This window comes from Streptomyces sp. NPDC058045, assembly GCF_042885635.1.
GTDB lineage: Bacteria > Actinomycetota > Actinomycetes > Streptomycetales > Streptomycetaceae > Streptomyces.
Map to the genome: position 1 here is coordinate 37,733 of NZ_JBHVRR010000026.1, position 53,239 is coordinate 90,971.

At 73.4% G+C, this 53,239-nt stretch carries 47 protein-coding genes, 1 tRNA gene and 2 pseudogenes; 22 read left to right on the forward strand and 28 right to left on the reverse strand.

Features of this window, described 5'->3' with window-relative positions:
* Positions 1-123 precede the first annotated feature (123 nt).
* Both ACFVST_RS17520 and ACFVST_RS17525 read right to left on the reverse strand, forming a co-directional pair.
* A complete protein-coding gene (locus tag ACFVST_RS17520) occupies positions 124-543 on the reverse strand; it encodes a hypothetical protein (protein WP_390152156.1) in 420 nt (139 codons plus the stop codon).
* Between the two features lie 245 nt (positions 544-788).
* Positions 789-1,619 carry a hypothetical protein gene (locus ACFVST_RS17525; protein WP_390152159.1) on the reverse strand — a complete coding sequence of 277 codons (831 nt, stop codon included), beginning with the start codon at positions 1,617-1,619 and terminating at the stop codon, positions 789-791.
* Between the two features lie 455 nt (positions 1,620-2,074).
* On the opposite strand from ACFVST_RS17525, the gene ACFVST_RS17530 reads away from it, so the two are divergent.
* The 4 genes from ACFVST_RS17530 to ACFVST_RS17545 all read left to right on the forward strand — a co-directional run bounded on the left by ACFVST_RS17530 (position 2,075) and on the right by ACFVST_RS17545 (position 5,470).
* The gene (locus tag ACFVST_RS17530; RefSeq protein ID WP_390152162.1) at positions 2,075-2,614 is read left to right on the forward strand and encodes a hypothetical protein; all 540 of its coding nucleotides are present in this window, start codon (positions 2,075-2,077) and stop codon (positions 2,612-2,614) included.
* Between the two features lie 213 nt (positions 2,615-2,827).
* Positions 2,828-4,099, forward strand: coding sequence for a glycosyltransferase family 4 protein (locus ACFVST_RS17535; protein WP_390152164.1), 1,272 nt, complete (start codon positions 2,828-2,830; stop codon positions 4,097-4,099).
* On the forward strand, positions 4,096-4,965 hold the full coding sequence (locus ACFVST_RS17540; RefSeq protein ID WP_390152167.1) for a hypothetical protein: 870 nt from the start codon (positions 4,096-4,098) through the stop codon (positions 4,963-4,965). The genes ACFVST_RS17535 and ACFVST_RS17540 overlap by 4 nt, the downstream gene beginning before the upstream one ends.
* A 289-nt stretch (positions 4,966-5,254) precedes the next feature.
* On the forward strand, positions 5,255-5,470 hold the full coding sequence (locus tag ACFVST_RS17545; protein ID WP_390152170.1) for an I78 family peptidase inhibitor: 216 nt from the start codon (positions 5,255-5,257) through the stop codon (positions 5,468-5,470).
* Between the two features lie 112 nt (positions 5,471-5,582).
* Here the strand turns inward: ACFVST_RS17545 and ACFVST_RS17550 are convergent, their stop codons facing one another.
* Positions 5,583-6,719, reverse strand: coding sequence for a phosphatase PAP2 family protein (locus tag ACFVST_RS17550; protein ID WP_390152172.1), 1,137 nt, complete (start codon positions 6,717-6,719; stop codon positions 5,583-5,585).
* Positions 6,720-6,952: 233 nt separating this feature from the next.
* Entirely contained in the window at positions 6,953-8,146 is a 1,194-nt protein-coding gene (locus ACFVST_RS17555; RefSeq protein WP_390152174.1) for a hypothetical protein, read from the reverse strand.
* A 292-nt stretch (positions 8,147-8,438) separates the two neighbouring features.
* Between ACFVST_RS17555 and ACFVST_RS17560 the strand changes: the two genes are divergently transcribed.
* The gene (locus ACFVST_RS17560) at positions 8,439-10,112 is read left to right on the forward strand and encodes an MFS transporter (protein ID WP_390152177.1); all 1,674 of its coding nucleotides are present in this window, start codon (positions 8,439-8,441) and stop codon (positions 10,110-10,112) included.
* A 122-nt stretch (positions 10,113-10,234) separates the two neighbouring features.
* Complete coding sequence (locus tag ACFVST_RS17565) at positions 10,235-11,428, forward strand: acyl-CoA dehydrogenase family protein (RefSeq protein WP_390152180.1); 1,194 nt, start codon at positions 10,235-10,237, stop codon at positions 11,426-11,428.
* Positions 11,429-11,479: 51 nt separating this feature from the next.
* On the opposite strand, the gene ACFVST_RS17570 is transcribed toward ACFVST_RS17565, so the two are convergent.
* A complete protein-coding gene (locus tag ACFVST_RS17570; RefSeq protein ID WP_390152182.1) occupies positions 11,480-11,920 on the reverse strand; it encodes a cell division protein SepF in 441 nt (146 codons plus the stop codon).
* Between the two features lie 381 nt (positions 11,921-12,301).
* Here ACFVST_RS17570 and ACFVST_RS17575 point away from each other — a divergent pair, with 381 nt between their 5' ends.
* The 3 genes from ACFVST_RS17575 to ACFVST_RS17585 all read left to right on the forward strand — a co-directional run bounded on the left by ACFVST_RS17575 (position 12,302) and on the right by ACFVST_RS17585 (position 17,077).
* Positions 12,302-13,618: a DUF5685 family protein gene (locus ACFVST_RS17575; protein WP_390152185.1), complete on the forward strand. Its 1,317-nt coding sequence runs from the start codon at positions 12,302-12,304 to the stop codon at positions 13,616-13,618.
* Between the two features lie 1,045 nt (positions 13,619-14,663).
* A complete protein-coding gene (locus tag ACFVST_RS17580) occupies positions 14,664-15,554 on the forward strand; it encodes a S1 family peptidase (RefSeq protein ID WP_390152187.1) in 891 nt (296 codons plus the stop codon).
* A gap of 449 nt (positions 15,555-16,003) precedes the next feature.
* On the forward strand, positions 16,004-17,077 hold the full coding sequence (locus ACFVST_RS17585; protein ID WP_390152189.1) for a S1 family peptidase: 1,074 nt from the start codon (positions 16,004-16,006) through the stop codon (positions 17,075-17,077).
* A gap of 89 nt (positions 17,078-17,166) precedes the next feature.
* On the opposite strand, the gene ACFVST_RS17590 is transcribed toward ACFVST_RS17585, so the two are convergent.
* Positions 17,167-18,228, reverse strand: a complete 1,062-nt coding sequence (locus ACFVST_RS17590; RefSeq protein ID WP_390152192.1) for a DUF3533 domain-containing protein — start codon at positions 18,226-18,228, stop codon at positions 17,167-17,169.
* A 170-nt stretch (positions 18,229-18,398) separates the two neighbouring features.
* Here ACFVST_RS17590 and ACFVST_RS17595 point away from each other — a divergent pair, with 170 nt between their 5' ends.
* Both ACFVST_RS17595 and ACFVST_RS17600 read left to right on the forward strand, forming a co-directional pair.
* Positions 18,399-21,887, forward strand: a complete 3,489-nt coding sequence (locus tag ACFVST_RS17595) for a DNA polymerase III subunit alpha (RefSeq protein ID WP_390152194.1) — start codon at positions 18,399-18,401, stop codon at positions 21,885-21,887.
* 188 nt (positions 21,888-22,075) lie between these two features.
* Positions 22,076-22,990: an esterase/lipase family protein gene (locus ACFVST_RS17600; RefSeq protein ID WP_390152196.1), complete on the forward strand. Its 915-nt coding sequence runs from the start codon at positions 22,076-22,078 to the stop codon at positions 22,988-22,990.
* Positions 22,991-23,089: 99 nt separating this feature from the next.
* Here ACFVST_RS17600 and ACFVST_RS17605 read toward each other — a convergent pair whose 3' ends face one another.
* The 3 genes and pseudogenes from ACFVST_RS17605 to ACFVST_RS17615 form a co-directional block, all read right to left on the reverse strand.
* A complete protein-coding gene (locus ACFVST_RS17605; protein ID WP_390152198.1) occupies positions 23,090-23,224 on the reverse strand; it encodes a hypothetical protein in 135 nt (44 codons plus the stop codon).
* A gap of 177 nt (positions 23,225-23,401) precedes the next feature.
* Positions 23,402-23,914: pseudogene (locus ACFVST_RS17610) on the reverse strand (DUF402 domain-containing protein).
* The gene (locus ACFVST_RS17615) at positions 23,895-24,824 is read right to left on the reverse strand and encodes a GNAT family N-acetyltransferase (RefSeq protein ID WP_390152201.1); all 930 of its coding nucleotides are present in this window, start codon (positions 24,822-24,824) and stop codon (positions 23,895-23,897) included. Before ACFVST_RS17615 ends, ACFVST_RS17610 begins: the two are co-directional and overlap by 20 nt.
* A 69-nt stretch (positions 24,825-24,893) precedes the next feature.
* On the opposite strand from ACFVST_RS17615, the gene ACFVST_RS17620 reads away from it, so the two are divergent.
* The 3 genes from ACFVST_RS17620 (at position 24,894) to ACFVST_RS17630 (ending at position 26,858) form a co-directional block, all read left to right on the forward strand.
* Positions 24,894-25,271, forward strand: a complete 378-nt coding sequence (locus ACFVST_RS17620) for a GntR family transcriptional regulator (RefSeq protein WP_390152204.1) — start codon at positions 24,894-24,896, stop codon at positions 25,269-25,271.
* 279 nt (positions 25,272-25,550) lie between these two features.
* Positions 25,551-26,354 carry an SGNH/GDSL hydrolase family protein gene (locus tag ACFVST_RS17625; RefSeq protein WP_390152207.1) on the forward strand — a complete coding sequence of 268 codons (804 nt, stop codon included), beginning with the start codon at positions 25,551-25,553 and terminating at the stop codon, positions 26,352-26,354.
* Between the two features lie 231 nt (positions 26,355-26,585).
* Positions 26,586-26,858 carry a hypothetical protein gene (locus ACFVST_RS17630; RefSeq protein ID WP_390152209.1) on the forward strand — a complete coding sequence of 91 codons (273 nt, stop codon included), beginning with the start codon at positions 26,586-26,588 and terminating at the stop codon, positions 26,856-26,858.
* A 179-nt stretch (positions 26,859-27,037) separates the two neighbouring features.
* Here the strand turns inward: ACFVST_RS17630 and ACFVST_RS17635 are convergent, their stop codons facing one another.
* From ACFVST_RS17635 to hmgA, 3 genes are read right to left on the reverse strand one after another with little or no spacing between them, the layout of a single operon-like run.
* Positions 27,038-28,255, reverse strand: a complete 1,218-nt coding sequence (locus ACFVST_RS17635) for a type ISP restriction/modification enzyme (RefSeq protein ID WP_390152212.1) — start codon at positions 28,253-28,255, stop codon at positions 27,038-27,040.
* A gap of 38 nt (positions 28,256-28,293) precedes the next feature.
* Positions 28,294-29,043 (reverse strand): GntR family transcriptional regulator, encoded by a 750-nt coding sequence (locus ACFVST_RS17640; protein WP_390152215.1) that lies wholly within the window; start codon positions 29,041-29,043, stop codon positions 28,294-28,296.
* 42 nt (positions 29,044-29,085) lie between these two features.
* Positions 29,086-30,444, reverse strand: coding sequence for a homogentisate 1,2-dioxygenase (gene hmgA / locus ACFVST_RS17645; protein WP_390152218.1), 1,359 nt, complete (start codon positions 30,442-30,444; stop codon positions 29,086-29,088).
* Positions 30,445-30,622: 178 nt separating this feature from the next.
* Here hmgA and ACFVST_RS17650 point away from each other — a divergent pair, with 178 nt between their 5' ends.
* Positions 30,623-31,273: a TetR family transcriptional regulator gene (locus ACFVST_RS17650; RefSeq protein WP_390152221.1), complete on the forward strand. Its 651-nt coding sequence runs from the start codon at positions 30,623-30,625 to the stop codon at positions 31,271-31,273.
* A 34-nt stretch (positions 31,274-31,307) separates the two neighbouring features.
* On the opposite strand, the gene ACFVST_RS17655 is transcribed toward ACFVST_RS17650, so the two are convergent.
* Entirely contained in the window at positions 31,308-32,408 is a 1,101-nt protein-coding gene (locus ACFVST_RS17655) for a hypothetical protein (protein WP_390152223.1), read from the reverse strand.
* Positions 32,409-32,511: 103 nt separating this feature from the next.
* Positions 32,512-32,865 carry a PadR family transcriptional regulator gene (locus ACFVST_RS17660; RefSeq protein ID WP_390152226.1) on the reverse strand — a complete coding sequence of 118 codons (354 nt, stop codon included), beginning with the start codon at positions 32,863-32,865 and terminating at the stop codon, positions 32,512-32,514.
* A 216-nt stretch (positions 32,866-33,081) separates the two neighbouring features.
* Here ACFVST_RS17660 and ACFVST_RS17665 point away from each other — a divergent pair, with 216 nt between their 5' ends.
* Positions 33,082-33,369 carry a YiaA/YiaB family inner membrane protein gene (locus tag ACFVST_RS17665; RefSeq protein ID WP_390152229.1) on the forward strand — a complete coding sequence of 96 codons (288 nt, stop codon included), beginning with the start codon at positions 33,082-33,084 and terminating at the stop codon, positions 33,367-33,369.
* Positions 33,370-33,458: 89 nt separating this feature from the next.
* On the forward strand, positions 33,459-34,088 hold the full coding sequence (locus ACFVST_RS17670; protein WP_390152232.1) for a TetR/AcrR family transcriptional regulator: 630 nt from the start codon (positions 33,459-33,461) through the stop codon (positions 34,086-34,088).
* A 250-nt stretch (positions 34,089-34,338) separates the two neighbouring features.
* Here the strand turns inward: ACFVST_RS17670 and ACFVST_RS17675 are convergent, their stop codons facing one another.
* The 3 genes from ACFVST_RS17675 to ACFVST_RS17685 form a co-directional block, all read right to left on the reverse strand.
* The gene (locus ACFVST_RS17675; protein ID WP_390152234.1) at positions 34,339-34,518 is read right to left on the reverse strand and encodes a hypothetical protein; all 180 of its coding nucleotides are present in this window, start codon (positions 34,516-34,518) and stop codon (positions 34,339-34,341) included.
* 373 nt (positions 34,519-34,891) lie between these two features.
* Positions 34,892-35,353, reverse strand: a complete 462-nt coding sequence (locus ACFVST_RS17680; RefSeq protein WP_390152236.1) for a MaoC family dehydratase — start codon at positions 35,351-35,353, stop codon at positions 34,892-34,894.
* Positions 35,354-35,542: 189 nt separating this feature from the next.
* On the reverse strand, positions 35,543-36,145 hold the full coding sequence (locus ACFVST_RS17685; RefSeq protein ID WP_390152239.1) for a hypothetical protein: 603 nt from the start codon (positions 36,143-36,145) through the stop codon (positions 35,543-35,545).
* Positions 36,146-36,351: 206 nt separating this feature from the next.
* Here ACFVST_RS17685 and ACFVST_RS17690 point away from each other — a divergent pair, with 206 nt between their 5' ends.
* Entirely contained in the window at positions 36,352-39,237 is a 2,886-nt protein-coding gene (locus ACFVST_RS17690; protein ID WP_390152241.1) for a penicillin acylase family protein, read from the forward strand.
* Positions 39,238-39,300: 63 nt separating this feature from the next.
* Here ACFVST_RS17690 and ACFVST_RS17695 read toward each other — a convergent pair whose 3' ends face one another.
* Together ACFVST_RS17695 and ACFVST_RS17700 are read right to left on the reverse strand one after the other, a co-directional pair.
* A complete protein-coding gene (locus tag ACFVST_RS17695; protein ID WP_390152244.1) occupies positions 39,301-40,110 on the reverse strand; it encodes a hypothetical protein in 810 nt (269 codons plus the stop codon).
* A gap of 139 nt (positions 40,111-40,249) precedes the next feature.
* On the reverse strand, positions 40,250-41,497 hold the full coding sequence (locus tag ACFVST_RS17700; protein WP_390152247.1) for an exo-beta-N-acetylmuramidase NamZ domain-containing protein: 1,248 nt from the start codon (positions 41,495-41,497) through the stop codon (positions 40,250-40,252).
* Positions 41,498-41,686: 189 nt separating this feature from the next.
* Here ACFVST_RS17700 and ACFVST_RS17705 point away from each other — a divergent pair.
* A pseudogene (locus tag ACFVST_RS17705) lies at positions 41,687-41,932 on the forward strand (hypothetical protein); the annotation flags it as partial.
* A 5-nt stretch (positions 41,933-41,937) separates the two neighbouring features.
* On the opposite strand, the gene ACFVST_RS17710 reads toward ACFVST_RS17705, so the two are convergent.
* The 5 genes from ACFVST_RS17710 to ACFVST_RS17730 form a co-directional block, all read right to left on the reverse strand.
* Positions 41,938-42,789 (reverse strand): hypothetical protein, encoded by an 852-nt coding sequence (locus ACFVST_RS17710; RefSeq protein WP_390152250.1) that lies wholly within the window; start codon positions 42,787-42,789, stop codon positions 41,938-41,940.
* Positions 42,790-43,041: 252 nt separating this feature from the next.
* On the reverse strand, positions 43,042-43,368 hold the full coding sequence (locus tag ACFVST_RS17715; protein ID WP_390152252.1) for a DUF202 domain-containing protein: 327 nt from the start codon (positions 43,366-43,368) through the stop codon (positions 43,042-43,044).
* The gene (locus tag ACFVST_RS17720) at positions 43,365-43,748 is read right to left on the reverse strand and encodes a YidH family protein (RefSeq protein WP_390152254.1); all 384 of its coding nucleotides are present in this window, start codon (positions 43,746-43,748) and stop codon (positions 43,365-43,367) included. Before ACFVST_RS17720 ends, ACFVST_RS17715 begins: the two co-directional genes overlap by 4 nt.
* Complete coding sequence (locus ACFVST_RS17725; protein ID WP_390152257.1) at positions 43,745-44,383, reverse strand: NUDIX hydrolase; 639 nt, start codon at positions 44,381-44,383, stop codon at positions 43,745-43,747. Before ACFVST_RS17725 ends, ACFVST_RS17720 begins: the two co-directional genes overlap by 4 nt.
* Before the next feature lie 57 nt (positions 44,384-44,440).
* On the reverse strand, positions 44,441-45,334 hold the full coding sequence (locus ACFVST_RS17730) for a DMT family transporter (RefSeq protein WP_390152260.1): 894 nt from the start codon (positions 45,332-45,334) through the stop codon (positions 44,441-44,443).
* A gap of 252 nt (positions 45,335-45,586) precedes the next feature.
* On the opposite strand from ACFVST_RS17730, the gene ACFVST_RS17735 reads away from it, so the two are divergent.
* A complete protein-coding gene (locus tag ACFVST_RS17735; protein ID WP_390152263.1) occupies positions 45,587-47,251 on the forward strand; it encodes an FAD-binding dehydrogenase in 1,665 nt (554 codons plus the stop codon).
* Positions 47,252-47,283: 32 nt separating this feature from the next.
* On the opposite strand, the gene ACFVST_RS17740 is transcribed toward ACFVST_RS17735, so the two are convergent.
* Positions 47,284-47,781 (reverse strand): gluconokinase, encoded by a 498-nt coding sequence (locus tag ACFVST_RS17740; RefSeq protein ID WP_390152282.1) that lies wholly within the window; start codon positions 47,779-47,781, stop codon positions 47,284-47,286.
* Between the two features lie 122 nt (positions 47,782-47,903).
* Positions 47,904-48,386: a YchJ family protein gene (locus ACFVST_RS17745; protein ID WP_390152266.1), complete on the reverse strand. Its 483-nt coding sequence runs from the start codon at positions 48,384-48,386 to the stop codon at positions 47,904-47,906.
* 283 nt (positions 48,387-48,669) lie between these two features.
* Between ACFVST_RS17745 and ACFVST_RS17750 the strand changes: the two genes are divergently transcribed.
* Entirely contained in the window at positions 48,670-50,643 is a 1,974-nt protein-coding gene (locus ACFVST_RS17750; protein WP_390152269.1) for a beta-N-acetylglucosaminidase domain-containing protein, read from the forward strand.
* Positions 50,644-50,745: 102 nt separating this feature from the next.
* Here the strand turns inward: ACFVST_RS17750 and ACFVST_RS17755 are convergent, their stop codons facing one another.
* Together ACFVST_RS17755 and ACFVST_RS17760 are read right to left on the reverse strand one after the other, a co-directional pair.
* Positions 50,746-51,555 carry an SAM-dependent methyltransferase gene (locus ACFVST_RS17755; protein WP_390152272.1) on the reverse strand — a complete coding sequence of 270 codons (810 nt, stop codon included), beginning with the start codon at positions 51,553-51,555 and terminating at the stop codon, positions 50,746-50,748.
* A 108-nt stretch (positions 51,556-51,663) separates the two neighbouring features.
* Positions 51,664-51,751, reverse strand: a tRNA-Leu gene (locus ACFVST_RS17760).
* Positions 51,752-51,898: 147 nt separating this feature from the next.
* Between ACFVST_RS17760 and ACFVST_RS17765 the strand changes: the two genes are divergently transcribed.
* Positions 51,899-53,227 carry a M20/M25/M40 family metallo-hydrolase gene (locus tag ACFVST_RS17765; RefSeq protein WP_390152275.1) on the forward strand — a complete coding sequence of 443 codons (1,329 nt, stop codon included), beginning with the start codon at positions 51,899-51,901 and terminating at the stop codon, positions 53,225-53,227.
* The last annotated feature ends 12 nt before the right edge of the window (positions 53,228-53,239 follow it).

The window sequence follows — 53,239 nt, forward strand, 5'->3', positions numbered from 1 at the left end:
GTCGGCCCCCGCCCCCATCTGGTGGTGCGGGTGGGGGTCGACCGCCCGCCCCAGTTGGTCGGCGGGTGGGGGTTGGGGGGGGGGGGCCCCCCGGGGGGGGGGGGGGGCCCCCCCGCCGCGGCGTCAGCTCTCGGGGTGCGGTGCGCCGGGTGCGTGCGGCAGGGACACCGGGAGCAGTCCGGCCGGTCCGGTCTGCCAGGAGCCCGACTGCCAGGAGCCGGTCTGGTAGGCGGGGCCCAGCTCGGCCGCCGGTCCGGGGACCCGGCGGAAGCGGCCCGCCGCGTCCTCCCCGGCGGGTCCGCCCGCCCCACCGCCCGCGGTCAGCGCGGGCCTGCGGTGGTGCCTGCCGGACCCCGTGCCGAGCGGCACCGCCCCCGCGTAGCCCGTGCCGTACGGCCCGGTCCCGAACCCCGTGAAGACCAGTTCCTCCTCGCCGCTGCGATCACCCGGCAGGGCACGGAAGGACCGGCGGTACTCCGCGTAGAGCGCGTCGTAGATCGGTGTGGCGGAGGAGCTGCCCGGCGGATCCTGCGCGGGACGCATCCCGGGGATCGGAGCGTGCGGGTAGCGGCGGGAGGGGTCGTAGGTCTGCACATAGGTGCAAACGACCCCGGAGCCGGACGGATGCGGCCGAGCCGTGCGTTTTCGCAGGCCGCCGGGGGATACGGGCGGGCATGGAACTCGGGCCGCCACAGGCGGACTTCGGCGCAGGTGGCCCCGAGCGTGGCGAGGCCGCCCGGCGCGCGGTGGCGGCCGGGCGGCCGGTGGGGGCTCGCGGCGGGGGCGGCTCAGGTGCCGGCGAGTGGCATGGTGCAGCCGACCAGGCGTCCGGCGGCGGCCGCCTTGTCCAGCGCGTCCCGCAGCAGGTCCTCCCGGGGCTGGCGGCCGATCGAGCCGACCGGCGCGGCCAGGACCAGTACCTGCTGGAGCTTGGCCGCCGCCTTCCGCCAGTCGTCGGTGACCTGGAGCGGCTGGTGCGCCTGCCACCAGGCCACCGGCGAGCCGCCGCCCGCCCCGGGCTGGAGCACGGCGTGCAACTGGCCGGTGGCGAGCAGTACCGACCAGCCGTGCAGCACCGGCGGCAACTGCCCGACCTCGGTCACCGGCAGGAAGCCCTGCTCGACGAGGAGCGGCAGGAAGGCGTCGCCGGGACCGGTGGTGCCGGGGCGGGCCACCGGCCCGGTCGGCTCCACCACCAGCGCCGGATACAGCTCCCCGTCGATCAGCACCAGGCCGCTGGTGACTCCCAGTACGGCCTGCTCGGGCATGGGGCCGGGCGGTGCGGGGGCGGCCGGGGCGGCGTGGGCGGGGGCCGGGGCCTGCGGGTGGGCCGGGGCGGCCTGCTCGCCGGTGATGGAGCGGACGGCGCCCTGCAACTGCTCCTCGGTGACCTGGACGACCTGCGAGGGCAGGCAGCCGGCGTGGGCGAAGGCGAGGACGGCGGTCTCCTCGCCGATGAACAGGACGGTGCTGGTGCGTTCCTGCTCCGAGTCGCCCGGGGTGCGGCAGGAGGTGCAGTCGTAACTGCCCGGGGCGTTCTCACCGGCGAGCAGCCGGTCTGCCTCTGCGTCTCCGATCTCGGCGCGTACGTCGTCGCTGACGTCGAGCATCCGCGGCACGGGTGGCTCCTCGGGATCTGTCGATGCGGCCGGGCTTGTCCGGCTCGGGCCGGGCGGTTCCCGGCTCATGCAAGGACAACGGGCGAGCCGCGGCCCGGGTCACGCCCACGGCGCCAACTCCTCGCATATGTCGATTCAGCGACAGAAAGCGGTATTGGAGCGTCCGGATGTCGAACTGTCGACAGAGCGCCGTACGACGCCCGTATGAGGCCCGTACAAGGCCCGGACGGGACCCGTACGCCCGCCCATCGCCCCTGGTCGCCGGACCGGCCCGCCACAACCACCGCCCCCTCCCTCGCGCGGCCCCCTGACCCGGTGGCGGGTGCCAACGTCCCGTGCGCCGCCCCGCGCGCCGGTACTCCCGGGCCCGGGCGGTTTGCGCCATGCCCGGTGGCGGCCGACCCTGAAAGCACCGGGCGGTCCGGCCCGGACGTGACAGCCGGCGGGTGAGCCAGATGGATCTCCGGAAGCTGACAGCAGGCAACGGCCGGACGGGCGGCGCCAGTCCGCCCGCACACGGTTCGCGGTCCCACCGCGCACGACGCCCCGTGATGCTGGCCTCCCTGGCGGTGCTGCTCGCGGCACCCGCCGCCACGGCCTTCGGCAGTACCGGTGCCGGCGCGGGGAAAGCTACCGCGGTGCCGGCGTCGTCCGCGGAGCAGCAGATCCGGGAGAACTGGACGAAGTTCTTCGACCCCGGCACCCCGGTCCAGGAGAAGGAGCAGCTTCTGGAGAACGGAACCCAACTGGCCCCGGCCCTCAAGGCGTTCAGCGGTGACAAGCTCGCGCGGCAGCTCTCCGCGCAGGTCAGCCAGGTGTCGCTGTCCTCGCCCACCGAGGCCCAGGTGCGCTACAGCCTGTCCGTCCAGGGCCGCACCGCCCTGCCCGACGCGACCGGTACCGCAGTGAAGCAGAACAACGTGTGGAAGGTGTCCGACAGCACCCTGTGCTCGCTGGTCCAACTGGCCGGCGGCCCCAAGCCCGCCGGCTGCTGACCGCGCACCCAGGCCGTCCACGACGGCAACTCCCTTACCCCCCTGACGAGTTCGGCCGCCCCCGGGTTGCCCGTACCGGCTATCGGATCCGCAACGCTTCCGGCACAAGTCGGTCAGTACGCCCAACCCTCGCAGCGGGCGCCGGGTCTCAACCGGTGGCAGGCGGCCGGCACCGACCAACCGGCCGCACCGATGCGTGAGATGCGGGGCCCCATGCATATTTCCTTCCTCATACACAACGGGTACGGAATCGGAGGGACGATCAAGACCACGTACAACCTGGCCGACATGCTCGCCGAGCAGCACGACGTGGAGATCGTCTCGGTCTTCCGGCACCGCGACACGCCCCAACTGCCGCCCGGGCCCCGGGTCCGCCTGCGCCACCTGGTCGATCTGCGCCGCGACTCCCCGCACTGCGACGCCGACGCCCCGGCGCACCGGCGGCCCTCCCGCGCCTTCCCGCGCGCCGAGAGCCGCTACACCCAGTACAGCGAGCTGACCGACGCCCGGATCGCCGCCCAACTCCGCGAGACCCGGGCCGATGTGGTGGTCGCCACCCGCCCCGGGCTCAATGTCCACCTGGCCCGCGACACCCGCCGCGGCCCGGTCCGCGTCGGCCAGGAGCACCTCACCCTGGACAGCCACTCCCGCCGGCTGCGCGCCCGACTCAGCGCCGCCTACCCGCAGTTGGACGCCCTCACCACCACCACCGAGGCCGACGCCCGCGCCTACCGCTCCCGGATGCGGCTGCCCGGCGTGCGACTTGAGGCCGTCCCCAACCCGGTCCCGGCGCCCGCGGTGCAGCCCGCGGACGGCGCCGGCAAGTGGGTCGTCGCCGCGGGCCGCCTCGCCCCCGTCAAGCGGTACGACCTCCTGATCCGCGCCTTCGACCGGGTACGCGCCGAACGGCCGGACTGGAGGCTGCGGATCTACGGCAGCGGCAAGCAGAAGGAGGCCCTGCGGCAGCTCATCGACTCCCTCGGCCTCTACAACCACGTCTATCTGATGGGCCCCGCGCACCCCATCGAACCGGAGTGGGTCAAGGGCTCCATCGCCGCCGTCACCTCCAGCCTGGAGTCCTTCGGCATGACCATCGTGGAGGCGATGCGCTGCGGCCTGCCCGTGGTCTCCACCGACTGCCCGCACGGGCCCGGCGAGATCATCGCCGACGGGGTCGACGGCCGCCTGGTCGAGGTCGGCAACGCCGAGGCGGTCGCCGCCGGACTCCTGGAACTCATCAACGACGACGCGCTCCGCCACCGGATGGCCGCGGCAGCCCTCCGGGACGCCCGGCGCTTCGACCCGGCGTCCATCGCCGAACGCCACGAGGACCTCTACACCGGGCTCGCCGCCCGCGGCCCCGGCCACCGCCGCGGCTCCCGCCTCCGCGGCTCGCTGCACCAGGGCTACGGGGCCGTACTGGACCGCGCGCACGCCGCGCTTGAGGCCTCACGCAGCGCACTGGGAAAGGGCCCCACCACATGACACCCCCGCTGTTCACCGAACCGCCGCCCGCCTCCGAGGACCGGCCCGGCCAGGACGGTACGGCCGGTGAACCGCCCCGCGCCGACTGCGTGGCCGACTCGGCCGGCGGCCTCACCTTCGACCTGGCCGACCCGGGCACCGGCGGCCCCGCCCATCTGCTGCTGGCCCGCCGCACCAAGGAGGAGCACACCACCGACGAGGTGCGGCTGCCGCTCACCGAGGCGGGGACGGGCCGGCTGCGGGCCGCCCTGCCCAGCAGCGTGCCGCTGGTCGAGGGCCGCTGGGACGCCTATCTGCTGCTGCCCTCGGCCCGCCCGCGGAAGCTGGCGCCCGGCCTCAACGACCTCAGATCACTGGTCGACCGGGTGCCCAGCGCCTGGCGCAGCCATGTCTCGGTGCGCATCCCGTACACCACCGGCAACGGGCGGCTCGCGGTACGCACCTGGCGCCGCAGCCCGCACGCGGAGGCCGGTGAACTCCATGTCACCGGGGGCGGGGTGCGGGTCACCGGCCGGGTGCATCTGGCGGAACTCTCCGCCGGAGCCTGCGCCGAACTCCGCGGACGGCACTCCTCGGCGCCCGTGCTGCGGCTCGAACTCGACGCGGACGGGCCCGAGTTCACCTTCACCGTGCCCTACGAGCAGCTCGCCGCGGCGGCACCGGCGGGGATATGGGATGTGTACCTGAGACCCGCCGGCCCGGACGGCCCCCGCGCCAAGGTGGCCCGCCTGCTGGACGACGTCGCCGACAAGAAGCACATCTTCACCTACCCCGCGACCCCACTGGCGCCCACCACCGGCCCCCGGTCCGCCCAGCCGTACTACACCCTCTCCAACGACCTCTCGATACGCATCGAACCCGCCTAGCCCCCACGCCGGGCGGGAATTTCCGACTCCTCGTCAGCCGCCCGAACCCCGTCCGAAGCGTTCCGGAAATCCCCGTACGGGCTCCGGAGAAGGTGTACCGAAAACGGCCGTGGCAGCGGCTCGGGTAATCGCGGGAAAAGGGGCCGGGATAACGCCGGGAGGCGGCTTCGAGTTCTGCTTTCCGGCGGTGAATCCTTCCATCGGGTGAGCGGGATTCCGCGGACCGGGGTGTCGAGATCCTGTGACAGAAGCGTGACCGGGGAGGTACCGGTCGCCTACGGTGGCCGGTATGGCTCCCATTCCCTTCCCGACGCAGGAACCCGACGACGACCCCGCGAGCTATGTGGGGCTCGCCGCCGCGGAAGCCGAGGAGCGCGCCCGCGGCCGCGGCTGGTCCGCGGTCAGATCCCTGCCCCCCGGCACCATGATCACCATGGAGTACCAGGTGGGCCGGCTGAACTTCGAGGTCGAGGACGGCGCCGTACGCCGCTGCTGGAAGGGCTGACCGCAGGCGCGCGCACCGGACCGCCGACGGCATCAGGGCCCGGCTCCCCCGAGGGAGTCGGGCCCTGATCCTGTCCGGCGCGCCGGTGGGTGGGTACCCGCGCGCCGGTGGCTCAGCCGCCGGTGAGCGGTCTGGCCGGGCTGGCGGTGTGCGGCACCCGGTCCGCGTGCGGCGGGCGTCGGCTGCCGGCCGGGGCGGCCGGGGGACGCTCGGAGCGCGGCGGGTGCGGGGTGGCGGAGTGCAGGGTGGCGCGGGCGGGACGGAGCGGGGTGAGCGGTGCGCGCACCGGCACCTCCGCGCCCGGGTCCTCCGACCGGGAAGCCGCGGCGCTCTCGGCCAACGCCCCTTCGGACAACGGCACTTCGGCCGCCACACCGTCGGGCAGGACCGTTTCGGCGGTCGCACCCCCGGTGAGCGGCGGTACGGTCGCCCGGGGCGTAGTGGCCGCCGGGGTGCGGACCGGGATGCCGACGGGGGCCGGGCCCGCCGCGCGGCGGCGGCGCAGCACCTCGCGCCAGTCCAGGATCCAGGCCTCGGCCCGCGCGATCAGCGGCTCGAACCACGGCAGCGCCAGCAGCACCAGCAGTCCGGCCACCCAGCCGAGCACCACATCGCTGAGCCAGTGCGTGCCCAGGTACACCGTGGTGAGGCCGACGCCCAGCGCGACCACCGCGGAGATCGCGGAGAGGTAGCGGCGCGCCCGCGGAGTGGACGCCAGATAGGCGAGGATGCCCCAGGTGACCACGGCGTTCGCGGTGTGGCCGGAGGGAAATATGTCCCCGCCGCGCCACATCTCGTTCGATCCGATCACCGTGGCGTAGTGCGGACCGAGGCGCCCCATGCCGAGCTTGGCGGCGCCGACCGTGACGTTCAGCAGCAGCAGCGCGGTGCCCAGGGCGAGCAGCGGCCGCAGGCTGTGCTGCCGCCAGGAGCGCCAGCCGAGCCAGGCGGCCACCATCACCGCGGTGGGGCCGCGCTGGCCGAGCACCACGTAGTAGTCGAGGAAGGCGTGGATCGACGGCCACTGCTGGTACGGCCGGAAGAACATGACCTCCCAGTCGAAGCGGACCAGCCAGGAGGTGGTGACGACGGCGTACACGATGGCGAGGTAGAAGGCCAGGCTCGCGCCGAGCAGCACGAGCCGGTGCCGGCTCATGTGGGGCGCGTCCAGGCAGGCCGGCCGTTCCGGCTCACGGTCCAGCCGGGCGAAGACCCGGTCCAGACGGGTGAGGTTTCGTTCGGTACGCACCCAATCGACGTTACAGCGGGTGACCTGCCGTCCCTGCCGAAACCACGTCTTTGTGATGGCGATGTGATGTGGGATCGCTCTCAACTGGCCTTTTAACTCAAGCTTATTCAGGGAGTGCGTGGGCTTTCCCGGCCGTCCGCTGATCATTTGTTCCGGTCATTTATGGGCCGGTCGAATTGAGTTCACCGCAAAGCCGTCCGGTATTCCGCCGGAGCCCCTTCCTCCGCTCCCCGTCACGGCGGCCCCGAACCGCACAGCCAGATCGCCCCGTACACCGCCGAGGCCGCGGCCACCCCGGCGAGCAGCGCCGCCGTCCGGCCGGGCCTGCGGCGGGCGAGGGCCGCGGCGAGCGGCAGCAGCAGCGGGAAGGCGGGCAGCAGCAGCCGCGGCTTGGACCCGAAGTAGCCCGAGGCGCAGAGCGCGAGCACGGTCACGATCCCGCCGTACACCAGCAGCGGCCACGGCTGCCGCTCCCGTACGCACCGCGCGTACAGCCACACCACCCCCGCCACCCCCGCCAGCAACCCCGCCCCGGCGAGGACGGAGGGGAACGACATCAGCCGGGAGCCGATGAAGCGGGCGAAGGCGAGACCGCCGTCGAAGCCGTTGCCCCACTGCCGCTGTACGTCGAGATAGCCGAGGAGGCCGCCGCCGGAGCGCCGCCCCACCCACAGCACATAGCCCGCCGCCCCCAGCGGCGCCAGCAGCGCGCCCACCGCGGGCCGCCACCCGAGCCGCCGGGTACGCACCGCCTCCAGCACCACCGCCACCCACACCGCGGCCACCACCGCACCGCCCACCGGCCGGGTCAGCCCCGCCAGCGCGGCCAGCACCCCCGCGGTCAGCCACCGCCGGGTCAGCACCGCGTACAGCCCCCACGCCGCGAGCGCCGTGAACAGCGACTCGCTGTACGCCATCGACTGCACCACCCCCACCGGCAGCACCGCCCACAGCAGCACCGCGAACCCGGCGGCCCGGCGGCCCGAGTGGAGTTCGGCCACCGCGAAGATCCCCCAGGCCGCCGCCACGGAGGCCGTCCACGCCACCACCAGGCCCACATCCGCGGCCGGCAGCGGCCCGATCCAGGCGCCCAGCCGCTCCAGCCACGGCAGCAGTGGGAAGAACGCCAGGTTGGAGTGGACCGTCCCGTCGGGCAGCCGCACCTGCCAGCCGTAGCCGTGCTCGGCGACGCGGGTGTACCAGAGCGAGTCCCAGCGCGCGGTGAGCAGGGTGTGCCAGTCCTTGCCGTGTGCCGCGGCCCACCCCGCGAGCACCGCCACCCCCAGGGCGCGGACCGCCGCGAAGCCCAGCAGGGCGGGCGCGGCCCGGCGCAGCGCGGCCGCCGGCCGCGGGGGCACGGCGGACGGCGCGCCGCGGGCGGCGGGGGAGTCGCCGGTCGGGAGGGCCCGGAGGCCGGGGTCGGTCACCGGACGATTATCGGCGCCGCCCCTGAGCGGCCCACCCCCACCCCAGTCCCGGAAAAAGTGGTACATGCCACACCGTCCCGTGCAACCGCTGAGAGGTCCGCCACGCACCGCCCCGGATCACTCGCGTACTCTGGCCGCTCACTCGCCTCTCGCCCCCGGAGTGCCGCCCACCCCGGGAGACGTCCCCGAAGCACGGCGACGCACCACCGCCGCACTGCCGCCGACCGGCGTCCGCGGCCCGGAGCGCGAGTGGCCGTCGCCCGATGCCGAGGACCATCAGGGAGGTACGCAGATGTCCGGGACGACCACGGCCGCACCGCGCCGGCCCGCCCGGCGCCGCCGGTACCCCGCCGCCGGTGCCGAGGGCGGCAACCGCTGGCTCGTCCTCCTCGTCCTCTGCGTCAGCCTGCTCCTGGTCGCGGTGGACGCGACGGTGCTGCATGTGGCCGTCCCCGCGGTCAGCGAGGACCTCAAGCCGGGCGCCATGGAGCTGCTCTGGATCGTCGACGCCTACCCGCTAGTGTGCGCCGCGCTGCTGATCCTCTTCGGCACCCTGGGCGACCGGGTCGGCCGCCGCCGCATCCTGCTCCTCGGCTACGCCCTCTTCGGGGTGGCCTCCGCCCTCGCCGCCCTCGCGCCCGACGCGCAGGTGCTGATCGGGGCGCGCGCCCTGCTCGGCGTCGGCGGCGCCATGATCATGCCGGCCACCCTGTCGATCCTGCGGCAGGTCTTCCCGGACCGCCGCGAGCGGGCGCTGGCCATCGGCGTCTGGAGCGCGGTCGCCGCGGTGGGCGCGGCGGTCGGGCCGCTGCTCGGCGGGTTCCTGCTGGAGCACTTCTGGTGGGGCTCGGTCTTCCTGGTCAACATCCCGCTGATGCTGGTCAGCCTGCCGGTGGGCCGCTGGCTGCTGCCCGAGTCGACGGGCCGGCGGGACGGCCCCTGGGACGTGCTGGGCGCGCTGACGGCCGCGGTCGGGCTCTTCGCGCTGGTCTTCGGCGTGAAACGGCTCGGCGCCGCCGAGTCCGTCACCGGCCCCCTCACCCTGGTCCCGCTGCTCGCGGGCGCCGCCCTGCTGGCCGTCTTCGTACGCCGGCAGCGGCGCCGCCGGCATCCGCTGGTCGACCTGCGGCTGTTCGCCCGCCCCGCGTTCAGCACCTCCGTGGGGTGCATCGTGCTGGCGATGCTGGCCCTGGTCGGCCTGGAGCTGATCGCCGCCCAGTACCTCCAACTCGTCCTCGGGCTCAGCCCGCTGGCGACCGGGCTGCGGCTGCTGCCGCTCACCGTCGCCGCGATGGCCGCGGGCCTGGCCGGCTCCCGGATGCTGGACCGCTTCGGGCCGCGCACCATGGTCGGCGCCGGTTTCGCCCTGACCGCCGCCGCCGTACTGCTGCTCACCGCGATGGGCGGCGAGGACGCGCCGGGCCTGATGCTCGGCGCCTTCGTCCTGCTCGGCTTCGGCCTGGAGACCACCCTCTTCGGCGCCTACGAGTCGATGCTGAACGAGGCCCCGCAGGAGCAGGCCGGCGGGGCCGCCGCCATCGGCGAGACCTCGTACCAGCTCGGCGCGGGCATCGGTATAGCGTTCCTGGGCAGCGTGATGAACGCGGCCTACGCGCCGGGCCTCAACTCGGTGCCCGGGGTGCCCGATTGGGCCCGCCGGGACGCGGGTCACTCGCTGGGTGAGGCGTACGCGGTGTCGCATCGGCTCGGCGGCGGGGCGGGCGGCGCGCTGCGGGACGCGGCCCGGACCTCCTTCGTCCATGGGCTGCATGTGACGCTGCTGGTCAGCGCCGGGCTGCTGGTGCTGGGCGCGCTGGCCGCGCTGTGGCTGCCGCGCACCATGGAGTGTCCGGCCGCCGATCCCGCACCGGAACGCGGCACCGTCCCGGCCCCCCGCCCGGCCGCCCCCGCGCCCCGCGCGACCGCCCCCGCACCCCAGTCCGCCGGAGCGGCACCGCAGCCCTGACCGGTGCCGGTGCCGGTGCCGTTGGCCGTCCCAGGCCCGCTGGACGCGCTACCCGGTGCGCCGTACCGTCGTGCGCAGCCAGAAGCCACCGCTGCCAGTCAGCCCGCCCGGGAGGCGCCCCCGTGTCTCAGCCCCGACGGCTCCCCGCCTTCGACCCGCACGACCCCCTCGGCCTGGACGACCTGCTGGAACCCGAGGACCTCGCCGTCCGCGACACCGTCCGCCGCTGGGCCGCCGACCGCGTCCTGCCGCACATCGCCGACTGGTACGAGCGGGGCGAACTCCCCGAAATCCGTGAACTCGCCCTGGAACTCGGCTCCTTGGGAGCCCTCGGTATGTCCCTCACCGGCTATGGCTGCGCCGGTGCGAGCGCCGTCCAGTACGGCCTGGCCTGCCTGGAGCTGGAGGCCGCCGACTCCGGCATCCGCTCCCTGGTCTCCGTCCAGGGCTCCCTCGCCATGTACGCGATCCACCGCTTCGGCTCCGAGGAGCAGAAGCAGGGGTGGCTGCCGCGGATGGCGGCCGGCGAGGTCATCGGCTGCTTCGGCCTCACCGAACCCGACCACGGCTCCGACCCGGCCGGGATGCGCACCCACGCCAAACGCGAGGCGGGCGGCGACTGGGTGCTCAGCGGCCGCAAGACCTGGATCACCAACGGCTCGGTGTCCGGCGTCGCCGTGGTGTGGGCCGGGACGGAGGACGGTATCCGCGGCTTCGTCGTCCCCACCGACAGCCCCGGCTTCGCCGCCCCCGAGATCAAGCACAAGTGGTCCCTGCGCGCCTCCGTCACCAGCGAGTTGGTCCTGGACGAGGTCCGGCTCCCGGCCGACGCGGTACTCCCCGGCGCCACCGGCCTGCGCGGCCCCCTGAGCTGCCTCAGCCACGCCCGCTACGGCATCGTCTGGGGTTCGATGGGCGCCGCCCGCGCCAGCTTCGAGGCGGCCCTGGCGTACGCGGGGGAGCGGGAGCAGTTCGGGCGGCCGATCGGCGGCTTCCAGCTCACCCAGGCCAAGCTCGCCGACATGGCGGTGGAACTGCACAAGGGGATCCTGCTCGCCCACCATCTGGGGCGGCGGATGGACGCCGGCCGGCTGCGCCCGGAACAGGTCAGCTTCGGCAAGCTCAACAATGTGCGCGAGGCGATCGAGATCTGCCGCACCGCCCGCACCGTCCTGGGCGCCAACGGGATCTCGCTGGAGTACCCGGTGATGCGGCACGCGACCAATCTGGAGTCGGTGCTGACCTACGAGGGCACGGTCGAGATGCACCAACTGGTGCTGGGCAAGGCGCTCACCGGCCTGGACGCCTTCCGGTGACCGCGGCCGCGAAGGCCGTGGCACCGGCGGCGGCCGGCGAGCGGCCTCGCCTCAGCTCTGGTTGAAGAAGCCGTCCGAGGGACGGCTCGCCGCGTCCCCGCTCACGATCTTGGTGTGGGCGGGTGTGAGGAGGAAGACGCGGGTGGCGACGCGGTCGATGGAGCCGCGCAGACCGAAGATGAGCCCGGCCGCGAAGTCCACCACGCGCTTGGCGTCGGCGGGTTCCATCGCGGTGAGGTTCATGATGACCGGGACGCCGTCCCGGAACAGTTCACCGATGACGCGGGCGTCCCGGAAGCTGTCCGGGGTGACCGTGCCGATCCGGCGGCCGCGCTCCTCCGCGGAGTCGGAGGCGACCCGCACCCGCGGGTCGGTCGCCCAGGCCTCGGCCGTCCCCGCCCCGGATCCGTCTTCCTCGTATCCGTCGTAGTAACGCTCTTCGTTGTCGTCGACGAGGCCAAGCCAGGCACTCGCCTTGCGCACCGATCCCATGGACGCCTCCTCTCACAGCGGTCTTTCGTGCGATCCGCACCCCTATGGTTGTCCATGATGGGGATGGCGCGCCAAGGGGATAGTCGCCGCGCGGCGTTTTCGTGACGGGACTGCAGCACTCGCCTTCCCCTTGTCGCCCCCGCGGAACCCTGCGGATCCCTTGCTATTCAGGCCCCGTGCGGTACACGGCTGCTGACTGAGAGTGAAATAATATTCTCCACGGCGTACGGGTGACGACCGGGGCGTCCGGGTGAACGCGAGGCGGCGTTACGATGCCCCGCAGGTCGCACGCCGTGCACCGGTTCCGAGCCGGGTGGGGGCGGGTGGCCGGCGGTTGTCGCGGCCCGGTGGAAGTGCCGCGCCACTCACGGGGAGAAGCGCGTGTTCGGAATCGTCCGGCCCTGCCGGCATCAACTCGGTGAGGGCCTCCAAGCCCAGTGGACGGCCCATCTCTGCGGTCTCTGCCTGGCGTTGCGCGGCGACCACGGACAGTTCGCCCGGATCGTCACCAATTACGACGGTCTGCTGGTCTCTGTTCTGACGGAGGCTCAGTCCGGGGCGGACGAGGCCCGCCGCGCCCGCCGTACCGCCGGGCCCTGCCCGCTGCGCGGGATGCGGACCGCGTCCGTCGCCCGCGGTGAGGGCGCCCGGCTGGCCGCCGCCGTCTCCCTGGTGCTGGCCGCGGCCAAGGTGCGCGACCATGTCGCCGACCGGGACGGGCTGCTGGCCCGCCGCCCGGTGGCCGCCGCGGCCCGCCGGGTCGCCGCCAACTGGGGCCGGGCGGGCAGCCGTTCGGGCGCCGCCGTCGGATTCGACACCGCGGTCCTGCTCGACGCGGTGGACCGGCAGCAGAGCGTCGAGGCGCTGGCCGGGCCAGGCACCGATCTGGTGACCGTCACCGAGCCGACCGAGACGGCCACCGCCGCCGCCTTCGCCCACACCGCGGTCCTCGCCGGGCGGCCGGGCAACGCCGCCCCGCTCGCCGAGGCCGGCCGCCTCTTCGGGCGCCTGGCGCATCTGCTGGACGCGGTGGAGGACCGCGAGGCGGACGCGGCCTCCGGCGCCTGGAACCCGCTGACCGCCACCGGTACGTCGTCCACCGAGGCGCGCCGGCTCGCCGATGACGCCGTCCGCGGGATCCGACTCGCCCTGCGGGACGTCGAGTTCACCGACGGACGGCTCGCGCACCGGCTGCTCGTCCATGAGGTGCGGCGCTCCGTGGACCGGGCCTTCGGCGGCGGGGGCTGCTCGCACCTGGGTGCGCAGGGTGCCTTCGGACCGCCCCCGCAGGGCGCCCCCGGCCCCCAGAACGGCGGCCCCCCGCTCAGCGGCCCGCATCTGCCGCCGGGACAGTACGGCGGGAATCCGTACGGGAATCCCTATGGCAATCCGTACGGGACGCCGGTGCAGCCGGGTGGACCCGGGGGGCCGGGTGGGTCCGGGGGTGGCGGGGGCCAGTGGCCGGGCGGGGGGCCGCAGCCTCCGCGGCGGCCGACGGGGCGCGGGCTGCTGGCCGGCTGCGCGATGGCGGTCGGCCTCTGCTGTACCTGCAAGCTGTGCTGCGCCGAGGAGTTCGAGGGTCCCTGGTCGGGCCGTCGCCGCGAGGGCTGGTGCCGGGACTGCTGTGACTGCGACTGCTGCGACGGTTGTGACTGCTGCGACGGCTGCGATTGCTGTGACTGCGGCTGCGACTGCTGACCCCGTACCGGGTGGGACCGGCGGTGGTGCGAGGAGTGTGAGGGGAGTGCGGGCGTGGTGCCCCAGGGGTCGCTCGCGCCGGGCGGAACGCGCTGGTTCGCGGGCTATCCGTAGGGACTGATTCCGGCCATCCCGGGGCGCTGGAAACGCACCCCGGACGGCACCGAGGCACCCCGCACCGCCACCCCGGCGGACGGGCTCCCCCTCGGCGGCGGGCCCCTCACCGGAGGGGCGCGGCCCACCGCTGACGGCGCCCCCGAGTCCGCCGCGGTGCCCACCGGTGCGCTGTGAACGGCGGTGAGCGGTACGGGACTTCGGCCCGGACGGGTGCGCCGGTGCCGCCTGCCGCGGTGTCGCCGCCCACCCGTACCGGGGCGACCGTGCGGTGCCAGGACGCGGCACCCCCGCGGTGCCGCCCGTGCCGTGCCGGTGGTCGACGCGGCGGGCTGGGGCGGGGGGTGGGGCCGGACGGCGAAGCGGCCTTCGTGCGGGCCGGAGGGGAAAGATACGCAGGTGGCGCCGGAGGCGGAGGGTCCGCTTCGGGTGGTCTTCGTGGGCGCCGCCGGTGGCCGCTGCTGCTTCCCGTTCCGCTTTCGCGGCCCGCGGCGCCCGACGCTCAGGGCGCTCCAGAGCGGACGTGGACACGAGCGGCCGCGCCGTCGCCCGCCACCCCGCCCGCCCCTTCCCGCCGCCCGGCCGCATCCTCGAACTCGCCGTGGCGGCAGGGGAGTCGGGGCTCAGGGTGGACTGACCGGGACGGAACCCGGTCGGGCGGGGCGCCGTCCCATCGCGGGCCCCACTTACGCGGCCCCCGACCCGCCGGCCCCGGTGGGCGCGCGACCGACAGCGCGGCCACCGGGGCGGGGCCGCGTGTGCTCCGACGGCCGAAAGACGCCCTTGTGGGCCCTCCCCGGCGACCTGATACTCCGATCCAGCGCTTGTCAGGGGCACGTCGTGTTTGTGCTTCGGCACTCTCGCCTCCGGCTGCGCCTCACGGGCCCCGACCCCACGCGGGCCCCTGATTTCCCCTCGGGAGGGAACGACAGTGAGGATCAAGCGCACCACCCCACGCAGTGGCATCAGCAGACGTGCTCGACTGACCGCTGTGGGCACCGGACTGGTGGCCGCCGCGGCGCTCGCGGTACCCGCCGCGAGTGCCGACTCCGCCCCGGCCTTCAGCGCCGCCCAGCTCAGCCAGGCGCAGAACTCCGTTCTGAAGGCCGACGTGGCCGGCACCGCCTGGGCCGTCGACAAGCAGAACAACAAGGTGCTGGTGACCGTCGACAGCACCGTCTCCAAGGCGGAGATCGCCAAGATCCGGCAGGCGGCCGGCCAGAACGCCGCCGCGATCCAGATCAAGCACGCACCGGGCACCTTCCGCCCGATGCTCTCCGGCGGCGACGCCATCTATGCGACGAGTTGGCGCTGCTCCCTCGGCTTCAATGTGAAGAAGGGGACCGCGTACTACTTCCTGACCGCCGGTCACTGCACCAAGGGCGCCACCACGTGGTCCAACTCCAACCGCACCAAGATCGGGGACACCGCCGGGTCCAGCTTCCCGGGCAACGACTACGGCCTGGTGAAGTACTCCACCACCACCGCCCCGCCCGGCACCGTCGGCAGCCAGGACATCACCAGGGCCGCGACCCCGACCGTCGGCACCACGGTCACCCGCCGCGGTTCCACCACCGGCATCCACAGCGGCCGCGTCACCGCGCTCAACGCGACCGTCAACTACGGCGGCGGTGACGTCGTCTACGGCCTCATCCAGACCACCGTGTGCGCCGAACCGGGTGACTCCGGCGGCCCGCTCTACGGCGGAACGACGGCCTACGGCCTGACCTCCGGCGGCAGCGGCAACTGCACCTCCGGCGGTACGACCTTCTTCCAGCCCGTCACCAAGGCGCTCGCCGCCTACGGCGCCGTCGTCTACTAGACGGACCGCTCCTGGACGGACCGCCCGACGGCAACGGGTCCCCGCACACCTCCGGGTGTGCGGGGACCTCGTCGTTGAGGCACGGGAGTCCGCCTGCACCGGATCGGCACAACTGTGAACGCTTTCCCACGTCAACTCATGTGCGGTATGGGCGATTTCAGGACTGGACTACTCCTCACCCACGGTCGAACAGCTACCTGTCCTCCGGCGTGCGCGAGGGCGGCCGACGTGGTGTGACCACGGTGGGTCAACGGCGTGAAGGCGGCGGAACGCGCTCGTACGACCGACCGGAACCCGGTCTTGTGTGCCCGCCGCGGCGCTGGTGATAGTGGGCGGCACCCAAGGGGCCCGGACACGTTCCCCACCGTGTGCCGGGCCGTGCGACATACGCCTCCGGTGTCCTGGGACTCCCCGTCCCCGGGCGCCGACCCCCCACAGGAGGACGTGAGTTGAAGCACCGACACATATCCGGACGACGTGCCGCGGTGGCAGGTGCGGGCATCGCCGCACTGGTGGTCGCGGGAGCGACCTTCCAGACCGCGAACGCCGCCCCGCGGACCGCCCCCCACACCCTCTCCGCCGCCCAGGCCGGAAAGCTCGCCTCGACCCTGGTCTCCGACCTCGGCAAGAGCGCCGCCGGCAGCTACTACGACGCCGGGAACCGGCAACTCGTCGTCAATGTGCTGGACGAGTCGGCGGCGCGCACCGTCGAATCGGCCGGCGCCCGAGCCCGTGTCGTCGAGCACTCCCTCGCCGAACTGGACAGCGCCCGCGGCACACTCAAACGGCAGGCCACCATCCCGGGCACCTCCTGGGCGGTCGACCCGGCCAGCAACAAGGTCGTCGTCACCGCGGACCGCACGGTCCGGGGCGCCCAGCTGAAGCAGCTCACCAAGGTCGTGCAGGGCCTCGGTGACACCACCCAACTCAAGCACTCCCAGGGCGAGTTCAAACCGCTGATCGCCGGTGGTGACGCCATCTCCGGTGACGGCGGCCGGTGTTCGCTCGGCTTCAACGTGGTCAAGGACGGCGAGCCGTACTTCATCACCGCGGGCCACTGCACCGAGGCCATCTCGACCTGGTCCGACAGCAGCGGCCAGGAGATCGGCCAGAACGCCGACTCCAGCTTCCCGGACAACGACTTCGGCCTGGTCAAGTACACGGCGGAGGTGGACCACCCGAGCGAGGTCGACCTCTACGACGGCAGCACCCAGCAGATCACCCAGGCCGGGGACGCCACCGTCGGCGAGAAGGTGTCCCGCAGCGGCTCCACCACCCAGGTCCACGACGGCACCGTCACCGGCCTGGACGCCACCGTCAACTACGGCAACGGCGACGTCGTCAACGGCCTCATCCAGACCGATGTCTGCGCCGAGCCCGGTGACTCCGGCGGCTCGCTCTTCGACGGCGACACCGCGCTCGGTCTGACCTCCGGCGGCAGCGGCGACTGCTCCTCCGGCGGGGAGACCTTCTTCCAGCCGGTCCCGGAGGCGCTCTCCGCCTTCGGCGCCGAGATCGGCTGAACCGACAGCGGTGCCCCGTCACGGCGGGGCACCCCGAGGGCCGGCCCGTGCGCGACGGGCCGGCCCTCCGGTTCGCGGTGGCGCGGGACTCAGGTGGCCGGCCGGGCCGGTGCCGGGCGGGCGGGGCGGTGGGCGCCGCGCCAGGCCGACATGGCCAGGGTGACCGCGGTACCGAGCACCGCCCAGGCGGAGAGCACCAGCAGCGGTCCGAGCAGCGCGTTCCCCTCGAAGTAGGCGATGGAGCGGGCCGCCCAGGTGCCCGCGCCCGGCGGCAGGGCCGGGCCGATCGCCCGCCAGAACGGCGGCAGCAGCGGCAGCGCCAGCGCCCCGCCCGCGCTCGGATTGCCCGCGATCACGACCAGCAGCACCGCGATCCCGATCCCGATGACGCCGGTGAGCGCCTGAAGGGCCAGCGTCGCGGCGCCCACCGCGAACACCACCAGCGTCCCCAGCCCCCACAGCCCCCAGACACTGCCCGGCAGCGCGCCGAGGATCGGGCCCGCGATGAGGGTGCCGAGCAGTCCGCCGAGGATCGCGTAGACGGCCATGGTGAGCAGCCGCAGGGCGGCGCGCTGCACGGTGCTCGCGCGGGAGGTGCCGGCGCTGACGGCGAGGATCGACGCGCAGAGGTAGCCGCCCACGCACCAGCCGACCACCAGATAGAACGAGGACAGGCCGCTGAAGTCGTGCGCCGAGGCGGGCGCCACGTCCACCACCCGCAGTGACCGCTGCTGGGAGCGTTCGATCTCGGCGCCCAGTGTCTTCAGGGCGGTCGCCAGGGAGTTCCCGCCGCCGGAGGCGACCAGCAGGGTGTCGGCCGGCCGGTCCGGGTCGATGATCAGCGCGCCGTCCAGCTCCCGCTCGATGATCTTGCGCCGGGCCTCCTGGGCGCTGCCGACCGCGCGCGGAGCCAGCGGGTCGTCGCTCAGCCGGTCCAGCTCGGCCACCGCCCGGTCCACCCGCGCCGGTGGGGCGACCACTCCGAACGGCACGTCCTGCGGCTTCGGTTCGTGGAGCGCGCCCACATAGGAGGCGATGAACAGCAACTGGAGGACGAGCACCCCGAGGACCAGCAGCCCGGCCCGCGGGGTGACGGCGCTGCGCAGCTCGGACAGGAAGGTGACGCGCGGCGCGTCGGCGGACTGTGCCATGTCCACCACAGTCCGGCCGGGTCGGCGTCGGTGCAGGTGGGCGGCGGCCGAACGGATGACGGACGGACCGAGGCGGAGTACCTACCGGTTATCGCACGCACATTCGAATGTGGTCTATGGTGGGGGCAGGGGAGGCGAGTGGCTGGAACTGTTCGGATCGGGAGGTGCGTGTGCCGGGGTTCACGCATCTGCACACCGCGTCGGGGTTCTCGCTGAGATACGGCGCCTCCCACCCCGACCGGCTCGCCGAGCGCGCCGCCGAACGCGGGATGGACGCCCTCGCCCTCACCGACCGCAACACCCTCGCCGGCACCGTCCGCTTCGCCAAGGCCTGCGCCCGCGCCGGGGTGCGCCCCCTCTTCGGCGTGGAGCTGGCCGTCGAGGACCCGCCCGCCACCACCCCGGGCACCGTACGGAAAGACCAGGTCAGCGGTGTTCGTCGGGCTCCGGTGCGGGGTGGTGCCTTCCTGGACGAGTCCACCCCGCGGGTCACCTTCCTGGCCCGCTCCGGGGCCCGCGGCTGGGCCGGGCTCTGCCGGATGGTCACCGCCGCCCACGCCGCCCCCGGTGAGGGCGAGCCCCGGCTCACCCGCGACGGGCTGGCCGCCGACGGCCTCACCGTGCTGCTCGGCCCCGACTCCGACGTGGGCCGCGCCCTCGCCGCCGGCCGCCCCGACCGCGCCGCCCACCTCCTCGTACCGTGGCGTGAAACGTACGGTGACGCGCTGCGGCTGGAGACCGTCTGGCACGGGCGGGAGGGCACCGGGCCCGGGTCGCTGCGGCTCGCCGCCCGCACTCTCGGCTTCGCCGCCCAGCAGCACATCACCCCCGTACTGAGCAACGCCGTCCGCTACGCCGACCCGGGCTCGGGGCCGGTCGCCGATGTGCTGGACGCGGCCCGGCGCCTCGTCCCGATCGATCCGCGGGGCCAACTGGACGGCGGTGAGCGCTGGTTGAAGGGCCCGGCGGAGATGCTGGCCGCCGCCGAACACATCGTGGAGGCCGCCGGGTACCGCCGCGACACCGCCCGCCACCTCGTCCACCACACCGAGGCCACCGCCGCCGGCTGCCTGCTCGACCCGGAGGACGATCTGGGCCTGGGCACCGTGCACTTCCCCGAGCCGCACCTGGTCGGCGCCGCCCGCCGCACCGCGCAGCGCACCCTGGCCTCCCGCGCCGCCGCCGGGATGGTGCTCCGCGGCCTCCACCGCCGCCCCGACGCGCACACCTACTGGGAGCGTATGCACCGCGAGCTCGACATCATCGCCCACCACGGCTTCGCCTCCTACTTCCTCACCGTGGCCCAAGTCGTGGACGACGTACGGGAGATGGGGGTGCGGGTGGCGGCGCGCGGCTCCGGGGCCGGCTCCCTCGTCAACCATCTGCTCGGTATCGCGAGCGCCGACCCGGTCGCCCACGGCCTGCTGATGGAGCGCTTCCTGTCCAAGCGGCGGGTGGCGCTGCCGGACATCGACATCGATGTGGAGTCCGCCCGCCGGCTCGACGTCTACCGGGCGGTCATCGACCGGTTCGGCAGCGAGCGGGTGGCCACCGTCGCCATGCCGGAGACCTACCGGGTGCGGCACGCGGTCCGCGATGTGGGCGCCGCACTCGCCATGGAGCCCGCCGACATCGACCGGATCGCCAAGTCCTTCCCGCACATCCGCGCCCGCGACGCCCGCACCGCCCTGCGTGAACTGCCCGAACTCGCCGCCCTGGCAAGGGAGAGGGAGCCCCGCCCGCACTTCTGGGAACTGGTGGAGGCACTGGACGCACTGCCCCGCGGCGTCGCCATGCACCCCTGCGGGGTACTGCTCTCGGACGCCACCCTGCTCGCCCGCACCCCGGTGGTGCCGACCAGCGGCGAGGGCTTCCCCATGTCCCAGTTCGACAAGGACGACGTGGAGGACCTGGGGCTGCTCAAGCTGGATGTGCTCGGGGTGCGGATGCAGTCCGCGATGGCGCACGCGGTGGCCGAGGTGGAGCGGGCCGGCGGGGAGCGGATCGACCTGGCGGCGGTCGCCGAGGCCGGCACCGAGGGGGACGGCGACGCGGAGACGTACCGGCTGATCCGCTCCGCGCAGACGCTGGGCTGCTTCCAGATCGAGTCGCCCGGCCAGCGCGACCTCATCGGGCGGCTCCAACCCGCCACCTTCCACGACCTGGTGGTCGACATCTCGCTCTTCCGCCCCGGGCCGGTCGCCGCCGACATGGTGCGCCCCTTCATCGAGGCCCGGCACGGCCGCGCCCCGGTCTGCTTCCCGCACCCGGACCTGGCGGAACCGCTGCGGGAGACCTACGGAGTGGTCGTCTTCCATGAGCAGATCATCGACATCGTCGACATCATGACCGGCTGCGGCCGCGACGAGGCGGACCGCATCCGCCGCGGGCTGTCCGACCCGGACTCCCAGGGCCGCATCCGGATCTGGTTCGCCCAGCACGCGGCGGCCAAGGGGTACGACGCGGACACCGTCACCCGCACCTGGGAGATCATCGAGGCCTTCGGCTCCTACGGCTTCTGCAAGGCGCACGCCGTCGCCTTCGCCGTGCCCACCTACCAGTCGGCCTGGCTCAAGGCGCACCACCCGGCAGCCTTCTACGCCGGACTGCTCACCCACGACCCCGGGATGTACCCCAAGCGGCTGCTGCTCGCCGACGCCCGCCGCCGAGGCGTGCCGATCCTCCCCCTGGACGTGAACCACTCGGCCACCGACTACCGCGTCGAACCGGCACCCGGCCCGGACCGACCCCAAGTGGCCGCGCTGCGGCTGGCGTTGGGCGACGTGCACGGGATCAGCGAGGCGGAGGCGGAGCGGATCGAGCGGGGGCAGCCGTACTCCTCGCTGCTGGACTTCTGGGAGCGGGCCCGGCCGAGCAGGCCCGTCGCCGCCCGGCTGGCCCAGGTGGGCGCGCTGGACGCGTTCGGCGCCAACCGCCGTGATCTGCAACTCCACCTGGCCGAGCTGCACCGGGGGACGCGCGGCGGGGGCGGAGCCCAACTGCCGCTGGCCGGCGGACGCGGCACCGCCCCCGCCGGGCTGCCGGACCTCGGCGAGACGGAACGGCTCAGCGCCGAACTCGGCGTCCTCGGGATGGACGCCTCCCGCCATCTGATGGCGGACCACACGCGGTTCCTCGCGGAGCTGGGAGTGACCTCCGCACACCGGCTGGGCTCGGTGGAGCACGGCCGTACGGTGCTGGTGGCCGGGGCCAAGGCGGCCACCCAGACCCCGCCGATCCGCTCCGGCCGGCGCGTCATCTTCACCACCCTGGACGACGGCACCGGCCTGGTCGACCTCGCCTTCTTCGACGACGCGCACGCCGCCTGCGCGCACACCGTCTTCCACTCCTGGCTGCTGCTGGTACGCGGCACGGTGCAGCGGCGCGGGCCGCGCAGCCTGAGCGTGGTGGGGGAGGCCGCCTGGAATCTGGCGGACCTCATCGAACTGCGGGAGGCGGGCGGCGTGGCGGCCGTCAACCGCCGCCTGTCCGCACCGAGTTCGGACCAAGGCACCCCGGCGGAGGAGCAGCGCGCCGACCGCAGCATCCGCCTGGACACCGGCTATGAGCTGCACCCCTGGGCGGACCTCCGCCCCGCGGGCGAGGGCACCACCCCGCCCAGAAAGCTCTGGCACCAGAGCCCCGGCAGCGCGGGCTGAGCCGACGGACTCCGGTACGGGTTCCCGCGCGGGCTCCGGCGACGCGCGGGATTTTACCGACGTGTAGCTTCACTCCTCGGCTACCGAGCCGTAACTTAGCCTGGGCCGCGCCCTGTTGTGGACAGGCCGCGCCACGCCCCGCACCGCATCCGAGCCGTACCTCCGACGAACCCAGAGGAGACCGCACGATGCCGCCCTGGAAGCCGGAACACGACCGGCGCGCCGCCCCGCGCCGTCCCGCCCTCCGCAGACTCTCCCGCCTGCGCACCGTGCTCGCGGGTGCCCTGCTCGCCGCCCTCACACTGACCGCCGCGCCCGCCCAGGCCTCCGCCGCCTCCGCCCCGAGCAGCGGCTGGAACAACTGGTCCTGCCGCCCCTCCGCCGCCCACCCCCGCCCCGTCGTCCTGGTGCACGGCACCTTCGGCAACGCCACCGACAACTGGCTCGCGCTCGCGCCCTATCTGGTCCGCCGCGGGTACTGCGTCTACTCCCTGGACTACGGGCAGTTGCCCGGGGTGCCCCTCTTCCACGGCCTCGGTCCCATCGACAAGTCGGCCGGTCAACTCGACACCTATGTGGACCGGGTGCTCGCCGCGACCGGCGCCGGCAAGGCCGACCTGGTCGGCCACTCGCAGGGCGGCATGATGCCCCGCTACTACCTGAAGTTCCTCGGCGGGGCCGCCAAGGTGAACGCCCTGGTCGGGATCGCCCCCGACAACCACGGCACCACCCTCTCCGGGCTCACCGCACTGCTGCCGTACTTCCCCGGCGCCGAGGACCTGCTGAACGCGACCACCCCCGGGCTGGCCGACCAGATCGCCGGATCCGACTTCCTGACCAAGCTCAACCAGGGCGGTGACACGGTGCCCGGGGTGCACTACACCGTGCTGGCCACCCGCTACGACGAGGTCGTCACGCCCTACCGATCGCAGTTCCTCGACGGGCCCGACGTCCACAATGTGCTGCTCCAGGACCTGTGCCCGCTCGACCTGTCCGAGCATGTCACCGTCGGCCTCACCGACCGCATCGCCCACCACGAGGTGGCCAACGCCCTCGACCCGGCGCACGCCACCCCGACCACCTGCGCCTCGATCACCCCCTGAGAGGCGCGGCACCCCGCAGAGACCATCGCCCAACCCCCCACAGGTACGGCCCGCCCCGCACACAGCGGGGCGGGCCGTACCCGTCGTGAAGGGGGCGGATCAGTCGTCGGGCCACCAGAGCCTGCGCACGTCCTGCCGGATCTCGGGGCGCTCCGCGGGCCGTTCCTCGACCTCGTCGCGGGTCCTGCGGCCGCGCTGCTTCACCGAAGCCCGCTGCTCCTGCACTCGGCGCATGACTGCCTCCTAGCGTCCACCGTGCTCCGTGCGTGCTCCGCGCGGGGCGGGGGACCGGTGGGGGGAGATTTCCGCAACGTGCGGCTTTTGTCTGTGGCCTACGTCACGTCAGACCCGGTGTCCCGAATCCTGGACGGTTGATGCCCATCCCCGGGGCCCGCCACTCCTCGCCCGCGATCATTTCCGATCCGTGGACACCGCGGTGAGCCGCGAAAGCCGTGCGGAACCCGCCAGTTCCGCCAGCTCGTCCAGCGCCGCGCCGGCGGCCTCCGGATCCACCTCGGCCGGCCCGCTCGCCGCGAACTCGTCCTCGTCCAGACTCAGTACGGCCGAGCCGTCCCCCGCCGCCCACAGGTCGAGATCGAGGTCCACCGCGGTGAGCACGCCGCCCGGTGAGCCCGGCCGGGCGGGTCACATCGCAGTACCAGCCCTTGAAGACGCCGTCGGCGGGGTGCACCTCCTGCACCGCGTACCAGCGGTGGCGCCAGTAGTGCTCGACGAGGATGTCGCCGGCTCGAAGCGGGCAAAGCCGAAGTCCCGTACGCCCGTCGCCCAGTGGGCGCGCACGGTGACGCGGACACCGTCGTCGGCCGGCAGCCGCGCCGGGTAGGCGATCTCGGTGCGGCCGTGTTTGACCAGGGTCACCTCGATCTCGCGGCCGGGCTCGCGGTCAGCCCAGGGTGCGGACATGGCGTACCTCGGTGGCGCAGACGCGGTAGCCGAGGCGGCGGTTGATCGTCAGCATCGGCTCGTTGCCGGTGTCGTTGCCGGTGAAGGCCTCGGTGCAGCCGGCGGCGCGGGCCCGGTGCAGGGCGGTGGTCTTGGTCAGGGTGGCGAGGCCGCGGCCGCGGTGGGCGCGTGCGGTGCCCGTCATGCCCGTGACATAGCGGCCCCGCCCGTCGGTGAGGGCGGCGCTGAACGCGGCGGGCACCCCGTCCACCACGGCCACCGTGGTCAACTCCCGGTCCAGCAGCGGATGTTCCCAGGTGTCGGCGAGCCACTGCTCGTAGTCGTCCAACTCCGCGTCCACATCGCTCGGTTCGTCGGCGGTGGTCTCCGCGTCCAGGGTGAACAGCGGGCGCGGGTCGGCGGCGAACTCCGCGCCGGTGCGCAGCTCCACACCCGCCGGTACCGGTGCCCGCGGCGGCAGTTCGGCACCCGCCAGATCCAGCCGGAGGAAGTGCGCGGAGCGGCTCGGCCGGTAGCCGCGGCGGGCGGCGAACGCGCGGTACGGCGGCTCGTCCAGGACCCAGGAGTAGAGGGTGGTCGCGCCGAGGCCGGTGAGGCGCTCGGTCGCCGCGTCCAGCAGCGCGCCGCCGGCGCCGCGGCCGCGGCGCGCGGGATGGACGTAGAGGTTGGCGTCGCCGATGCCGGGCTGCGGACTGTCGTACGCGATACGGATGCTGGCCACGCCGACGACCTCGCCGTCGCACTCGGCGACCAGTGGCCGGAAGTGTGCGTCGGGGTGGGCGCGCCGGGAGTCGTGGGCGACGGAGGCGCCGGTGGTGAGCATATAGGGCAGGGCGGCGCGGCGGACCGCGGCGAAGGCCTCGGCGTCGGCGGGGTCGGCGGGCCGCAGATCGCGGACGAGCACAGTCATACGCCGACGCTACGCACGCCGGGCGGCCGACTGCCTCCGATTTTTCCGCGGGTGCGGGAGAATCCCCCCGTGACTGAGCAGATCCGCATCGACCACGACTCCGCGGTGGCCCCCTACGAGCAGCTCCGCGCCCAGCTCTCCGACCAGGCCCGCTCGGGTGCGCTACCGGTGGGCCACAAGCTGCCCACCGTGCGCGGCCTGGCCGAACGCCTCGGCCTCGCGCCCAACACGGTGGCCAAGGCCTACCGGGTGCTGGAGGCGGACGGCGTGGTGGAGACCCGCGGCCGCCACGGCACCTTCGTGGCCGCGGCCGGGGACGCCGCGGAGCGTGAAGCGGCCGCCGCGGCAAAGGAGTTCGCCGAGCGCGCCCACCGCCTCGGGCTGACCCTCGAGGCCGCTCTGGCGGCGGCGGGCGACGCGGTACGCGCGGTCTACGGGACGCGCTAGCTAGCAGCTCCGCGGACCCGGTCCGGCGCCCCGCCTGAAAGGTCCCGGAAGCTCGAACTCCCCCTCGTTCGGGTGCTTTTGGTGGTGGCTCCCGTTTCCTGGCGGCTATGTCGACATAAATTCAGGGCGCTGGTCGACGCGCGTCGACCAGTGTCGGCCAATGACGTGAACAGGGGTGTCCCGAACGGTTGTTGGGCAAGGAATTGACATGCACACTACGCATCAGCCGTGCCGTGTTCCGGGCACGCGACAGCAGTGATTCTGCTCAGGGGAGACTTCATGAGACATTCCCGAACGACCGCGTACGCGGCGACGGTGGCCGCCTCCGCCGCCCTCGCTCTCACCGGGGCGCTGGCCACCTCTGCCTCCGCGCAGGCCGAAGCGACCGGCTATGTGGCGCTGGGTGACTCGTACTCGTCCGGCGTGGGGTCGGGCAGCTACGACGGCACGGACTGCAAGCGCAGCTCGCTCGCCTACCCCCAGCTTTACAAGGCGGCGCACTCGCCCTCGTCGTTCGACTTCAAGGCCTGCTCCGGGGCGATCACCACCGATGTGCTGAACAACCAGGTCGACGCCCTCAATGCCGGCACCGGCCTGGTCAGCATCACCATCGGCGGTAATGACGGCGGCTTCACCGACGTCATGCTGACCTGTGTGCTGCAGTCCGAGAAGACCTGCCTGGACGCCATCTCGAACGCCCGCAGCTTCGTGGAGAACACCCTGCCGGGCCGCCTCGACCAGGTGTACTCGACGATCAGGAGCAAGGCGCCCAACGCCCATGTCGCCGTGCTCGGTTACCCGCGCTTCTACAAGCTCGGCGGCACCTGCTCGGCCGGGCTCTCGGAGACCAAGCGGGCCGCCATCAACGACGCCTCGAACGTCCTGAACGGGGTCATCGCCAAGCGGGCCGCCGACCACGGCTTCTCCTACGGCGACATCCCCGCCGCCTTCACCGGGCACGAGATCTGCTCCAGCGACTCCTGGATGAACAGTCTCAACTGGGGTGCCTTCGGCGACTCCTACCACCCGAAGGCCACCGGGCAGAAGGGCGGCTACCTGCCCGTCCTGGAGGCCAACGACTGAACCGGGCCTGCCAGCGGGAAGAGGGTGGCCCGACGCCGACCGGGCCACCCTTCGAACGGTCCCTGATGCCCCGCCTTGTCCAAGTCGGCCCGGAAACGCGCGAATTGGTAGATGCACCCCCAACAGCCTTGCAGGACAGGTCGATCAGGCCACCGGGATACCTGTGTGTCCCCGGAGAGCGTTAGGGTTAACCTGCCCGGGTCGGGTGGTCTCGTACGGGTGGGGAGTGACATGGAACAGATAACAGTACGCAGCAGGGCCCGCGTCCCTGCGATCACCTGCGGAAGCGGGTCGACCAGCTCGCGTCTCGATCGCCATCTCTCGGTGCTGGGCGGCCCCGTCGTCCCGCAGCGCGAGGCGGCCGAGGCGACGCTGCTGATGCGTGAGTTGACCACACGTGAGGTAGTGCCCGAGCGCAGCAGCGGCCGGGGCGCCCGGATGCGCCGCGTCTCGCTCTTCGCTCCGCTGCGCAAGCTGCGCCGCACGCTCTTCGGCGGCCGCTGACCGGCCGACCCCGCCCGGCGGCGGCCCGGGTCCCCGGACCCGGCCGCCCCGGCTCCACCCGGCCCCCCGGTCCACTCGGACCGCCGGGCCGGACCGCCCGTGAGCCCCGCGAGCCCGTGACGCGACGGCACCTCCCCGGCCGCCCGCACCCGCCCTGCGTCACACCGCTCGCGTTCTGCTCACAGCAGGGCGAACTGCCCCTCCGGGCCCTCCTCGTGGTGGTCCAGTACCGAAGCCGGGCGGCGGGCCGACGCCGGTACCGGCAGGACCCCCGCCCGCCGCAGCTCCCGCGCACCCAGCCGGCCCGCCGGATCTGAGGCCAGCTCCTCGGCCAACTCCCGCCTAGCGGGGTCGAGTTCGGCCAGCAGCGCCAGTACCGTGATCAGTTCCAGCAGCTCCGAGGTGCGGGTCTGCGGCCAGGTGGCCGGGCCCAGCGCCGCGAGCCCGCCCTCGGCGGACGCCGATCCGGTGCGCCGGGCGAACCACAGCTCCAGCACCCGCACCCCGCTCACCCGGAAGTCCCAGGCCCCCGCTGGCACCGGCGCGATCCGGCCGCCGTCCACCAGCAGCGCCTCCTCCGCCCGGTCGTAGGCCAGCTCCGCGGGGCGCGGCGGCAGCGGCGCACGGACGTACGGGCGGCGCCCGCCGGGCAGTCTGGGGCGCTCCCCGCCGCGTACCAGCAGCCGCAGCATCGAACGGCCCAACTCGGTGCCCCGGGACCAGAGTTCGGGCCGCCGGGTGAGCGGTACCACGGTGCCGCCGCGGCCCTCCGCCGAGGCCGTCGCCAGTACCCAGGCCGGCACCTCCGCGGCGGCCGGACGGGTACCGAGGACCTCGTCCAGCAGTGGCAGCAGGCCCGGGGCGAGATTCGGCTCCCGGCCGCCGGGGCGCCGGTACAGCGGGCGGATCCGGCCCGGCCGCCCGGCGGGGGAGTGGCCGTCCGGCAGCAGTCTGGTGGCCAGTACCGGCGGGCCGTCCGCGGCGTTCGGCACCCGGCCCTGCTCCACCAGGAAGACCTGCGCCGCGTCCGCCACCCGCCACAGCTCGGGGCGGGCCTGGTCGATCAGCCGGTGGTCGGGTATCAGCCACTGCTCGTCGAAGGGCCCGTGCAGGATCCGCACCGGTTCGGGGCAGGGGCCGGACTCGCGGGAGAGGCGGCCGGTGCCGGTGGGGCGGCCCGGCAGGTGCGGCACCGCCGTCTCCGGATCGCGCCGGCCGGTGCTGCCGAACAGCTTGGCCCGCTCGGCCGCCCCGGCCCGCAGCAGCGCGTCCCAACGGGCTTTCAGCGAGGCCGCGTCGGGCGCCATCGGCCAGGCCCGCCCCAGACGCAGCGGTGCGACGGACCACGGCAGGAGATCCGCGAGCGGCGGCGCGTCGTCGTGCATCACGCCCGGCATCGTACGACGCGGCCTGAGCCGCCGGGGGAGAGCCGGGTTCAGTGGGCGTCGAGGGTGACGGTGAAGGAGAAGCGGTCGCCGCGGTAGTGGATGACGGCGACGTCCAGTACCCGGCCGTCCTCGTCGTAGGTGATGCCGGTGTAGTGCAGGATCGGGCTGAGCAGGGGCACTTCGAGCAGGGCGGCGGTCTCCGGGTCGGCCAGCCGGGCCTGGACGCTGTCGGTGATCCGGCTGATGCGCATCCCCACCACGTCCCGCAGCACCTTCGTCATCGGCCAGCGGGCCAGATCCGCCGGGTCGAGGCGGGCCGCCGCCTCCGAACGGACGTAGTTGCGGGCGTGGTTGGTGGGCTCGCCGGTCTTCTCGTCGCAGCGCAGCCGGTGGAAGACGGCCACCTCGCGGGCGTCCGGGAAGTGCTCGGCGAACTCGGGCGGCACCGGGCCCGCCGAGTGCTCCAGCAGCCGTACCGACATCCCGGACTGCTGCGCCACGATCGCGTCCACCGAGCCCAACAGCCGTACCGGCGCGCCGCGTTGGGCACTGGGCTCGATGAAGGTGCCGCGGCGCCGGTGGCGGGAGATCAGCCCCTCGTCCTCCAGCTCCTTCAGCGCCTGCCGCATGGTGAGCACGCTCACCCCGTAGTGCTCGGCGAGCTGCTCCTCGGTGGGCAGCCGCAGCGGGGCGTCCGGGCCGCGGCCCAGTATCGAGGCGCGCAGCGACTGCGAGACCTGGTACCAGAGCGGCAGCTTCCGGTTCAGCACGATGGAGTCCGGGGCGAAGGCGGTCACGTCGTCTCCGATCGACTCCCTCTGCGGGCACGGGAGTTGTGTTCAGGCGTGCGGGAAGTGGCGTTGCAGACCCTGCCATACGTCGTCGTAGCGGGGCTGGAGATGGCCGGCGCCCGCGGCCTGGGCCGTGGCCGTCACCGGCCACCGTGTCTCGAACATGAACGCCAGCCCGTCGTCCACCTTCTGCGGCCGCAGCTCGGCCGCGGAGGCCCGCTCGAAGGTGTCCCGGTCCGGGCCGTGCGCCGACATCATGTTGTGCAGCGAGCCGCCACCGGGCACGAAGCCGCCCTTCCCGGCGGACTTCGCGTCGTAGGCGCCCTCGATCAGGCCCATGTACTCGCTCATCACATTGCGGTGGAAGTACGGCGGGCGGAAGGTGTCCTCGCCGACCAGCCAGCGCGGCGCGAACACCACGAAGTCCACCCCGGCGAGCCCCGGGGTGTCCGAGGGCGAGGTGAGCACCGTGAAGATCGACGGGTCCGGGTGGTCGTAGCTGATGCTGCCCAGCACATTGAAACTGCGCAGGTCGTAGACGTACGGCAGATGGTTGCCGTGCCAGGCGACGACGTCCAGCGGGGAGTGGTCGTAGCGCGCCGACCAGAGGTTGCCGCAGAACTTGCTGACCACCTCGACGGGGCGCTCCACGTCCTCGTAGGCGGCGACGGGGGCGCGGAAGTCCCGTGCGCTGGCAAGGCCGTTGGCGCCGATCGGGCCGAGGTCGGGGAGCTGGAAGGGGCGGCCGTAGTTCTCGCAGACATAGCCGCGGGCGCCGGCCGGGCCGTCCTCGCCCGGGGTGCCGGTCGGGTCCACCCGGAAGCGCACCCCGCGCGGGATCAGCAGCACCTCGCCGGGGTGCGCCGCCAGCCGCCCGAACTCGGTGTGCACCAGCAGCCCGCCACGCTCCGGGACGATCAGCAGCTCGCCGTCCGCATCGCTGAACACCCGTTCCCGCATGGGGGAGTCGGCGTGGTAGAGGTGCACGGCCATCCCGGTGCGCTGGGTGGCGTCGCCGTTGCCGCCCAGGGTCCACAGGCCGGCCAGGAAGTCGGTGCCGGGGGCCGGTTCGGGCAGCGGGTCCCAGCGCAGCCGGTTGGGGTCGGGGACGGATTCGGTGAAGGGGGCCGAGCGCAGACCGCCGTTGCCGACGCGGACGAACGGGGGGTGCGCGGCCGAGGGGCGGATGCGGTAGAGCCAGGAGCGGCGGTTGTGGGCGCGCGGCTCGGTGAAGGCGCTGCCGCTCAACTGCTCGGCGTAGAGCCCCAGGGGGGCGCGCTGCGGGGAGTTCCGCCCGTGCGGCAGGGCGCCGGGAACGGCCTCCGAGCTGTGTTCGTTCCCGAAGCCGGAGAGATAGGTCAGGCTCCCGGCGGTCCTCGCGGTCGTGTCCGTGGCGTCCCCGTGCATCGTCGCTCCCTCGCAACTGATTCCTATGGTCGAGCATAGGAATCAGTGGTGAGGTGTGCAAGGGGACCGGACGGGGGTGGTGGCCTAGGCTCCGGACCAGCCGCGCGGCCCCCTTGCCGCGTGCAGTGTGTCCTGCGCCGTGTCCCGCGCAGACCCGTCGGAAGGAGGCCAGGCGTCCGTGCACCGACCCACCCCGCAGCCCGGTGCCCCCGGCACCGCCGCCCCGTCGCCCGCCCTGCGCCGCGCCCCCGTGCAGCGCCGCAGCGCGGAACGCCTCAGCCGCATCCTCGACGCCTGCGCCGCTCTGCTGGACGAGGTCGGCTACGAGGGCCTCAGCACCCGCGCCGTCGCCGGCCGGGCCGGGGTCCCGATCGGCTCCGTCTACCGCTTCTTCGGCAACAAGCGCGCCATGACCGACGCGCTCGCCGCCCGCAACCTGGACCGCTTCGCCGAGCACGTCGGCGGCCGCCTCACCGCCCTCGACCGGGGCGACTGGCGGGCCGCGATGGACGCCGTACTGGACGAGTACCTGGAGATGAAGCGCACCGCCCCCGGCTTCACCCTGATCGACTTCGGCAACCAGACCCCGGTCGGAGACCCGGCGCCCGAGCCCAACCGCCGGGTCGCGGACCGGGTCGCCGCCCTGCTCGCCGGGCACCTCGGCCGGGAACCGGACGAAGCCCTGCGCCGCACCTGCCTGGTCGCCGTGGAGTCCGCCGACGCGGTACTCCACCTCGCCTTCCGCGCCGACCCGGCGGGCGACCCGGCGATCATCCGCGAGACCCGGATCCTGCTCCACGCCTACCTGGCCCGCAGCCTCGACGACTGACCCGCGCCCACCCCGTGCGACCGCGTCGGCGTGGTCAGGACGCGCGGGTCTCGCGGTAGTGGCCCCACAGGGACCAGGCCCACACCAGGGCCGCGGGCGGCAGCAACCAGGTGGTGAAGGAGCCCGGATCGGGATCGCCGGCGACGTCCCACAGGAGGGCGACCACCAAGAGCGCGAAGAGCAGCCCGGACAGCAGCTTCCGGCGCGCGGCCCGGCGCGGTGCGGCGGGCCCGCCGGCCAGCCGCTGCGCGTACTCCCGCGGGCGCCCGAACTCTTCACCGGCCGCGCCACCGGAGGCCGCCAGATGTTCCCGGGCCTCCTCGACATGACCCCGCGCCGTCGCCGGGGGCATCCCGTACGCGCCCCGCAGTACGCCGTCGAGCCGGCCCAACCACGCCTCGTTGCCGCCCCGTTGTGCCTCCGGACCGTCCTCCGGTGCCGCCTGCGGGCCGATGAACCAGCGGCTCACCCGTTCCTCCGGCAGCAGCAGAGCGATCACGGCGGGCAGTGCGGAGAGGACCACCACGACGGGCGCCGGCACGGAGAACAGCGGCCCCTCCGGGAGCGAGCCGATGGTCAGGCCGATGACCGCCACCGTCACGACACCAGCGGCACACACCGTCCACCAGCCGCGGGTGCGCCCCGCGGTCCGCAGCGCCAGCGCGACCGTGGTCAGCAGCGCCACCATGCCGATCAGAACGGTCGCGGCGAGCGCCCGCCAGTCGACCGCGAACTCCGAACCGCCGCGGACCCAGCCGGTCACCGACAGCATCACCCCGATCGCGCCGAGGACGAGCAGCCCCCCGATGAAACCCTCGCCGGGCGTGGTGCCGTCGATGCCGCGGCAGCTCCGGTGCGCCTCGTCGATCCGTTCGGCGGCCACCTGGGCGGCGAAGTCGTCGGCGTCACCGAAGAGTTCGTGCGCCGGGGCGCCGGAGTCGGTGACGGCCTCGTACACCTCGTCGAGCACCTGGTCGGCCAGGCCCTCGGGAGGGTCGTGCCGCATGACCAGGCGGAGTCGGAACCTGCCCGCCCACAGCTTGTCCTCCTCCCGGTGCCAGGTCCGCCCGGTCGCCACCCCGCCCTTCGACCGTCCGAAACCGTCCTGCCCGCGCCGCTGCTGCCGTGATGTCATCTTCGGTCCTGTCCTCGTCACGTCGTCCATCGGTGTCGTTCATCGGTGTCGTCCATCGGTACGAATGCCCTGCCGAGCGGTGCGGCCGGGGCCGGGGGCGGGGTCATGGGCGGCCCGGATCGGACTGCGGTGCGTCGGACAGCAGGCGGGCGACGGATTCCCCGAAGCTCTCCCAGGCCGACCACTCCGCGTCCAGGCGCTTCCGGCCGGCCGGTGTGATGCGGTAGCACTTGCGTCCCGGACCGCCTTCGCCCGCACGCCAGTTGACCTCCACCGCGCCCTCCTCGGCGAGCCGGTTCAGCGCCGGGTACAGCGTCGCCGGCTTGACGGACTCCAGCCCCGCCGCGGTCAGCCGCTGAAGCAGCGCGTAGCCGTAGCTCTCCTCGTGCCGCAGTGCGCCGAGCAGGCAGAGCGGGAGCACGGCCCGCGCCCACACCCCCTTGCTGTCCGTCGCCATCCTCCGACCGTCCCTTCGCCCGGGTCCCGCTGCCCGACTGTTCGGGCGTTGGCGACTATTCTGAATCTCAGACTAGTGGAGTTGTCAAGAATCCCTGCCCGCGGAACGCTGCCGGCAAAGGGGGCGAGGGGGCCGGTAGTACTCAGGTCCGCGCGCGGCGCGAGGTGAGTACCGGTACGGATGGGAGGGGGCGCGGGGTGCGGCCAGGCTGGCGGTATGAGTGAGACACCCGTCAAGCAGCAGACCACCATGGCCTACCACGGGCAGGCCGTCGCCTCCTTCGCGGTGGCACTCGCCGCCACCACCATCGGCATCCTCAAGCTCCAGACCGACGCCTGGGTGCGCGCCTTCCTCGGGATCGCCGTCCTCTACCTGGTCACCTCCGCCTTCACCCTGGCCAAGGTGGTCCGGGACCGGCAGGAGGCGGGGCGGCTCGTCAGCCGCGTCGACCAGGCCCGGGTGGACCGACTCCTCGCAGCGCACGACCCGTTCGAGCCGTCCTGAACACCGTCCCGCCCCCGCCCGAACGGAGGCTAAGCGGCCGCTCAGGTTTCGGGTAGGGTGAAGGACCTGCCGTAGGAAGGGGCGCAGCCATGGGTGTGGCGGAGGAAGAGGCCGGCGCCGGAGACCTGTCCTGGAGCGAGGTCACCCCGGACGCGGCGAGGCGGCTGCTGCTCGCCGCCGTCGAGGCCTTCGCCGAACGCGGCTACCACGCCACCACCACCCGGGACATCGCCGGCCGCGCCGGGATGAGCCCCGCCGCCCTCTATATCCACTTCAAGACCAAGGAAGAGCTGCTCCACCGCATCAGCCGGATCGGCCATGAGAAGGCGCTGCACGTCCTGCTGGAATCGGCCGGCGGTACGGGCGCCCCGGCCGAGCGGCTGGCCACCGCGGTGCGCTGCTTCGTCCGCTGGCACGCCGACCAGCACACCACCGCCCGTGTGGTCCAGTACGAGCTGGACGCCCTGGGTGAGCAGGCACGCGCCGAGATCGTGGCGCTGCGCCGCAGGTCGGAGGGTGTGGTCCGGGAGATCATCGAGGACGGGGTGCGCGCCGGGGACTTCGATGTGCCGGACGTACCCGGCACCACCCTGGCGGTGCTCTCCCTCTGCGTCGACGTGGCCCGCTGGTTCAACGGGGCCGGCCCCCGCACCCCCGACGAGGTCGGCGCCCTCTATGCCGACCTGGTCCTCCGCATGGTGGGCGCCCGCGAGGCCTAGCCGGCGTCCGGGACGTCCAGCCGGTACCAGGTGTTCCCCGCCAGCAGATGGAAACCGTCGCCCTGGCCGAACGCCTGTGTCCCTGCGGGCAGTTGGCCCCGTCGGGCAGGACCAGGCGGTAGCGGGCGAGCGTCCGGCAGCGGCCGTCGTCCAGGGTGCCGAGGGTGAGCAGGCCGTGTTCGGGGCCGCCGCCCAGCAGCGCGGTCCGGGTGCCGACCACGGCCAGGGCCATCGCCTCGGTGGTGTTGGCCTAGGCGGTCACCGTGCCCTGGTGGACGCGGATCAGCGGGAGCCGTCGCGGGGCGGGGTGGGTGGTCCAGAGGGTGTCGCCGGTGAGGGTGAGCGGGCCGCACTCCGACGGTTCCGGACCTTCGCGGCCGCCCCAGCCGAGGTTCCCGTAGACCCCTTCGTCGAAGTAGCCGGCCCACACCTGGCCGAAGTGGTGGTCCGCAGGCGGCCGATGCCGTCGCCGAGGGTGGCTCGGCGGTCGGGCGGCCCTCCGCGTCGTAGACGACCGCGTTCCGCTCCGGGCCGTTCTCCCGCATGGGCACCGGGCGCCCACCACCAGCGTCCGGCCGCCGGGCAGCGGTTGGACGAGGGGGTGGGCGGAGCGGAGCCCGTCGAGTGCGGTGCAGGTGGTGTGCGGCCGGGGGTGTGGGTGGTGACCGGGTGGGGCGGACGGGACTGCGGGAAGCGGGCACCGCCGGGCCCGGTGGCCATTGCCGAGAGCGCGGGCAGCGCCTGTACGGCCGCCCGGACCGCGTCCTCGGCCTGCCGCTGCCCGCCGCCTATCGGGTGCCGGTTCAGAAGTAGAGCCGGGAGACCGCGTCCGCGACGCAGACCGGCAGGTCGCCGCCCTCCCGCTCCAGGAAGACCCTGAGCGTGAACTGCACCGCGTCCGTCACATCGGTCACCGCGGTGATCACCCCGGTGGCCCGCAGTCGGGAGCCGACGGGCACGGGAGAGGGGTAACGCACCTTGTTGCTGCCGTAGTTGACGCCCATTGTGGAGCCTTCGATCCGCAGCAGTTGCGGGGTGAGGGCGGGCAGCAGGGACAGGGTGAGATAGCCGTGCGCGATGGTGGTGCCGTACGGGCCGTCCTTGGCGCGTTCGGGGTCGACATGGATCCACTGGTGGTCGCCGGTGGCTTCCGCGAACAGGTCGATACGCCGCTGGTCGATCTCCAGCCAGTCGCTCGGGCCCAGTCGATCGCCGATCGCGGCGCGCAGCTCGTCTGCGGAAGTGAAGATCCTCGGCTCAGCCATCTGACGCTTGCCCTCTCGTTCCATGTCCAGTCCGTGCGGGTACCGCACCGCGCGCCCGTCCGAGCGCCTGCTGAGCATGGAGTGAGGTGCCGAAACCTGTCAACGACCTTTGGTTATGGTCTCACGGCAGGTGGCTGGTGGTGGTCGGTGAGGGGGAGTTCGAGGGGTGGGGGTCGGTCGCGGAGGTCGTCAGGCGGAGACCGGGAGGCGGGCGCGGTGGGCCCGGCTCACGGCGGCGTCGGTGAGCACCGGACGCGGGACCACGATGCCGCAGGCCCGGCAGACCGGACCCGAGGAGGGGCGGCGGGCCAGGCCCTGCTCCCAGACCAGCCGGGTGTCCCGGCAGACGGGGCAGTCCTCGCCGGGCGCCCGCTCCAGCGCGGCGATCAGCCGCCGCAGTACCTCGGCCAGTGGCTGGTCCGGGTGGAGTCGGGGGTCGTCGCACCAGGCGACGCCGAAGCCGCCCCAGGTCAGCCGGTGCCAGTCGTCCACACTGCCGGGCCGCCGCAGCCCGTGGTACTTCTCCCGCCGGCGGCGCTCGGCGAACTCGGCCTCGTAGGCGAGCCAGACGGCCCGTGCCTCCTCCAACTCCTCCAGGGCGGCGATCAGCCGGGCCGGGTCGGGGGCGCGGTCCTCCGGGTCGAAGCCCGCCCGGCCGCACAGATGGTCCCAGGTGGCGCGGTGCCCGTAGGGGGCGAACCGCTCCAGGCACTTGCGCAGCGAGTAGCGCCGCAGCGCCAGATCGCATCTCGGATCGCGCACCTGTCTTGCGAGACTCCGGAATCCGGCCATCGCTCTGCACCTCCGTCACACGTGCTGCCGTACGCCGGCCTCGTCGTACGGACGTCACTCGTCAGACGTACGGGAAGGCCGATCGGATCCCGGGTGGGGTGCTTCGGCGTGGAAAACCCGGGTCAAAAAAACGTGACGCTTGTTCATCTTCACGGCGGAGCATACCGGCGGTAACCTCCGGCACACCATCGTCGGGAGGAGCAGGAATGCGACGCCGCACCCCACCTACCGAGACCGGCCCCCGCCGTCTCGGCAGGGCCCGCAGAGCCGCCGCCAGACTCGCCGCCACCGCCGTACTCGCCCTCACCGCGGGCCTGTTGGCGCCCACCGCCGGTGCGACGGCGACCGGTGGGCAGGCTCGGGCGGCGGCGGACGGGGACCTGTGTGCCGGGCAGTGTTCGGACATCCTGCCGCCGGGCACCAACGGCAACGCCACCCTGGCCGAGATCCTGGCCCACCGCCTCTTCGGCAGCCAACCGGGCCACGCGGACGACATGCTCGGCCCCTACGACGCGCTCTCCGCCGGCTCCGCCTCGCTCACCGACGACAAGCTGACCGAGTTCTTCAACGACTCCTCGTTCGGCGTCCCCGCCGGCCAGATCGCCTCCGTCAGCAAGCCCCGCGAGGACGTCACCATCACCCGCGACAAGCGGTTCGGCGTGCCGCACATCAAGGGCTCCACCCGCTACGGCGCGGAGTTCGGCGCCGGTTACGCGGCGGGGCAGGACCGGCTCTGGCTGATCGACCTCTTCCGGCACATCGGCCGCGGCGAGCTGACGTCCTTCGCCGGCGGCGCCTACGCCAACCAGGGCCTGGAGCAGGAGTTCTGGCCGCAGGCCCCGTACACCGAGCAGGACCTCCAGCGGCAGGTCGACTACCTGAAGAGCAGGACCGGGGAGCGCGGGGCGCAGGCCATGAAGGACGCCCAGGCCTATGTCGACGGCCTCAACTCCTATGCGAAGAAGTCGAAGGACGGCCGCTACTTCCCCGGCGAGTACGACCTCACCGGCAAGATCGACCCGATCACCAACGTCGGCGAGATCGAGCCGTTCAAGGTGACCGACCTGATCGCGCTGGCCTCCGTGGTCGGCGGCCTCTTCGGCAACGGCGGCGGCGGAGAGGTCTCCTCGGCCGTCTCCCTGCTCAAGGCCCAGCAGAAGTACGGCGTGCGGCGGGGCACCGAGGTCTGGGAGTCGTTCCGCCAGCGCGACGACCCGGAGGCCGTCCTCACCCTGCACGACGGCCAGTCCTTCCCGTACGCGGAGAAGCCCGCCCGCGCCGAGGGGATGGCGCTGCCCGACGACGGCTCGGTCGAGGCGGAGCAGCTTGTCTACGACCGCACAGGCTCCGCGCGGCAGGGGCAGCAGACGAAGAAGGACCCGGTCAAGGCGCCGAAGCGGCTCAAGCCGCTCCAGGGCATCAACGACCACGGGGTGCTGCCCGCCGACCTGTTCTCCCCGCGCGGTGACGCCGCCGCCCGCAAGGGCATGTCCAACGCGCTGCTGGTCTCCGGCAAGCACACCGCGAGCGGCAACCCGGTCGCCGTCTTCGGCCCGCAGACCGGCTACTTCGCGCCGCAACTGCTGATGATGCAGGAGATCCAGGGCCCCGGCATCAGCGCCCACGGCGTCTCCTTCGCGGGCGTCGGCATGTATGTCCAGCTCGGCCGCGGCCAGGACTACGCCTGGTCGGCGACCTCCGCCGGGCAGGACATCACCGACACCTACGCGGTCCAGCTCTGCGAGCCCGACGGCTCCAAACCGACCCGGCGGTCCGGGAGTTACCTCTACCACGGCACCTGCACCCCGATGGAGAAGCTGGAGCACACCAACGCCTGGAAGCCGACGCTCGCCGACTCCACCGCCGCCGGCTCGTACCGGATGCAGGTCTTCCGTACCCGGTACGGCATCGTGACGCACCGGGCCACCGTGGACGGCGAGCCCGTCGCCTACACCTCGCTGCGCTCGACCTACCGCCATGAGGCCGACTCGATCATCGGCTTCCAGATGTTCAACGACCCGGGCTTCGTCAAGGACGCCAGGACCTTCCAGCAGGCCGCCGAGCACGTCAACTACACCTTCAACTGGTTCTACGCCGACGCGGAGAACATCGCCTACTTCAACTCCGGCGCCAACCCCCAGCGCGCCCGGAACGTCGACGCCTCCTTCCCCGTCAGGGCCCAACCGGCCTACGAATGGCGGGACTTCGACCCGAAGGACAACACCGCCGCCTACACCCCGCCCGAACAGCACCCCCGGTCCGTCGACCAGGACTACTACATCTCCTGGAACAACAAGCAGGCCCAGGACTTCTCGGCGGCCAACCTCAGCATGGGCGCCGTGCACCGGGCCGACCTGCTCGACGGGCGGGTGAAGAAGCTGGTCGAGAAGGGCGGCGTCACCCGCGCCTCGCTGACCCGGGCCATGGCCGACGCCGCCGTCACCGATCTGCGCGGCGAACAGGTCCTGCCCGAACTGCTGAAGGTGCTCCGCAGCAAGCCGGTCACCGACCCGGCGGCGGCGAAGGCCGTGCGGCAACTGGAGTCCTGGCGGGACGCGGGCGCCAAACGCCTGGAGACCACGGCCGGTTCGAAGACCTACGCCCACTCCGACGCGATCCGCGTACTGGACGCCTGGTGGCCGAAGCTGGTCGAGGCGGAGTTCAGGACCGGCCTCGGAGACGGGCTCTGGCAGGCGCTCACCGCCCAACTCGCCGTGGACGAGTCACCTTCCGCGGGCCACGGTCCCACCGGCTCCCACGCCGGCTCCGCCTTCCAGTACGGCTGGTGGGGATATGTCGACAAGGATCTGCGTTCGGTGCTGGGTGAGCCGGTGAAGGGGCCGCTGGCCCGCACCTACTGCGGCGGCGGCGACCTCGGGGCCTGCCGGGACACCCTGCTCGCCACCTTCACCGCGGCGGCCGCGGTACCGGCCACCGAGGTCTACCCGGGCGACGACACCTGCGAGGCGGGCGACCAGTGGTGCTCCGACGCGATCGTGCAGCGCGCGGTAGGCGGCATCACCCACCGCCCCGTCCAGTGGCAGAACCGGCCGACGTACCAGCAGGTCGTCGAGTTCCCCGCACACCGGTAGGCGGGCTGCTGTGACGCCGGTGGCTCGGGCCTCAACAGGGCCTGGGCCACCGGCAGTTGGGGATCAGTGGCCGCCCGGCTCGTCCTCGCCGGTCAGGCGGCGGCGCCGGGTGCGCTCGGCCGGGTCCGAGCGGCGGGTGTCGTGACCCTGCCCGGTGCGGTGCGGGCTGCCCGCCAGCGCCCGCCGCATCTCGGCCGCCTTCGCCCGCACATGCGCCGGATCCGCGGTGGGCCCGGCCCCCGGTGCGAAGCGGTGCTCCGGTGCCCGGCACTCCGGGCAGGCCGCCCCGGAACCGGTCAACTGCCCGTCCTCGCACCGCGGTTCACGGCAGGCGGACGGGGCCAGCAGGGCGGTGGCGATGTCCTCGGGGGAGTGGCGGCGGCGCCCGTCCTCGTCCGTCTCGTACAGCGCGTGCGACCAGCGGACGCCCCAGCGGCGCTCCAGGCGGTCCAGCAACTGGTCCGGGGTACGCCGCTCCAACTCCCGCCGCACCAGCTCCGGCAGCGCCTGTGGCACCCGGTGCCCCAGCGCCTGGAGCAGCGGCTGCGGAAAGGCCTGAAGCACGTACCCCACCGGGTCGGTGCCCGCACGCGCCCGCCAGCGGCGGCAGGGGCAGCCGCCCCGGGCCAGCAGCGGCCGCCGGCAGCGGGCGCACAGCCCTCGGCACTCCGCGCACACCCCGCCCGCCAGCCCCTCCAGATGCGGGGCCGGCGCCCGGCCGCACTCCCGGCAGCAGGCCGCGCACGGACCGCACAGCCGCTCCCCGCCCTGGTGGGTGCTCCACGGCCGCTGCTGGCAGCGGCAGCACAGGCCCGAGTCGCAGAAGGCGTCGTGCTCGGCGGCGGGACGGCGTCCCGCGAACGGTGACTGCACGGCGGCCTCCGGCGCTGACGGCCGGCGGACGGCACCGCCGGCGGGGAAACGATGACCTCCCGAGGGTACCGAGCCACCGCACGGCACCCCCGGGGCCGCCCGGCCGGGGCGGGTCAGCGGCACCGGCCGGGCGGCGGGGTCAGCGGTAGCGGAGGTAGCCGCCGCGGACCTTGCGGAACGCGGTCAGCTCGTCGTGCCAGCCGGCCGCCACCTCCCGGGTGTCCGCCCCCGCGTCGATCATGGTGCGGACCTGGGTGGAACCGGTGAGCTTGTCGATCCAGTTGTCCTCCCGCCAGGCGAAGCCCGACCAGGTCTTCTTCGCGGTGACCAGCAGTCCGATACCGGTGAGCACCGGGTCGAAGGCCTCCCGGTCCTGGACGTGCACCTGCACCCCGCCCACCGTCTTGCCCTGGAACTTCGAGAAGGTGGGCGCGAAGTACGCCTCCCGGAAGGCCACTCCGGGCAGCTCCAACCCGTTCGCCGCCTCCGCCCAGCGCCGGTCCACGCCCTCCGCGCCGAGGAGTTCGAAGGGGCGGGTGGTGCCGCGGCCCTCGGAGAGGTTGGTGCCCTCGAAGAGGCAGGTGCCGGAGTAGACCAACGCCGAGTCCACGGTGGGCATGTTGGGGCTCGGCGGCACCCACGGCAGCCCGGACGCGTCGTAGAAGTCGCCCCGCCGCCAGCCCTTCATCAGGACCGTCTCCAGCTTCACCGGCTTCTCGATGAACTCGCCGTTGTAGAGCAGCGCCAGCTCGGCGACGGTCATCCCGTGCGCCTGCGAGATCGGCTTACGGCCCACGAAGGTGGCGAACTCCTTGTGCAGCACCGGCCCGAGCGCCGCCCGCCCGCTCACCGGGTTCGGCCGGTCTAGCACCACGAACCGCTTCCCGGCGAGCGCCGCCGCCTCCATGCAGTCGTAGAGCGTCCAGATGTACGTGTAGAAGCGCGCCCCCACGTCCTGGATGTCGAACACCACGGTGTCGACGCCGGAGGCGGTGAAGATGTCGGCCAGCGCCTGACCGCTCTTCAAGTACGTGTCGAACACCGGCAGTCCGGTCGCCGGGTCGTCGTAGCGGCCCTCGGAGCCGCCGGCCTGCGCGGTGCCGCGGAAGCCGTGCTCGGGCCCGAAGACTGCGGTCAGCCGCACCCGCTTGTCGGCGTGCATCACATCGACGATGTGCTGCACCTCGCGGGTGACGCCGGTGGGGTTGGTGACGACGCCCACCTTGTCGCCGTCGAGCAGGGCGTAGCCGTCCGCGGCGAGCCGCTCGAAACCGGTGCTGAGCGGGCGGCCGTGCGGTGCCGCGGCCGCTGCGGGCACGGCCGTGACGGCCCCCGCGGCCACAGAGGCGGTACCGGCGGCGAGCAGACCTCGTCTGGACAGGTGCATGAACGTGACCTCCCGGGAGACTGACCCGGGCCCGCGGATCGTGCGGGCCCCGGCGCACGCTAGCGCGCACAAGGGGCGCGAGGGAACGAGATCGGCACCCCTGGATCACACGACCCTCACCCGCCCCCGGACCGCCACCGCCGAACGGCGACTGACATACATTCACAAACCCCACCAGAGCGGATATCGATCCTGGTCCTCACCGCGGTGGCGACGCTGGCCCTGGACCTGGTGTACGCGGTGATCACCGGTCTGGCCGTGGCCGCCGAAGTCCGGGTGGTGATCCTGGGGATGTCGCAGCTGTCGACCATGGACGCCACCGGCGCCCTCGACCTGCTTCGCCACCAGGACCGCGAGTACGCCACCACACCTGAGGCGAACCAGGGCGCCCGCGACCACCTGGAACGGATCGGCCTCCTGCCCGCCGCCGCGTCCGGACGTCAGAGGGTGACACCGGACCGTGTCACGACCCGCAGCCACGGGCCGTCAGGCACGTTCGCGTCGTCGACGAAGCGCCAAGTCACCCGGTCCTCCTGCCCGTTCCGCTCCGAGAACCCCAGGCAGCCGTTCAGCGCCGGTGAGACGTCCATGCCCGCGTTGTTGAACGCTTTCTGCGCCGGCCGCGCGTCCTCGTCCCCGAGTACGTACCCGGCGTCGTGGTAGAGCCCGTCGTGCGAGGGGCCGGCGTCCTCGATCTGCCCGTAGCAGGTGCGCCCGTTCGGGCCCGTGATCGCGACCCATCGGTTCTTCATGTACGAGAAGCCGCGGTCGTCGCAACGGCCGGTGTAGCCCGGGTCGTTCGCCCACGGGATCGTCTCGCACCGCTTCGCGAAGCCGATCGGATCGTTGAGGTCGTCGTAGGGCAGATCGAGGTAGAACGGGTTCTCGCGCGGTGTGATCCCGCTGCTGGGGAAGAAGTCGTTCTCGGCCACCCGCTTCTCGGTGTCGCAGGAAGCGCTCCCGGGATGCGCGACGCCGTCGCAGCCGCCGGTGCGCGCACCCGCGCAGCCCTCGGCCGAGTCGGGCACCGCTCCTCTCGCCACCCCCGACCAGTGGAAGGCCCACTGGCTGTCGTAGCTCGAACACACCTGGCTTCCGTCGGGTACCGCCGGATCGAAGACCTCGCCCACCCAGAAGGTGGTGGCGACGATGTCGGTGTGCGGCGGATAGCTCCGGGAACCTTGCCGGGAGGCCGGCTCGGAGCAGGCTGTGGCCGAGCCCGCCACGGTCACGGCGGCGAGCAGGAGAGCGAGGCGCTGCGGTTGCCGCAGCCGGCCGATCCGATGGCGCACCGTGTGTCCTCGTCCGCGGGTGGTCCGCGAGCCGCCGACTCGCGGTGATGTCCAACAGCTTCGCGCTCTCCGGAATCGCGCCCGGTCCCGCCATCCTCCACGTCACCGATGCTGTGCGGCCTGTGGACCGTCCTCGTCGCCGCCGTGACGACGGTACTCGTGGCAGTCCGGGAACGGCACAGGCGGGGGTGGGTCGCGGCGCATCAACTCGCCTGCGCGGAACGCCCGTTGGCCGTCCGCCGAGCCCCGTCCTCAGAGCACCAGCGCCGCCGCGCAGCAGGCCATCGCGATGGTGCAGGCGGTGGCGAGGAGTGCCGTACGAGGGGTGAACGGGCGCGGGGTGCCGGGGGCGGCGAGGCGGCGGATGCGGCGGTCGGCGACCGCCAGGAACCCCACGATCAGCAGCAGACACACCCCGCCCGCCAGCGTCGGAACCGGCTCCAGCCCGCCCCGCAGACACGCCTTGGCCGCGAGGACGCCCGCCACCGTGCAGGCGAGGGTGGTACGCCGCCAGGCCAGCCGGGTCCGCTCCGGCTGGAGGCCCGGATCGCGGTCGGGGCGGGCCGCCGGTGGCGTCAACCGGCCCACCGTCCCAGCACCATCACCACCATGGCGACCGCGACCACCGCGACCGCCAGGCTCAGCGTGGCCGGGAAGCGGGACACCGGCAGGTCCTCCCCGCGCCGCATGGCCCGCTCGCACCGCATCCAGTGGTGGACGGCACGCAGCGCGCACAGCACCCCGCAGCCGAGCAGGGCGACGGAGAGCCCGACCCGCCAGCCCCAGCGCAGCCCGGGCAGGAACTGGTCCACCGCGAAGCCGCCGCCGATCAGCGCCAGCGCGGTGCGCAGCCAGGCCAGGAAGGTGCGCTCGTTGGCGAGGGAGAAGCGGTAGTCGGGCGTCTCGCCCTCCTCCGCGAGCCGCTCCGGCGCGAACCAGTGCCGCAGCGACTCCCTCACCGCGCGTCCCCGCCGGCCCCGGTCCCGCCGGTCCCGCCGGTCTTCTCGCGGTCCGACGCCCGCAGCGCACACAGCCGCCGGTAGGTGGCGAGGCCGTCCGGTGTCCACTCCCAGGTGGTCAGGCGCCGCTCCAACTCCTCCTCGTCCAGGAAGGCGTGCCAGGCGACCTCCTCCACCTGCGGGTGGACGGGCAGGGTGCAGCGGACCTCGTAGACCGCCGACCACCAGGAACCCAGCCCGGGGTCGTCGTAGAGGTAGGTGAAGAGTTCGGTGGGGCGGGGGAGGCCGGTGACGCCGAGTTCCTCCTCGGCCTCCCGGAGTGCCGCCTGCGGATAGCTCTCGCCGGTGCCGACCACACCGCCGACGAACATGTCGTACCGCGAGGGGAAGATCATCTTGGTGGGGGTCCTGCGGTGGACGAAGACCCGGCCCTCGGCGTCCCGGACCAGGACGAAGACGCTGCGGTGGCGGAGCTTGCGCGCGTACACCTCACCGCGGGTGGCCTGCCCGACGACGCGGTCCCGCTCGTCCACCACATCGAGGATCTCGTCGGCGTCCCGCCCGGTGAGGGCGCCGGCAGCGGCCTCGGGCGCGCCGCTCTCTGGCCGTGGCCTGGGGTCTTCGGCGACTGTCATGCTCCTCATCCCATCACGGCCTGGCCCACGGCTTCCGGGTCGGCCCGGCCCGCGGCCCTACCGCGGCTGGAGGTCCGGTACCTCCTCGGCCGGTGCGGACCCCCGTGGCATCGCCGGATGCATCCCCAGCAGCACGATGCCCACCACGATCGCCGCCAGCCCCGACGCCTCCCACGCGAGAGCGCCCGCGTCGGTGCGGAGCCGGTCGCCGAGGAAGCCCACCCCGCAGGCGATACCGGCGAGCGGCTGGGCCGCGGTCAGCGCGGGCAGCGACATCCGCAGCGAGGCCGTCTCGAAGGCGCTCTGCACCAGGATCAGCGAGATGATGCCGAGCGTGACCATCGCGTACGGCTGGTAGCCGGAGAAGAGCAGGCCCCAGCCGCCCTCCGTGACCCGCTCCCCGCTGATCCGGGTCAGCGCGTCCTGCACCCCGTAGAGCAGTCCGCCGGCCACCGCCAGCAGTGCGGGCCCGGCGGCGAACGGGGAGCGTTTGGCGAAGGCGGCCAGCGAGAGGGCGCAGCCCACCATCGCGCCCATGATCACCCAGTGCCGCCAGGGGTCGCTCGTCGCGTGCCCGGCCTGCGGCTGCCCCGCGACGATGAACGCGGTGACCCCGCCGGCCAGCAGCGCCAGCCCCAACCAGCCCTGCCGGCCCAGTGGTTGCCGGGTCTGGCGGCGGGACAGGGCCAGCGCGAACAGCAGGTTGGTCGCCAGCAGCGGTTCCACCAGGGACACCTCGCCGCGGCCCAGGGCCACCGCCCCCAGCGCCATCCCGCACACCATCAACCCGATCCCGCCGAGCCACACCGGCATCCGCATCAGGTCGAGCAGCAGCCGCCAGGACAGGAAGTCACGCAGCGGGGCGCGCTGGGCCGCGTTCTGCTGGAGCACATAGCCGAAGCCCAGGCAGCAGGCGGCACACACGGCGAGGACCAGGACGAGAAGGGACACGCTGCGCACCTCACGACAGCAGGCTGCGGGGGCTCAGGGCTCCTCACGGGGGAGGGGCTTTCCCGCGACGATAGCGCCCCGGGACACCGAGTGCCCCTTCCGGCAGGGCTTACCGGACCAGGCCGCGCGCACCGCCGGAAGCCGTCACCCCGCGGTTGACTCGGGCCACCGGAATCAACAAGATCTGACCGACGGGTAACCGGACGAGTAACCGACCGACCGCCGGGCGGTCACGGCGAGGGGTGCGCAGCCATGGCGCAGGACGCGGACGTCATCGTGATCGGCGCGGGGCTGAGCGGGCTCGCCGCCACCGCCGAACTGGTCGACGCCGGGCGGAAGGTGATCCTCCTCGACCAGGAGCCGGAGCAGTCCCTCGGCGGCCAGGCGCACTGGTCGTTCGGCGGCCTCTTCCTCGTCGACTCGCCCGAGCAGCGCCGGATGCGGATCCGCGACAGCCACGCCCTCGCCCTCCAGGACTGGCTGGGCACCGCCGGCTTCGACCGGCCCGAGGACCGCTGGCCGCGCCGCTGGGCCGAGGCCTATGTGGACTTCGCCGCCGGTGAGAAGCGGTCCTGGCTGCGCCGGCGGGGCGTCCGCTTCTTCCCCGTCGTCGGCTGGGCCGAGCGCGGCGGCTACGACGCGGGCGGCCACGGCAACTCCGTCCCCCGCTTCCACGTCACCTGGGGGACGGGACCCGGCCTGGTCGAACCCTTCGAACGGCGGGTGCGGGAGGGGGCGGCGCGGGGCCTGGTCGAGTTGCGCTTCCGGCACCGGGTGACCGGTCTCGCCCGCAGCGCCGGCACCCTGGACACCGTCACCGGCGAGGTGCTTGAACCGTCCGACGCGCCCCGCGGCGAGGCCAGCAACCGCACCGCCACCGGCACCTTCGAACTCCGGGCCCAGGCGGTGATCGTCACCTCCGGCGGCATCGGCGGCAACCACGACCTGGTACGCGCCAACTGGCCCGAGCGCCTCGGCACCCCGCCCAGCACGATGCTCTCCGGGGTGCCCGCCCATGTGGACGGGCTGCTGCTCGGCGTCACCGAGGAGGCGGGGGCGCGGCTCATCAACCGGGACCGCATGTGGCACTACACCGAGGGCATCCGCAACTGGAACCCGATCTGGGCCGGGCACGGCATCCGCATCCTGCCCGGCCCCTCGTCCCTCTGGCTGGACGCCCGCGGGCGGCGGCTGCCGGTGCCGCTGTTCCCCGGGTTCGACACCCTGGGCACCCTCGACCACATCATGCACAGCGGCCACGACCACACCTGGTTCGTGCTGAACCGGCGCATCATCGGCAAGGAGTTCACCCTCAGCGGCTCCGAGCAGAACCCGGAGCTGACCGGGCGCTCGGTGCCCGCCGTACTGGAGCGGGCCCGCCTCGCCAGGACGGACGCGCCGGGCCCGATCAAGGCGTTCATGGAGCAGGGCGCCGACTTCGTGGTGGAACGCGACCTCGGCGCCCTCGTCCGCGGGATGAACGCGCTCACCGGGGAACCCCTCATCGAGGAGGAGGCCCTGCGCCGCACCCTGGTCCAACGCGACCGGGAGATCGCCAACCCGTTCACCAAGGATCTCCAGGTGACGGCGATCCGCGGCACCCGCCGATTCCTCGGCGACCGGCTCATCCGCACCGCGCCCCCGCACCGCATCCTCGACCCGAAGGCGGGCCCGCTGGTCGCGGTACGGCTGAACATCCTGACCCGCAAGACCCTCGGCGGACTGGAGACCGACCTCTCCTCCCGGGTCCTCACCGAGGACGGCACCCCGCTGCCCGGCCTGTACGCCGCGGGCGAGGCGGCCGGTTTCGGCGGCGGCGGGGTGCACGGCTACCGCTCCCTGGAGGGCACCTTCCTCGGCGGCTGCCTCTTCTCCGGCCGCGCCGCGGGCCGTGCCGCGGCCGCCGCCGTGAGCTGATCCCACCACTCCCACCACGGGTACGGCGGCGGTCAGGTGTGCGGGGTGGGGCCGGTGTACGCCTGAAGTGCCTGCGCGGCGCGTGCGGCGATCTCCTCGGGGGTGCCGGTGACCTCGACCTCGACACCGGCCTCGTCCGGCTGGAGCGGCTGGAGCGTGGCGAACTGCGAATCGAGCAGCGCCGCCGGCATGAAGTGCCCCCTGCGGTGCGTCATCCGGTCCTCGATGAGCGCGCGGTCACCGGTGAGGTGGACGAAGACGACGCCCGGCGCCCCGGCCCGCAGCCGGTCCCGGTAGGCGCGCTTCAGGGCCGAGCCGCTCACCACTCCGCCGAGCCCGGCCCGGCCGCGCGCCCAGGTGCCGATCGCGTCGAGCCAGGGCCCGCGGTCGGCGTCGGTGAGCGGGACGCCGGCGGTCATCTTGGCGATGTTCACCGCGGGATGGAAGTCGTCCCCCTCGGCGTACGGGACACCGAGGCGTTCGGCGAGCAGCGGGCCGACGGTCGTCTTCCCGGTCCCCGCCACGCCCATGACCACGACGACCCGGGGGGTGTACCGGGTGTTCACCACTGCCTCACCGCCCTCGGCTCGTCCTCGTCGACTCGCTGCCACCACACCGGACCCCATCAGGTACGACCCATGGGCCTCGCCCGTCACCCCGTCAGATCGCCGTCCACATACACCCAGGCGCCGTCCACCCGCTCGAAGCGGCTGTGCTCCGCCAGTACCTCCGCCGTGCCCCCGTCGGTGTGGTGGGCGCGGAAGGCGACCGTGCCGGTGGGGTGGAAGGCGCTGCCGCCCGCCACCGCCACGATCTCCAGGCCCGTCCACCGCAGCCTCGGATCGAGGCCGAGCCGCGCGGGCCGGGTCCGCGGATGCCAGGTCCGCAGCAGATACGCCTCGTCGCCCACCGCGAAGGCGCTGTACCTGGACCGCATCAGCGCCTCCGCCGTGGGCGCCGCGGCCCCGCCCCGGTGGTACCGCCCGCAGCACTCCGCGTACCCCGGCCCCGCACCGCACGGGCAGGCCGCCCCGTCCGGTATCCGCATCCCGGCGGCGCGCGCCGCGGAACCGGCCGCGCCGGAAGGGCGGGCCGGGCCGGAGGAACGGGGGGAGCGGTGTGTGCGTCGAGCCATGCGGACATTGTGCCGGTCGCCACTGACAACGGTGCGTGACGGGGGAGCGGTCCCGGTCCACCGCCCTGCGTTCCCCACCCCGCGCAGGCGCCACCCTCAAGGGTCTGATGACCTGGGCGCTCGACCGCAGACGGCTCCCGGGGTCGGGCCTTCGGCGGCAACGCCCGCTCCCCGCAAGGCCGTTGAGCCCCGCCCGGGAGCGTGCCGGGCGTCTTGACAGTGGACGCCGTGCGCCGAGTAGCCTTTGGGCGTCCGTGAGGTCTAGACCACCATGAGGTGCTTCATGGGAAGACGCAGGATGACCACCGGCATCAGCGCCCTCGCCGGCGTGCTGACCCTGGCGGCGCTGCCCGCCTCCGCCGGGGCCGCCACACCCGGCTCGGCGCGGGCCGCCGGCACCGCGCAGGCGGCCCTGCCCCCGGTGTCCCCGACCCCGCGGTCCCTCGGCCGCACCGGCGCCGGCACCCCCGTCACCCCGCGGGTCACCGTGGTCGCCGACGACGCCACCGACCGGCCCGCCCGGGACCGGCTGATCCGCGAACTCAAGGCGCACGGCGCCCGGCACATCGCCCAGGAGACCCCGGACCAGTCGCCCGACCGCGGCCCCGGCACCCTCACCGTCCGCCTCGGTCCCGCCCAACGCCCGGACATCGCACGGGCGTTGGGCGACACCACCGTCCCCGACCAGGCCGAGGGCTACGCACTGCGGGTCGGGAACGGCCAGATCGCCCTCGGCGGCACCGACGGCGCCGGCCAGTTCTACGCCGTACAGACCCTGCGCCAGCTCCTCCAACGCCAGGGCGCCCACTGGCAGGTGGCCGGAGCCCAGGTCAGCGACCACCCGTCGATGCCCCTGCGCGGCACCATCGAGGGCTTCTACGGCGAGCCCTGGACCCAGGCCGAACGCCTCGACCAGATGGACTTCCACGGCGACATCAAGGCCAACACCTACGTCTACGCGCCCAAGGACGACCCGTACCACCGCGACAAGTGGCGCGACCCCTACCCCGCCGACAAGCTGGACGAGTTGGGCACCCTGGTGCGGCGCGCCACCGCCAACCACGTCCGCTTCACCTTCGCCGTGTCCCCGGGCACCTCCATCTGCTACTCCGACCCGGACGACCGCAAGGCCCTCATCGCCAAGCTCCAGTCCCTCTACGACCTGGGCACCCGCGCCTTCTCCATCCCGCTGGACGACATCAGCTACACCAAGTGGAACTGCGCCGGCGACGAGCAGGCCTACGGCGCCCCCGGCCGCGCCTCCGCCGCCAAGGCCCAGGTCGACCTGCTCAACACCCTCCAGCGCGACTTCGTCGCCACCCACGAAGGCACCCGGCCCCTCCAGATGGTGCCCACCGAGTACGGCAACCTCACCGACACCGAGTACAAGAAGATCCTGCGGGACTCGCTCGACCCGGCGGTGGTCGTGATGTGGACCGGGACCGCCGTGGTGCCCCCGTCCATCACCGTCGAGCAGGCCGACGCCGCCTCCCGCCTCTTCGGCCGCAAGGTCTTCGTCTGGGACAACTATCCCGTCAACGACTACGGCAACACCTCGGGCCGCCTGCTGCTCGCCCCGTACGACCACCGCGAAGCGGGCCTCGCCGCGCATCTCTCCGGCATCGTCGCCAACCCGATGAACCAGCCCTACGCCAGCAAGATCGCGGTCTTCGGCGCCGCCGACTTCACCTGGAACGACACCGCCTACGACGCTGGCACCGACTGGCCCCGCGCACTCGCCTACCTCGCCGGCGGCGACCGCGACGCCACCGACGCCCTCGGTGTCTTCGCCGACCTGGAGCACCTGGCGCCCACCTTCGGCGAGACCCCCTGGCAGCCGCAGGCACCCGAACTCACCCGCCGCGTAAGCGAGTTCTGGGACAAGTGGGACGCCGGAGAGCAGAACGGCGCCCTGCGCGACCTCCGGGCCTACGCCCAGCGCATCGCGGCGGCCCCCGCCACCATCCGTGCCGGAGCCGTCCAACCGGGCTTCGTCACCGACGCCGCCCCCTGGCTCGACGCCACCGCACTCTGGGGCCGCGCCACCGTCACCACCCTCGACGCCCTCGCCGCCCACCACGCGGGCAAGACCGAGCAGGCCCGCACCCTCCTCGGCACGTCCGAGGACCTCCAGACCCAGGCCCGCGCGGTACGCACCGAACCCGCCCGCAACAAGTGGGGCAGCGTCCAACCCAAGATCGGGGACGGAGTGCTGGACACCTTCCTCGCCGACGCGGCCGGCCGCATCACCGGCTGACCCCGCCACGCCCGGCCCCCGCCAGGGGCCGGGCACAGCGAAACCCCACGGGCGGGGACAGGCCGCCCGTGGGGTCCGGCGCCCATGGTAGCCGCAGCCGGATCAGCCGCGGCTCAGTCCCAGGGCGCCATAGCAGTGCCGGTGATCGTCCGCGGCGGGCCGCCCGGTGTCCGGACGCCACTGGTGCACCTCCACCAGACCCGGCTCCACCAGGTCGAACCCGTCCACCAGCGCCGCGATCTCCGCCTTGCTGCGGATCTGGGTGGGGATCCCCTGCTCCCGGTACAACTCCTCCACCGCCCGCCACGCGGCCGGTGCGAACTCGTCCGTACCGTGGCTGAGGATCACACAACTCCCCGGCGCCAGCGGCGCGGTGATCGCCTCCACCACACCCCGCGGATCATCCTCGTCCGGTACGAAGTGCAGCACCGCGGCCAGCACCACCGCCACCGGACGCGACAGGTCCAGGGTGCGCCGGGCCGCGGACAGCACCGCCGCCGGATCACGCACATCGGCGTGCAGATACGCGGTGGTGCCCTGCGGCGTCCCGTCCAGCAAGGCCTCCGCGTCCCGCAGCAGACTCAGATCGTTGTCGACGTACACCACCCGCGCCGACGGCCGTACCGCCTGGGCGACCTGGTGGGTGTTCGGCTCCTGCGGCACCCCGGCGCCCACGTCCAGGAACTGCCCGATCCCGAACTCCGCCGCCGCGGTCCGTACCGCCCGCCGCACGAACCCGCGGTTCGACGAGGCGATCAACTCGGTGTCCCCGAGCAGATCGGCCACCTGCCGCGCCACATCCCGATCCCGCTCATTGCCACTACTGCCGTGCTGGTACGTCGAGTACAGCCGGGCGGCACTCGCACGGCCCGCGTCCCCCGGCGCCCGCCGCCGCTCCGAGTCATCCGTCACACCGCGCAGTCTAGGCCGCATCCGGGCAAACCGTCCCGGTCGTTGACGAACATACGCACGGGAACGCGAGAAGGGCGCCGACTCTGATCGGCGCCCTCGCGTATTCCATGGTGTCCGAGGGGGGACTTGAACCCCCACGCCCGATAAAGGGCACTAGCACCTCAAGCTAGCGCGTCTGCCATTCCGCCACCCGGACCGGTGATCGGCGCGGTCTCCCGCGGCGACGTGGAAAACCATAGCAAACATCGGGGGGTGCTCCGTCCCCCACCGTGCCCTTGGGCGGCAGGGGGTGGGCGGGCGAGGATGAGGGGGACCACCAGCGACAGCGCGGGAGGAAACCAGCGTGAGCGAGTCGAGTGCGGCGGGCGCCCGAGTGACCGGCGAGGACGAGGTCGTCGACCTCTGCCGGGACCTGATCAGGATCGATACCAGCAACTACGGGGACCACTCAGGTCCCGGAGAGCGCCAGGCCGCCGAGTACGTGGCGGAGCAGCTCGCCGAGGTCGGACTCGAACCGCAGATCTTCGAGTCCCACCCGGGCCGCGCCTCCACCGTGGCGCGCATCGAGGGCGAGGACCCGTCCCGGCCCGCGCTGCTCATCCACGGGCACACCGACGTGGTGCCCGCCAACGCCGCGGACTGGACGCACGATCCGTTCGCCGGCGAGATCGCCGACGGCTGCGTCTGGGGCCGCGGCGCCGTGGACATGAAGGACATGGACGCCATGACCCTCGCCGTCGTACGCGAGCGGATGCGCACCGGCCGCAAACCCCCGCGCGACATCGTGCTGGCCTTCCTCGCCGACGAGGAGGCCGGCGGCATCTACGGCGCACGCCACCTGGTGGACCGGCACCCGGGGCTCTTCGACGGCGTCACCGAGGCGATCGGCGAGGTCGGCGGCTTCTCCTTCACCGTCAACGAGAACCTGCGGCTGTACCTGGTGGAGACCGCCCAGAAGGGGATGCACTGGATGCGGCTCACCGTGGAGGGCACCGCGGGCCACGGCTCCATGACCAACACGGACAACGCGATCACCGAACTGTGCGAGGCCGTCGGCCGCCTCGGCCGCCACCAGTGGCCGGTCCGCGTCACCAAGACCGTCCGCTCCTTCCTGGACGAGCTGTCCGACGCGCTCGGCACCCCCCTGGACCCGGAGGACATGGAGGCCACCCTCGCCAAGCTCGGCGGTATCGCCAAGATGATCGGCGCCACCCTGCGCAACTCGGCCGCCCCCACCATGCTCGGCGCCGGCTACAAGGTGAACGTCATCCCCGGCTCCGCCACCGCCCATGTCGACGGCCGCTTTCTGCCCGGCTACGAGGAGGAGTTCCTCGCGGACCTGGACCGGATCCTCGGCCCGCGGGTGCAACGCGAGGACGTGCACGGCGACAAGGCGCTGGAGACCAGCTTCGACGGCGACCTGGTCGACGCGATGCAGACCGCGCTGCGCGCCGAGGACCCCATCGCCCGCGCCGTGCCGTACATGCTCTCCGGCGGCACCGACGCCAAGTCCTTCGACGATCTCGGCATCCGCTGCTTCGGTTTCGCCCCGCTCCGGCTGCCGCCCGAGCTGGACTTCGCCGGGATGTTCCACGGAGTGGACGAGCGGGTGCCGGTCGACGGCCTCCAGTTCGGCGTGCGGGTCCTGGACCGCTTCATCGACGCGTCCTGATCCGGCCGGCGA

Bases quoted from the DNA above. Each gene is read 5' to 3' on its own strand.
- ACFVST_RS17600 (WP_390152196.1), top strand. From the start codon at position 22,076: ATGCCGCCCTGGAAGCCGGAACACGACCGGCGCGCCGCCCCGCGCCGT.
- ACFVST_RS17655 (WP_390152223.1), bottom strand. From the start codon at position 32,408: ATGACATCACGGCAGCAGCGGCGCGGGCAGGACGGTTTCGGACGGTCG.
- ACFVST_RS17590 (WP_390152192.1), bottom strand. From the start codon at position 18,228: ATGGCACAGTCCGCCGACGCGCCGCGCGTCACCTTCCTGTCCGAGCTG.
- ACFVST_RS17615 (WP_390152201.1), bottom strand. From the start codon at position 24,824: ATGACTGTGCTCGTCCGCGATCTGCGGCCCGCCGACCCCGCCGACGCC.
- hmgA (WP_390152218.1), bottom strand. From the start codon at position 30,444: ATGCACGGGGACGCCACGGACACGACCGCGAGGACCGCCGGGAGCCTG.
- ACFVST_RS17570 (WP_390152182.1), bottom strand. From the start codon at position 11,920: ATGGGATCGGTGCGCAAGGCGAGTGCCTGGCTTGGCCTCGTCGACGAC.
- ACFVST_RS17630 (WP_390152209.1), top strand. From the start codon at position 26,586: ATGGAACAGATAACAGTACGCAGCAGGGCCCGCGTCCCTGCGATCACC.
- ACFVST_RS17745 (WP_390152266.1), bottom strand. From the start codon at position 48,386: ATGGCTCGACGCACACACCGCTCCCCCCGTTCCTCCGGCCCGGCCCGC.
- ACFVST_RS17750 (WP_390152269.1), top strand. From the start codon at position 48,670: ATGGGAAGACGCAGGATGACCACCGGCATCAGCGCCCTCGCCGGCGTG.
- ACFVST_RS17670 (WP_390152232.1), top strand. From the start codon at position 33,459: ATGGGTGTGGCGGAGGAAGAGGCCGGCGCCGGAGACCTGTCCTGGAGC.
- ACFVST_RS17700 (WP_390152247.1), bottom strand. From the start codon at position 41,497: ATGCACCTGTCCAGACGAGGTCTGCTCGCCGCCGGTACCGCCTCTGTG.
- ACFVST_RS17535 (WP_390152164.1), top strand. From the start codon at position 2,828: ATGCATATTTCCTTCCTCATACACAACGGGTACGGAATCGGAGGGACG.
- ACFVST_RS17680 (WP_390152236.1), bottom strand. From the start codon at position 35,353: ATGGCTGAGCCGAGGATCTTCACTTCCGCAGACGAGCTGCGCGCCGCG.
- ACFVST_RS17660 (WP_390152226.1), bottom strand. From the start codon at position 32,865: ATGGCGACGGACAGCAAGGGGGTGTGGGCGCGGGCCGTGCTCCCGCTC.
- ACFVST_RS17545 (WP_390152170.1), top strand. From the start codon at position 5,255: ATGGCTCCCATTCCCTTCCCGACGCAGGAACCCGACGACGACCCCGCG.
- ACFVST_RS17665 (WP_390152229.1), top strand. From the start codon at position 33,082: ATGAGTGAGACACCCGTCAAGCAGCAGACCACCATGGCCTACCACGGG.
- ACFVST_RS17530 (WP_390152162.1), top strand. From the start codon at position 2,075: ATGGATCTCCGGAAGCTGACAGCAGGCAACGGCCGGACGGGCGGCGCC.
- ACFVST_RS17685 (WP_390152239.1), bottom strand. From the start codon at position 36,145: ATGGCCGGATTCCGGAGTCTCGCAAGACAGGTGCGCGATCCGAGATGC.
- ACFVST_RS17635 (WP_390152212.1), bottom strand. From the start codon at position 28,255: ATGCCGGGCGTGATGCACGACGACGCGCCGCCGCTCGCGGATCTCCTG.
- ACFVST_RS17740 (WP_390152282.1), bottom strand. From the start codon at position 47,781: ATGGGCGTGGCGGGGACCGGGAAGACGACCGTCGGCCCGCTGCTCGCC.
- ACFVST_RS17625 (WP_390152207.1), top strand. From the start codon at position 25,551: ATGAGACATTCCCGAACGACCGCGTACGCGGCGACGGTGGCCGCCTCC.
- ACFVST_RS17725 (WP_390152257.1), bottom strand. From the start codon at position 44,383: ATGACAGTCGCCGAAGACCCCAGGCCACGGCCAGAGAGCGGCGCGCCC.
- ACFVST_RS17690 (WP_390152241.1), top strand. From the start codon at position 36,352: ATGCGACGCCGCACCCCACCTACCGAGACCGGCCCCCGCCGTCTCGGC.
- ACFVST_RS17605 (WP_390152198.1), bottom strand. From the start codon at position 23,224: ATGCGCCGAGTGCAGGAGCAGCGGGCTTCGGTGAAGCAGCGCGGCCGC.
- ACFVST_RS17560 (WP_390152177.1), top strand. From the start codon at position 8,439: ATGTCCGGGACGACCACGGCCGCACCGCGCCGGCCCGCCCGGCGCCGC.
- ACFVST_RS17540 (WP_390152167.1), top strand. From the start codon at position 4,096: ATGACACCCCCGCTGTTCACCGAACCGCCGCCCGCCTCCGAGGACCGG.
- ACFVST_RS17520 (WP_390152156.1), bottom strand. From the start codon at position 543: ATGCGTCCCGCGCAGGATCCGCCGGGCAGCTCCTCCGCCACACCGATC.
- ACFVST_RS17735 (WP_390152263.1), top strand. From the start codon at position 45,587: ATGGCGCAGGACGCGGACGTCATCGTGATCGGCGCGGGGCTGAGCGGG.